The 57,671-nt window shown below is 46.7% G+C and carries 47 protein-coding genes and 1 tRNA gene (2 of these 48 only partly in view); 11 read left to right on the top strand and 37 right to left on the bottom strand.

Annotation, left to right across the window (positions count from 1 at the left end; translation table 11 throughout):
• The 19 genes from ACZ5PW_RS11685 to ACZ5PW_RS11595 all read right to left on the bottom strand — a co-directional run.
• Positions 1–2,068 carry the 5' portion of a sensor histidine kinase gene (locus ACZ5PW_RS11685; protein ID WP_464553655.1) on the bottom strand. It extends 128 nt beyond the left edge of the window, so only the first 2,068 of its 2,196 coding nucleotides appear in the window; its start codon is at positions 2,066–2,068; its stop codon lies off the left edge, out of view.
• Positions 2,065–3,207: an ABC transporter substrate-binding protein gene (locus ACZ5PW_RS11680; RefSeq protein WP_464553651.1), complete on the bottom strand. Its 1,143-nt coding sequence runs from the start codon at positions 3,205–3,207 to the stop codon at positions 2,065–2,067. The genes ACZ5PW_RS11685 and ACZ5PW_RS11680 overlap by 4 nt, the downstream gene beginning before the upstream one ends.
• A 322-nt stretch (positions 3,208–3,529) precedes the next feature.
• Positions 3,530–4,567, bottom strand: coding sequence for an ABC transporter ATP-binding protein (locus tag ACZ5PW_RS11675; RefSeq protein WP_464553647.1), 1,038 nt, complete (start codon positions 4,565–4,567; stop codon positions 3,530–3,532).
• A complete protein-coding gene (locus tag ACZ5PW_RS11670) occupies positions 4,564–5,352 on the bottom strand; it encodes an ABC transporter permease (RefSeq protein WP_464553644.1) in 789 nt (262 codons plus the stop codon). Before ACZ5PW_RS11670 ends, ACZ5PW_RS11675 begins: the two co-directional genes overlap by 4 nt.
• Positions 5,353–5,409: 57 nt before the next feature.
• Positions 5,410–6,387, bottom strand: coding sequence for a tungstate ABC transporter substrate-binding protein WtpA (wtpA, locus tag ACZ5PW_RS11665; protein WP_464553641.1), 978 nt, complete (start codon positions 6,385–6,387; stop codon positions 5,410–5,412).
• Positions 6,388–6,589: 202 nt separating this feature from the next.
• A complete protein-coding gene (locus ACZ5PW_RS11660; RefSeq protein WP_464553639.1) occupies positions 6,590–6,817 on the bottom strand; it encodes a hypothetical protein in 228 nt (75 codons plus the stop codon).
• A gap of 476 nt (positions 6,818–7,293) precedes the next feature.
• Positions 7,294–8,748, bottom strand: a complete 1,455-nt coding sequence (locus ACZ5PW_RS11655; RefSeq protein ID WP_464553636.1) for an MATE family efflux transporter — start codon at positions 8,746–8,748, stop codon at positions 7,294–7,296.
• On the bottom strand, positions 8,741–9,712 hold the full coding sequence (locus ACZ5PW_RS11650; RefSeq protein ID WP_464553633.1) for a sulfotransferase: 972 nt from the start codon (positions 9,710–9,712) through the stop codon (positions 8,741–8,743). The genes ACZ5PW_RS11655 and ACZ5PW_RS11650 overlap by 8 nt, the downstream gene beginning before the upstream one ends.
• A 34-nt stretch (positions 9,713–9,746) precedes the next feature.
• A complete protein-coding gene (locus ACZ5PW_RS11645; protein WP_464553631.1) occupies positions 9,747–11,678 on the bottom strand; it encodes a DUF4962 domain-containing protein in 1,932 nt (643 codons plus the stop codon).
• A gap of 46 nt (positions 11,679–11,724) precedes the next feature.
• Positions 11,725–12,708: an ExeA family protein gene (locus tag ACZ5PW_RS11640; RefSeq protein ID WP_464553628.1), complete on the bottom strand. Its 984-nt coding sequence runs from the start codon at positions 12,706–12,708 to the stop codon at positions 11,725–11,727.
• Between the two features lie 11 nt (positions 12,709–12,719).
• Positions 12,720–13,625, bottom strand: a complete 906-nt coding sequence (locus ACZ5PW_RS11635; protein WP_464553625.1) for a polysaccharide biosynthesis tyrosine autokinase — start codon at positions 13,623–13,625, stop codon at positions 12,720–12,722.
• Between the two features lie 19 nt (positions 13,626–13,644).
• Positions 13,645–15,396 (bottom strand): GumC family protein, encoded by a 1,752-nt coding sequence (locus ACZ5PW_RS11630; protein ID WP_464553621.1) that lies wholly within the window; start codon positions 15,394–15,396, stop codon positions 13,645–13,647.
• A 14-nt stretch (positions 15,397–15,410) separates the two neighbouring features.
• Positions 15,411–17,210, bottom strand: a complete 1,800-nt coding sequence (locus ACZ5PW_RS11625) for a hypothetical protein (protein WP_464553620.1) — start codon at positions 17,208–17,210, stop codon at positions 15,411–15,413.
• 37 nt (positions 17,211–17,247) lie between these two features.
• A complete protein-coding gene (locus ACZ5PW_RS11620; protein ID WP_464553617.1) occupies positions 17,248–17,823 on the bottom strand; it encodes a polysaccharide biosynthesis/export family protein in 576 nt (191 codons plus the stop codon).
• A 114-nt stretch (positions 17,824–17,937) separates the two neighbouring features.
• Positions 17,938–19,329, bottom strand: coding sequence for an undecaprenyl-phosphate glucose phosphotransferase (locus ACZ5PW_RS11615; protein WP_464553615.1), 1,392 nt, complete (start codon positions 19,327–19,329; stop codon positions 17,938–17,940).
• A 140-nt stretch (positions 19,330–19,469) separates the two neighbouring features.
• Positions 19,470–21,845, bottom strand: coding sequence for a tetratricopeptide repeat protein (locus ACZ5PW_RS11610; RefSeq protein ID WP_464553613.1), 2,376 nt, complete (start codon positions 21,843–21,845; stop codon positions 19,470–19,472).
• 34 nt (positions 21,846–21,879) lie between these two features.
• Positions 21,880–23,388 (bottom strand): VPLPA-CTERM-specific exosortase XrtD, encoded by a 1,509-nt coding sequence (gene xrtD, locus ACZ5PW_RS11605; RefSeq protein WP_464553610.1) that lies wholly within the window; start codon positions 23,386–23,388, stop codon positions 21,880–21,882.
• A gap of 149 nt (positions 23,389–23,537) precedes the next feature.
• Positions 23,538–24,797 carry an O-antigen ligase family protein gene (locus ACZ5PW_RS11600; RefSeq protein WP_464553608.1) on the bottom strand — a complete coding sequence of 420 codons (1,260 nt, stop codon included), beginning with the start codon at positions 24,795–24,797 and terminating at the stop codon, positions 23,538–23,540.
• Positions 24,794–25,918 carry a glycosyltransferase family 4 protein gene (locus tag ACZ5PW_RS11595; RefSeq protein WP_464553605.1) on the bottom strand — a complete coding sequence of 375 codons (1,125 nt, stop codon included), beginning with the start codon at positions 25,916–25,918 and terminating at the stop codon, positions 24,794–24,796. The genes ACZ5PW_RS11600 and ACZ5PW_RS11595 overlap by 4 nt, the downstream gene beginning before the upstream one ends.
• 205 nt (positions 25,919–26,123) lie before the next feature.
• On the opposite strand from ACZ5PW_RS11595, the gene ACZ5PW_RS11590 reads away from it, so the two are divergent.
• Positions 26,124–28,394, top strand: a complete 2,271-nt coding sequence (locus tag ACZ5PW_RS11590) for an EAL domain-containing protein (protein ID WP_464553602.1) — start codon at positions 26,124–26,126, stop codon at positions 28,392–28,394.
• 21 nt (positions 28,395–28,415) lie between these two features.
• On the opposite strand, the gene recD2 is transcribed toward ACZ5PW_RS11590, so the two are convergent.
• The 6 genes from recD2 to ACZ5PW_RS11560 all read right to left on the bottom strand — a co-directional run bounded on the left by recD2 (position 28,416) and on the right by ACZ5PW_RS11560 (position 35,929).
• Positions 28,416–30,608, bottom strand: a complete 2,193-nt coding sequence (gene recD2 / locus ACZ5PW_RS11585; RefSeq protein WP_464553601.1) for an SF1B family DNA helicase RecD2 — start codon at positions 30,606–30,608, stop codon at positions 28,416–28,418.
• Between the two features lie 66 nt (positions 30,609–30,674).
• Positions 30,675–31,280: a recombination mediator RecR gene (gene recR / locus ACZ5PW_RS11580; protein ID WP_464553600.1), complete on the bottom strand. Its 606-nt coding sequence runs from the start codon at positions 31,278–31,280 to the stop codon at positions 30,675–30,677.
• A 333-nt stretch (positions 31,281–31,613) separates the two neighbouring features.
• Complete coding sequence (locus tag ACZ5PW_RS11575; RefSeq protein ID WP_464553598.1) at positions 31,614–31,925, bottom strand: YbaB/EbfC family nucleoid-associated protein; 312 nt, start codon at positions 31,923–31,925, stop codon at positions 31,614–31,616.
• 53 nt (positions 31,926–31,978) lie between these two features.
• Positions 31,979–33,925, bottom strand: coding sequence for a DNA polymerase III subunit gamma/tau (dnaX, locus tag ACZ5PW_RS11570; protein ID WP_464553596.1), 1,947 nt, complete (start codon positions 33,923–33,925; stop codon positions 31,979–31,981).
• Between the two features lie 433 nt (positions 33,926–34,358).
• Positions 34,359–35,282 (bottom strand): branched-chain amino acid transaminase, encoded by a 924-nt coding sequence (locus tag ACZ5PW_RS11565; RefSeq protein ID WP_464553595.1) that lies wholly within the window; start codon positions 35,280–35,282, stop codon positions 34,359–34,361.
• 338 nt (positions 35,283–35,620) lie between these two features.
• Entirely contained in the window at positions 35,621–35,929 is a 309-nt protein-coding gene (locus tag ACZ5PW_RS11560) for an isoamylase early set domain-containing protein (RefSeq protein ID WP_464553594.1), read from the bottom strand.
• Between the two features lie 338 nt (positions 35,930–36,267).
• Between ACZ5PW_RS11560 and ACZ5PW_RS11555 the strand changes: the two genes are divergently transcribed.
• From ACZ5PW_RS11555 to ACZ5PW_RS11535, 5 genes are all read left to right on the top strand, one after another.
• A complete protein-coding gene (locus ACZ5PW_RS11555; protein ID WP_464553593.1) occupies positions 36,268–37,443 on the top strand; it encodes an aminotransferase class I/II-fold pyridoxal phosphate-dependent enzyme in 1,176 nt (391 codons plus the stop codon).
• An 84-nt stretch (positions 37,444–37,527) separates the two neighbouring features.
• Positions 37,528–38,817 carry a homoserine dehydrogenase gene (locus ACZ5PW_RS11550; RefSeq protein ID WP_464553591.1) on the top strand — a complete coding sequence of 430 codons (1,290 nt, stop codon included), beginning with the start codon at positions 37,528–37,530 and terminating at the stop codon, positions 38,815–38,817.
• A 9-nt stretch (positions 38,818–38,826) separates the two neighbouring features.
• On the top strand, positions 38,827–40,008 hold the full coding sequence (locus tag ACZ5PW_RS11545; protein ID WP_464553589.1) for a cofactor-independent phosphoglycerate mutase: 1,182 nt from the start codon (positions 38,827–38,829) through the stop codon (positions 40,006–40,008).
• A 2-nt stretch (positions 40,009–40,010) separates the two neighbouring features.
• Positions 40,011–40,421, top strand: coding sequence for an acyl-CoA thioesterase (locus ACZ5PW_RS11540; protein WP_464553588.1), 411 nt, complete (start codon positions 40,011–40,013; stop codon positions 40,419–40,421).
• Positions 40,422–40,829: 408 nt separating this feature from the next.
• Entirely contained in the window at positions 40,830–41,615 is a 786-nt protein-coding gene (locus ACZ5PW_RS11535; protein ID WP_464553587.1) for an amidohydrolase family protein, read from the top strand.
• Between the two features lie 66 nt (positions 41,616–41,681).
• On the opposite strand, the gene ACZ5PW_RS11530 is transcribed toward ACZ5PW_RS11535, so the two are convergent.
• From ACZ5PW_RS11530 to ACZ5PW_RS11520, 3 genes are read right to left on the bottom strand one after another with little or no spacing between them, the layout of a single operon-like run.
• Positions 41,682–42,185, bottom strand: a complete 504-nt coding sequence (locus ACZ5PW_RS11530) for a DUF2867 domain-containing protein (protein ID WP_464553586.1) — start codon at positions 42,183–42,185, stop codon at positions 41,682–41,684.
• On the bottom strand, positions 42,182–42,649 hold the full coding sequence (locus tag ACZ5PW_RS11525) for a pyridoxamine 5'-phosphate oxidase family protein (RefSeq protein ID WP_464553584.1): 468 nt from the start codon (positions 42,647–42,649) through the stop codon (positions 42,182–42,184). Before ACZ5PW_RS11525 ends, ACZ5PW_RS11530 begins: the two co-directional genes overlap by 4 nt.
• A gap of 16 nt (positions 42,650–42,665) precedes the next feature.
• Complete coding sequence (locus ACZ5PW_RS11520; RefSeq protein ID WP_464560397.1) at positions 42,666–43,232, bottom strand: TetR/AcrR family transcriptional regulator; 567 nt, start codon at positions 43,230–43,232, stop codon at positions 42,666–42,668.
• 253 nt (positions 43,233–43,485) lie between these two features.
• Here ACZ5PW_RS11520 and ACZ5PW_RS11515 point away from each other — a divergent pair, with 253 nt between their 5' ends.
• Positions 43,486–44,700, top strand: coding sequence for an ISL3 family transposase (locus ACZ5PW_RS11515; RefSeq protein WP_464553331.1), 1,215 nt, complete (start codon positions 43,486–43,488; stop codon positions 44,698–44,700).
• A gap of 79 nt (positions 44,701–44,779) precedes the next feature.
• On the opposite strand, the gene ACZ5PW_RS11510 is transcribed toward ACZ5PW_RS11515, so the two are convergent.
• The 7 genes from ACZ5PW_RS11510 to ACZ5PW_RS11480 form a co-directional block, all read right to left on the bottom strand.
• The gene (locus ACZ5PW_RS11510; RefSeq protein WP_464553581.1) at positions 44,780–45,274 is read right to left on the bottom strand and encodes a cytochrome c3 family protein; all 495 of its coding nucleotides are present in this window, start codon (positions 45,272–45,274) and stop codon (positions 44,780–44,782) included.
• A gap of 701 nt (positions 45,275–45,975) precedes the next feature.
• A complete protein-coding gene (lptB, locus tag ACZ5PW_RS11505; RefSeq protein ID WP_464553579.1) occupies positions 45,976–46,698 on the bottom strand; it encodes an LPS export ABC transporter ATP-binding protein in 723 nt (240 codons plus the stop codon).
• 43 nt (positions 46,699–46,741) lie between these two features.
• Positions 46,742–48,301, bottom strand: a complete 1,560-nt coding sequence (locus tag ACZ5PW_RS11500; RefSeq protein ID WP_464553577.1) for an LptA/OstA family protein — start codon at positions 48,299–48,301, stop codon at positions 46,742–46,744.
• Positions 48,302–48,393: 92 nt separating this feature from the next.
• Entirely contained in the window at positions 48,394–48,984 is a 591-nt protein-coding gene (gene lptC / locus ACZ5PW_RS11495; RefSeq protein ID WP_464553575.1) for an LPS export ABC transporter periplasmic protein LptC, read from the bottom strand.
• Positions 48,985–49,506: a KdsC family phosphatase gene (locus ACZ5PW_RS11490; RefSeq protein ID WP_464553574.1), complete on the bottom strand. Its 522-nt coding sequence runs from the start codon at positions 49,504–49,506 to the stop codon at positions 48,985–48,987.
• Complete coding sequence (gene kdsA, locus ACZ5PW_RS11485; protein ID WP_464553571.1) at positions 49,496–50,308, bottom strand: 3-deoxy-8-phosphooctulonate synthase; 813 nt, start codon at positions 50,306–50,308, stop codon at positions 49,496–49,498. Before kdsA ends, ACZ5PW_RS11490 begins: the two co-directional genes overlap by 11 nt.
• 83 nt (positions 50,309–50,391) lie before the next feature.
• Entirely contained in the window at positions 50,392–52,023 is a 1,632-nt protein-coding gene (locus ACZ5PW_RS11480; protein ID WP_464553570.1) for a CTP synthase, read from the bottom strand.
• A gap of 290 nt (positions 52,024–52,313) precedes the next feature.
• Between ACZ5PW_RS11480 and ACZ5PW_RS11475 the strand changes: the two genes are divergently transcribed.
• The 3 genes from ACZ5PW_RS11475 (at position 52,314) to ACZ5PW_RS11465 (ending at position 54,305) form a co-directional block, all read left to right on the top strand.
• Positions 52,314–53,123 (top strand): phosphoribosylformylglycinamidine synthase subunit PurQ, encoded by an 810-nt coding sequence (locus ACZ5PW_RS11475; protein ID WP_464553568.1) that lies wholly within the window; start codon positions 52,314–52,316, stop codon positions 53,121–53,123.
• 436 nt (positions 53,124–53,559) lie between these two features.
• A complete protein-coding gene (locus ACZ5PW_RS11470; protein ID WP_464553567.1) occupies positions 53,560–54,066 on the top strand; it encodes a nucleoside deaminase in 507 nt (168 codons plus the stop codon).
• Positions 54,067–54,214: 148 nt separating this feature from the next.
• Positions 54,215–54,305 (top strand) — tRNA-Ser (locus ACZ5PW_RS11465).
• 88 nt (positions 54,306–54,393) lie between these two features.
• Here ACZ5PW_RS11465 and ACZ5PW_RS11460 read toward each other — a convergent pair.
• Positions 54,394–54,969, bottom strand: a complete 576-nt coding sequence (locus ACZ5PW_RS11460) for a helix-turn-helix domain-containing protein (protein WP_464553566.1) — start codon at positions 54,967–54,969, stop codon at positions 54,394–54,396.
• A 146-nt stretch (positions 54,970–55,115) separates the two neighbouring features.
• Here ACZ5PW_RS11460 and ACZ5PW_RS11455 point away from each other — a divergent pair, with 146 nt between their 5' ends.
• Positions 55,116–55,328 carry a hypothetical protein gene (locus tag ACZ5PW_RS11455; RefSeq protein WP_464553564.1) on the top strand — a complete coding sequence of 71 codons (213 nt, stop codon included), beginning with the start codon at positions 55,116–55,118 and terminating at the stop codon, positions 55,326–55,328.
• A 122-nt stretch (positions 55,329–55,450) separates the two neighbouring features.
• Here the strand turns inward: ACZ5PW_RS11455 and ACZ5PW_RS11450 are convergent, their stop codons facing one another.
• Positions 55,451–57,671 carry the end of a PLxRFG domain-containing protein gene (locus ACZ5PW_RS11450; RefSeq protein WP_464553562.1) on the bottom strand. 4,967 nt of this gene lie beyond the right edge of the window, so the window shows 2,221 of its 7,188 coding nt (coding positions 4,968–7,188); its start codon lies beyond the right edge, outside the window — the gene reads right to left on this strand; its stop codon occupies positions 55,451–55,453.

Raw genomic sequence — 57,671 nt, 5'->3', positions numbered from 1 at the left:
AAAGCCCCAGTCCGGTCCCTATACCGGAAGGCTTGGTGGTAAAAAAAGGTTCAAAGATTCTTCTGCGTATTTCAGGCTTTATTCCCGGACCATTATCCTCTACTTCAATAAGAGCATTGTCCCCCCTCCTTCTAGTTCGTACACGAAGTTCCGGATGTGCACCTGAATGCCCATGCTCTCTTATTGCCTGGGCTGAATTTTTGAAAAGGTTGAAAAGAACCTGCTCTATTTCTGTTCTTGAGCACACGACACCGGGTAGCCCTTTATCATAATCGCGCACAATTCTGATATGAAGGAAGTCGTATTTCTTTTTAAGATCGTAATCTTTGGCTGCCAGGCTCAACGATGCTTCAAGAAGATCAGTAAGATTCACCTCTTCAATCTTATCCTTACCTGGCCTGCTGAAATCAAGCATATTAGAGACAATACCCGCGGCTCTGGCTCCGGACTCCTTTATACCTTTAACAATACTTCCTATTTTACGTAATTCATAATAACTGCGGAGGCTCTCCATAGAACACCCCGCCTTTTCACAGGCAACATGATTGGCTTTAATGTCCGGCAGAAACTTTCTTTCAAGGTTTTGAGCTCCCTGCAATATCCCACCGATAGGATTGTTGATCTCATGAGCCATCCCCGCTGCGAGACCGCCTACCGAAATCATTTTCTCAGTCTGGACCATGGTTTCTTCCATACGGACACGCGCTGTCACGTTGTCAATCCTTACAACAACGCCTTTACTCTCAGAGCCTATCAACGGGAAAACAGTAATATCATAAATATCTTTACCCCCTCCAGGAAACCTTCGCCGTTCCATTGTATGGGGAATTTTCTCCCTAACAGCTCGTTCAACACCCTGAGCAATCTCACTCTGGCCGGAAAAGAACTGCACAACTCCGACCGGACGGATCTCTGTAGACTCAAGATTGAAGATTGACATGGCCTTTTCGTTGCACTGTCTTACCATAAGATCGTCGTCCACCCAGATAAGAGCGGAAGGCATGGAATCAATCACGCTCTGGAAAAAAGTCTTGGAAACGAGCAGGTCGTATTCGCGCTCCCTTACTTTCCGGGACATAACATCAAAGACCTTTCCGAACTCATCAAGCTCCATAAACTCAACATGTTCCGAGTCTTCTGTCGGATAATCCCCCTTGGCGACAGATGACAATTTTTTTATGTAGCTTGAAAGAGGAAGAATCACATTCGCCCTGAATTCTTTTTTCAAGGCAATAAGCAGAACCAGAAAAATAATAAGAATCAGAAAGGTAACCAGAATACCAAGAGCAATCACAGGTCTGAAAAAAAAGGTCGCTGAGCTTGCGACAACCAGTTTCCAGCCTGTACCGGGAATCTGAGACATAACACCGAAGAAAAAACCGTCACCGGTAGTGTAGAATCTGGCTTTACCTGTTTCTCCTTCTTCAGAAAGAATCGCAAGCCCGCCCAGATTGGCCTGAGTACGGACCAATTCCATGTCAGGGTGCACAATCAGATTTCCATAAGCGTCGGTAAGCATGATGACTCTATCCGGAGATAGAAAACCATGAATGAAACTCTGCAGGGCATCAAGACTCAACTCTGCAACAAGCCTCCCTCCTCCTTCGACTGAAATACTGATATACACAACCAGCTTTCCGGACTGGGGGGAGATTATAGGAGAAGTCAAAACATATCCCTTCCGTTGAGGGTCATTAATTCTGATCGGGAAATCCACCCCCTTTATACCCTCGGGAGCCACCGCAATAATGTTCTCATTTCTATCCAGCAGCATTAACCTCTCAAAACGTCTGTGCTTTTCGTGCAGCATATTGAAATACAGATTTCTCTCAATATTAACACCTCCGCTGGCCAATGCTATTGATTGCAGCACGTCCTCCGCACCATCCATGTAAAAAACCACGTTCTTTACCAGTGACCGCGAGAGCTGAACCATCTCCCGCTCCTGTACAGTCACCTGGTTAAGCCCCAGAATGCTGACAATAACCACTGTCATCAGCATTCCGGGAACCAAAATCCACTGAATAAGCTTTTTCTGGAATATCTGTGCAAGAGAGACTTTTCTCATTTCCCTTCCCGGGCAACGCTCACAAAATTTCCGCCCTTTACAATAACGATATGTCCATCCCTGTTTACATCTCCGAATCCGTCAATCTCATAAGGCCCGACCAGAGATTCCGAAAAAGAAATCCCTGGCAGAACATTTTCCAGATTATCAGTACTGCCTCCATTTAAGCGGACCGCATGAGCAAAAAGCTGGACGGCTTCATAGGCAAAAACAGCAGCAAAATTTGGAGCCCATCCGAAACGCTCCTTAAACTCCTTTTTAAATTTATCATAACCCGGATTAGGGGTATCCTCTGCAAAGTGAACCGCAAAATAGATTCCTTCAACACTTTTTCCGCCGGTCTGAACCAGCTCCTTTGTGTATCCCCACATGCTGCTGAAGATAGTCCATTCAGCACCATTAAGTCTCGAATACCTAGCGAAGGAAGCAAGGTCTCTGGCTGCAATTACAGCAACTACCGCATCAGGTTTAAACTCATTAATTCTGTTTACTAAATCCGGCCAGTCAACTGCACTTTTTCCGGGATTGTAACCGACTTCCCCGACAAGCTCTCCCCCTTCTTCCTCAAACCCAGTAATAAAACTGTTTTTGTAAGGCTCTGTAAAAGGACGATTGGATTCATCCCACACCACGGCGAGTCTCTTCTTTCCCATGTCCTTTACTGAATACTCGGCAAGAGATTCTGAAAGATCACCAAGCGTTGCTATCACTCTAAAGAATTTGTCTTTGCGCCCCTTCAAAAGAGTGGTCGATGTCGTTGGCGAAATATAAACAACATCATTCTTGTCACTCTCTTTAAGTGCAGCCATGCTCTGAACACTGGTCATATGTCCGATTATAACCTCAGCACCGGACTTGATCAGTTCGCGGTCTGCTTTAACAGCTCCTTCCGGGGTATTTCCATCGTCGCGCACTATCAGTTGCAGTTTTCGTCCATCAATACCCCCGGCGGAATTTATCTCCTCAACAGCAAAAAGAGCCCCATTCCGTCCCTGTACACCAAGATCAGAATATTTACCCTCAAGAGTCCCGGAAAAACCAACTTGAATGGGAGAATCCGAACAAGCTGACAAAGCAAAAGAGAAAAAGCCAAGAAGCAGAATTACAAGGACTATATTATGACTGGCGACTTTGGACATAAGAATATCTCCGGTAATAGATTTCTTTCCACCACCAGAATACACACAAAATGCAGATAAGACCAATTAATATTAACTAACAGAGAGCCTTGAGCTGAAACATGATTGGCTGGTTAATTGATATATTACGGTAGACCGGTAAAGACTCAAAAGATGAAGGGATATTTTAAGGAAAAGGCAACAATCATCAGGCGGTAAATTAGGAGCAATAAGCCAAGTGTGTAAAGAACACTGGAACGAAGAGTATAATACAAGTGAAGTCCCTTTCTAAGAAACCGATTGTACATATTTTAAAACAAAGAGACCTCACTTGAACATGAATCTAAAATAAATGTATGGACCGGGCGGGAATGGAGGCCTTAACATTTGCCCCCTTCTCCAATTCTCCCCTTGCAATCAGTTTTCTCGGAACCAGAGCGTTGATGGAGAAGTGCGCATACTCAAGCGTCACACGGGCATGGAAACCTCCCAGCGTGATACTGCTTACAGCAGCCTCGAAAGAATTATCGTCAGATAAATCTTCAACCTCACTCCCCACCAGAACTTCCTCAGGCCTGAAAGCAAGACTGCACGCCTCCCCTTGAGGTGTTTCAGTACAGTTGAGTTTCAGGTCTCCTAGCTTTACACATCCATTCTCCGGATTGCAGGCAAATATATTTGTCATTCCAACAAAATCCGCAACGAACTGCGAACCGGGGCTGTTGAAAATATCTCTTATGGCACCTTTCCTGATGATTTTGCCTTCTTTAATTATTGCTCCGTTTTGAGCAAGATAAAGAGCTTCATCAAAATCATGGGTAACCATTACAAAAGTGATTCCTGTTTCCCTGTGCAGGGATTTCAACAGGTCCTGCACTTCCTGCCGGAAAGCCGGGTCAAGAGCGGAAAGAGGTTCATCAAGGAGCAGAACCGAAGGCTCAACCAGTAACGCTCTCGCAATTGAGGCCCTCTGCCTTTCCCCGCCTGATAAATGCTTAGGAGTCCTACCCAGCAGATGACTGATATTAAGCATTTCCGACAGTTCAAACGCCCTTCTCTCGGCGTCATATCTGGAGATATTTCTATATTTCGCGCCAAAGGTGATGTTATCCTTAACGGATAGATGAGGAAACAGGGCATAATCCTGATAGACGATTGATAATCCGCGCTTTTCTGGAGCAAGTGCAGTAATGTTGCGCCCGTCAAGCTTAATATTTCCAGACGTAACCGGAACAAGTCCGGCGATGGTTTCCAGAAGAACTGATTTACCTGACCCCGTAGGCCCAAGCAGAGTAAAAAAATCACCTGTTTCCACCTGTAGATTAATTTCATCAAGTGAAAACGACGGCAGTTCCACCATAAGATTATCAATGGAAATCATGCCTCTTCCCTCCTGAGCCCTCTTGAAAGCACGCGAAGAGCCGCGAAAAGAACCAATGACAAAAAGATAAGCCAGATAGCCACAGGCCTGGAATATGACAAGCCGTAAGCCGTGAACCTTTCATACATCAAAACCGGAGCGACCATAGGATGATATGCGACAATAACAACCGCACCGAACTCACTTAACGCACGGGCCATACACATAATCATTCCAGTAAGAAGAGACCGCCATGCAAGCGGAAGTGTTACACGAGCAAAAGTCTGGGATCTACTGGCCCCGAGGGTACGTGCCGCCTTTTCAAGGCGTTCAGGCACGGCCTCGAATCCGTCACGGGCAGCGTTGATATAAAACGGAAGCCCCACAAAAAGGAGAACCGCGACAATTCCGGTATTGGTTCCCATTATGCGTATTCCCGCATCAAGCAGCATCTGCCCTATCCAATGATTTCTCCCGGCAATGGAAAGCAGGGCTATACCTATAACCGGATGAGGAATCATGATAGGCATATCAATTATAGATTCTACCAATCCTTTTCCCTTAAAATCCTTTCGGGCCAGCAGAAAGGCAAAAGGAGTGCCTATGGCAAAGGCAATCAATGCCGCCAGTCCGGAACACGCCATACTGCGGATGATAGCTTCCCTTACATCTGAATCCATCATTGTTTCGGTCAGTTCGGCAATACTTGAGCCTAGAACAAGCTGGCTCAAAGGAAGAAGTATGAATCCGAGAACAAGAAAAGTGGACAGAAAGCTGCTTATGGAAATATTATGATATTTTTTCATGGATATAAAAGACGGGGCCGGACAGTTAACTGTCCGGCCCCGGATGTAGCATTATGACTATTTTTTAACTTTCACGAGACTGCGCAGGCCTTCAGGCATATTTTTCACCATTGCTTCATCAGGTACAATGGCGGGAACGAAGGGAGGCTGTCCCATTTCCTTGAGAATCTTGAGTCCGCCTTCAGGCGAAAGAATGTATTCCATGAAGGCGGTAGCAGCGGCCTTGTTGGGAGCATCCTTCAACTGGGTGATACCGTAGGTGATGGACTTACCAATGCGGTCAATAGTGGTTCCGGGCTTCTTACCGGTAACGGTAACCTTAGCCATCTTATAGAAATTATTGTATTTGTAGTCGGAAAGATTGATGTGTTTATCCAGGGTAATATATTTCAGGCCGTGCTGAACAGCAACGGAGAGATATTCCCATGCATAGTCCATATTTCCGGTCTTGAGCAGGGAAATCAGTTCTACGGACTTGGGTCGTACCCATTCTTTTTTACGTCCGTCAATAAGCTTCTGATAGAGACCGGGTTTTCCGTAAAACTTCTCAGCCAGTTGCAGAACCATGACACTGCGGTAACCGCAGGGGTCGATGTTAGGGTCAGAGTATCCCCAGACGACACCGGGTTTCTGAAGAATTTCATACCAGTTGTCGGCATTTACTTCTGAAGCGAACTTACTCTGATCAGTATAACAGAGAACAAGCTGGTTGGTGGCAAAACGGATGTTGAAATCTGCGTACTTGGGGATAAGGTTTTTATCAATAACCACATAGTCAGCAGAGGCCATAATGTCAGCAGGCTTGCCTACCTCTGAAATCATCCGCGCCATCTTGGTTGATCCACCGGCCTCACGCTTGATGTCAACGCCGGGATGCATGGCTTCGAAGTTCTTTTCCATTTTCGCGAGTGGAACTGAAAGGCTCCCTGCATGAAACATGATTACATCACCGCTGATTTTCTCAGCAGCACATACCGGAGCCACAGCCATCATTGAAAGAGCAGCAAGAGCAATTCCTACAAATAAAATACGCATTATCAACTCCATTTAGATGTTTTTTTAAGTTCAGAAAAACATATTAAATAACCGTATATTTTGTAGGGGAATTACTGTCAATAGAGAAGTGTTTGCTCACGAATTGGCACAGATAGGGCTTTCAACAGGCAAAAAAAAAAAAGCAGCTCTGAAGCTGCTGACCTAAAAAAACAGGCGGATAAATCCGCCTTTGTGCAGGTTATCAGTGTGTAACCCGTTCTTCCCCTTTTACTACTCCATCAAGCTTATCACTACTGTCGCAGAGCTTAACCCGGTTATAGAACAAGTCTTCAGGACCGGCCTTGCTGAACAGTTCTCCAAGAAGAACATTCAGAAATAAGCTTTTACTGATTCCCAGATTCTGGCAGGCTTCTTCAATTTTTTCATTAATTTCAGGATTTAAGTAAACATCTGATAGCCTTGTATGCATAAGCACCTCCTAAGATTGTCTTTCTGTTAGACCATTTCTATATTTATTTTTAATCTAAATTCTCAGATTTATGGCACTACCCTAATATTTTTAAAAAAATATGTACAGTGGGTAAGTGCAATTTAACCAGCCTGTAGCAGATTTTTAATAAGACCGTCCCATCAATACCGAACGCTTGTGCAGTGCAAAGCAAGTACAATTGCACAAATGTGCAAAAAATGTGTGCAAAGAAAGTGCACTTCACTTGTGCAGAAAAACAAACACCAACACAAACACCTGTATTAATGAAACTTTTATTTATGGCACGCTAGATGCTAATAAAGAATCAACGGGTTGAAGAAATTGTTCCCCTGCTTTTTCTTCTCAGCAACACCCGAACAAATATACAGTCTTCATTCCTCATCACACTCCTTAAAATGCAAAAAGGACCGGGATACCTCCAGCCCGGTCCTTTTTGCATTTTTATAGCCCTGAAATTATATCTCCCTCGTCACCCGCATTTTTCCTATCAAATCCCGAATTACCCTCAGATTAACAAACAGGTAACTGCTCATAAATACAACAGACACAACTTCCCTGTTCAAATCAAACTTTGCCGCAATCAAATAAAAAAAAGCAAAAACAATCTGGATAGTCACTATGCGGGCCTGAATAGGGTTCATCCACCTTAAACCAAGAATTTTGCGGCACTGGAAATAACGGAGCATGTTCACCAGTACAAAAGCCCAGAAAAAAGCTGCTCCCGCCCCGCTGACTCCCATTATCCCGTAAAGAGAAAAACAGAGCACTCCGTTAACCAGAAGAGCTGCAACAGTGTTGAAAGCTTCAAGACCGGACCTTCCGGCCATAAGCAGAATATAACCTACAGGACCGATATAACAGCTGAAAACATTCCCGAGAATCAGATAAATAAGACATACTGTTCCATCATCAAAATCAGAGCCGAAGCTGGCCATGATCAGGTCCGAATACATGAGCGAAAGCCCAAGAACCACAAAGGAGAACAAGGACAGAGCGCAAGTGATATCGCTGTAAAGCTCTCCGATGGCCTCATAGTCCGTATCTGCATATGCCGAAGAGATATGCGGAACATAAACACTGTTGAAAGTGTAAAGCAGTATCGAGATACTCATCGCCACACGCATTCCGGACACAAAAACCGCGGAATCTGCCACCGATCCGATACTGCCGAGTATCAGGGTATTGATCCAGACCAGAGAATTCTGGGCAACTGCTATAACCAGTAGAGGAAGACAGTAAATTGCGATATCCCTGAGAGTCAGCGAACTTTTCAGGTCTAAGGAGAACCGTAAACTGTACTTATGCCGTGTAGTAAAAAAGGCGTAAAGAAAACTGGCCGCAAAAAGGATGGTTATGCACAAGACATAATTCAGCACACTCATATCCACAAGGAATGTGGACAGGGCAATAAGTACCATACCCCAGGGTATGACTGTATTTTCTATTACCGCGATCCCGGAAACATCGCCCAGACTCTGCCGAAAAAAGATTATGAGGTAGGTTAGTCCCCAGAAAAGTATAATCGGGGCGGCATAAAGAATGTATTCGGTTTTATCCGGGCTTTTGAAAACAAGTTCTGAAAAAAATTCCGGTACTGCAAAAATGAGCAGTAGCAATCCGCCGGAAAACGCCCCCACAGCAAGCATACTTAAAGTCCACAGGAATGAGAGGTTCCCAGGATTTTCTTTTTTAAGGACAGGCGCAAATTTCATACATGCGTTGCCCAGTCCTAGTTGCGCAATGAGAGCACTAAGGAATGCGAAAGTGTACGGGATGAAGAAAAGTCCGGAACCGTAAGCCCCGTACTTGTGTGCCAGTGCCCAGGTCAGGAAAAGCCCGCCAACCCCCTTTCCAATCTTGGCGCTAAAGACCAAGACAACCTTGTATAATGTAGACAGGTTATCACTCAAAACGTTTCCCTTTAAGCTTCTGCATGATGCTTCTATCTACAAAAGTATAGTAAAACAGGTTTCGCAGTTTTAACCAGACCCAGTGCAGCCCATCATAAAGTGCAAGGGCCGCTATTGCTGCCCGGGAAGTTGCAGGGTCAGCACTCAGTTTATAACCGTTTGCAGTCAGTTCATTCCCGCAGATTCTCTCATATAGCCATATCTGGGCGGGAGTAAGATTCTTCATCCATTTAACGGCAATGGATTTATCAGGCTCTCTTTTAACATTTTCATGCAGATGTTTCTGGCTTCCACCGATAAGGTTGTGGAATTCCTGCTGGGAGGATGAAATATCTCTGCCCTCGCTGCTAAGGCCGATTCCCTCAAGAATAACCTGCAAAACAGACTCACTGTCAGTAACGAGATCCTCAAACCGGACATTGATTACGGAATCTTCTTCAGCGATTCGCAGCTTCTTTTTCCATTCAAAGGCTGCCTGAAAAACATTATTCGACATTTTAAGACCGGACACAGAAACCATATCAAGCTTGGAATTATATACAGCCCGCCCGTCACGGATAAGATTAATGAATTTCACCGATTCATACATTTCCCGTAAAGCTTCCATGTGAAATTCATAGCGGGGACCTTTAACTATCAGAATTTCCGGCTCTGATTCTCCCCGGACCTTAAGATACTTTTCGAGTATGCAGTCAAACACTTTGCGATAAGTAAAATCAGTTATGGATTCTAGGCTTTCACTCAGTACATATCGATCAATTCTCAGGTCGCAAAACTGTGGCTCGGAATACAACAGTTCAAGCAGATCATTTACTTTGAGTCGGGATTCATCGGTAAAATTTTCAAGCACCAAAGGCATGAAAGCTGTTTCCTGAGTAACAACCACTCCGGAATAAAGGTTCAGCAACGAAGATAAAAGCGTAGAGCCCGACCTGCTGTCATAAAGAAGGAAAACATATTTCATCTGGCTATCGACCTCAGTGATGTAAATATCACGGTCAGGGAGCGGTTATATTGAGAGTTGAAAAGTCAATTCTATAGTTACCGGCGGCAGTTTCAACCAGAGCAATATCAGTTTCAGGGTCGTATTCTTTCACTGTCAGGGCCCTCGTACACCCCTCGCGGGACCGTGCAATGGCCGTAACGGTTGAAACCGGAGTGTCTGTTTCTCTTTCAGCCGAAATAAGCATTCCTATCCGGGGTATGTTGCGGCCCATTGACTTCGTAGGAACAGAATACCTGCGCAGATCAGTTACGAACTCCCGGCCTATGAAATAGAAAGAATAGCCCTTGGCAAAGTCCAGACAATATCCCTCTTCTACTTCGCGGGCATTTCGGGTGAGGTGGACAAGAGACTCGATCCGCAATTTGAAGGACGGAACAACCTTATCCCTTATAAATACGTCAGCTCCATTAATAACCACAAAGGCTCTTCTCCATGACTTAGGACGCACAGCGGATGGATAAAGTCCGGACAGTTCAATCTCTACTGCCTGAAAATCATCACCAGCACTGAACCTCGGCTTTCGAACAGATCCACGGTCTTTTTTGTAATCATACTGTAAAAACCATGTTCCCCCCTCACCAAGCTGTCCCATTTTATTGAAGGTAAGAAGATTGTGACTGGACGACAATTTCTTAAGAACATAGCTGTCGTCCTGAACAAGAGCCTTGTGCCCCTGCCAGATGCTGTAAGTGCCTTCATCGGGATGGATATGTGAGCCGGGAAAAACTCCTTTGGATAACGCAAGGTAACCCTGAGGTGGACCTGCCTTGAACATCACCAGTGAAGCATCCTTTTTCCATGATGATCGGGAAAGAAGAATTCCCAGATTATCAAACCAGCCGAAAAGAGGCATATTTTCCGGAGGAACGGGTTTAATATCAGAATCATACCAGATGTAATCCTGCCACAGGACAGTCCGCTTTCGTCTTTGCGACTCGACTTCAGCCGCAAGCCACTGCGCATGCCCGTCATTAAAAATTGAAGCCAGACAACGCAGAAAAGCCCCCGGACCATAGTAGTCTATAAGCAGCGAATCTGCATAATCAACATTATATTGAAAACCGGGCAGTGATGCATACAGCCTGAACTTTGCAGTGTTTTTAAAAAAACCGTTATTTTTTATCTTTTCATAACCTTGCGCAGGAGCCAAAGCAGAATAATAATTCATAAGCCAGAGAGTTCCGTAGCTCCAGTAACTTATACCTTCGTGAGATGCTCCGTCCGGTGAAAGCAGGGTAAGCACGGCATCAAAATTACGCTCAGCCTCTTCGAGCCACTTAACCGCCCTTTTGTCTTCTCCATACAAGGCAATACCTGCAACGGCCATCGCTGCGACATTAACATAATTATGATTCTGCAGAAGGCCCTTGTCCTGAGCCCACCAGATTTCACGCTTTCTGGTCAGCTCATAAAAAATCTGAGCATGCTCAGCGATTGCATCTTTCACCAGCAAACGCATGGGGGAAGAAAGCTCATCATAAAGCCAGTCATAAGCAAGAGCCATTGAGAAAAGGACATGAGCAGGCCCCATATCACTGTTTCCCGCCCAGTCCGGATTTGTGCTGAATAAGCTCAACAGATTCTCTATTGTGGGAAAATAGGAGGAATCACCGGTAATGAGATAGTAAAATGTAAGATTTAAAAGACCGTCCGCCGGACGTCTGATTGTACTGGCATCAAAGCGCAGCAGGTTGTTGGGGACCCGGCTTCCTACCTGTCCCCTGCCCCGTTTCCGGATTACCTTGAGAAAGTCCGAATAAGGCTTCTGATTTTTAACGGCCCTGAGTTCCTCAAGTTTCTGCTCATTGAAATATAGACGGGGTCTTTCCCTGAATACTGAATAATCAACAGCTCCGCTTCTCTCCGGTACAGCGAACAGCACGAGAACAATGACTAAAAACAAAAAGCTATGTTTCAGCCGCATAAAAAAACTCCCAGCTCCTCCGCCCGTGGGACTTCCCGGCAAAGTCTTATTTTTTAAGGTCCATTTTCTTAATGGCCTTGATAATCTTGATGAGCGTTCGTTTCACAATCCCTACAGAAGCTTCAAGGCTTGCTATTCTTTTTTCCAGATCCTTTACATAAAGAACCATTTCCTCTTCTTCATTCCTGCTGGTGGATTCCGGAACGGTTAATAGACCGTCGTCAATCCGCTCTCTGGCGTAACTTTCCACCACCTCGGGAGTTACAGGCTTTATATCATCGGCAAAACCGTAAATAAGAGCCCCCTCACAAAGAACATTGATATTTCTCGGAATGCCGTATGAATATTCACTAACTTTCAAAAGAGCTTCTTCGGTGAAGACCGTTCCGGGATCACAGGCCCCGCCCTGCTTGAGCCTGTACTGAATATATTCCACCACTTCCTGATCGCGAAGCTTTGACAGGTGCGCGCTGACCACAATGCGCTGTACAATCTGACTGTAGCGGGCTTTGCGCAGCCTTGCCCTGAAACCGGACTGGCCTACCATCAGAATGGAAATCAGATTGTCCTTACCTGCCTGCAGATTTGAAATCATCCGCACCTGCTCAAGAGCATCGTCACTCAAATTCTGCGCCTCATCAAGAATGAGCAAAACCTTTTTCTCTCCTCTGGTATAGATATCAAGGAGAAACTGCTGCAAAGCATCAAGACAGGCAGCTGGAGTGGGATTTTCAGGCAGCTCGGCTTCCAGTTCGGTAAGTATCATCTCCACAATATGATCACCGCCGACCGCACTGTTAAAGATAACACCTATATGCGTATCCTCCCTGCGCTCAAGGACCATCTTGTAGATGATGGAAGTTTTGCCCGTCCCTGCATCCCCTGTAAGCAGAATCAGACTGTCACCGTTCATGAGAGCATACTCAATATGGGTAATAGCCTGCTGATGCCACTGACTCAGATAAAAGAAATCAGGGTCAGGGAGAATATTGAAAGGTTTTTCCTTTAAACCGTAAAACTCTAGATACATATAGAAGCCACCTAAGGAACAACGTCCAGACTTTCTTTATCCGTTTTATTCAACACAACACCGACAATATTGCGTCCTTCAAGCAATCCGAGCGCTTTCTGAACATGTTCGCGTGAAGTCTTTCCGGCCTCGATAACAAAAATTATCCCATCAACATAACTTGAAAATACCAGAGCGTCCGGTGCATGTAAAAGGTCCGGACAATCAAATACTACATAGCGGTCAGGATACCTTTCCTTCATCTCCATTATCAGTTCCTGCAACTTGGGTGATCCGAGAATCTCGGTGGACCCCTTAATGGGCTCCCCGGCAGGAAGATAGGATAATTTGTTTATTCCCGGCTTTATGAGCAATTCATGAACCGGAATATTATGAAGGAGATGGTCGGTAAGTCCTTTTTCCGCGTTTATTCCGAGAAATTCATGAATACTGGGTTTACGCATATCGGTATCCACAAGCAAAGCAAACTGGTCCACTTCCCGCGCAATACTGATTGCCAGATTTATGGAAGTAATTGTTTTTCCTTCCCCGGGCATTGCGCTGGTAACCATCAGGACATTATGCCCTTTTTTCTTGGTACGGTGCAAAATCTGGGTACGCAGCAGGTTGTAGATATCAGTAAATGAAGCACTGCTGTGTGTAGTAAGAACTCTGTTCTTTGCCAGAGCCAGCTCATCAAGAACCAGATCATCATCGAAATATGAAGAAGGAACAGGACAAACTATACCATTTCCATCAGAATCTATGCTTCCCGGCTGACAAGTTTCTTCAATTTCAAATTCAGACCCGTCATCACATTCCTGCGAAATTTCCTCCGCCGGTTCCACATAGGAAGCCCCTTTCTCTGTCCAATTGACGGACTCCTGCAGGCGTTTGTTACGTTTGGCTTTTTCCACAGCCTTGAGTAACTTGCTCATATTAACTCCATTTACCTATTTAAAAATTCAGCGCCAGCTTGCGGATAATTTTCACCAGGATAACATCGAGGGGCATATAGAAAAAATGTACTCCCGCCACAGCAACAACCATGAAAATCAGCAGCGAAAGAGTGACTGTCCATTTCTTCCTAACAATACTCCGGGCTTCGGCCTCAGTCTCCCAATACGGAACCACCGCGAGAACGGGAAGTTTGACTATTTCTGAAAGCTCCTCCGGCCTGCGTATTGATCGGTCCATAAATTCCAGAAAAACACCGATTCCGATGCCGAAGCCGGTGGAAAGAACAAATCCTACCAAAATCAGAGCGAGGCGGTTGGGACGTATGGGTTTTTCAGGAACAATGGGAGGATCAATAAGGGTAAACCTTTCCGCGAGCTGGCTCTGCTCAAGCCCTTTGGCTTCGCGGGCGGCAAGAAGCCTGCTATTAATATCCTGATATTTCAACTGGGCGTTCTCATAATCACGCAACAAAATTTTGTATTCTTGTTCAACCTGTGGAGTATTCACTACTCTCTGCTGATATTTGCGGTACTGATTTCTCAGATCAGCATAAACCCGCTCGGTTTCGGCAATCTCAAGTTCAGTCGAAGCTATTTGTGTCTCGATCTGTATATATCCGGGATTGTCTGGCAGCTCCATTGTACTTTCAAACATCCCGTCTTCCAGTGAGACTTCACCAAGACGTTCATTCAAGGCGTCCACTTCACGCTTAAGGCTGACTACATCAGGATGTTTATTTGAGTAACGTTTGAGCAGAACCTCCAATTCCTGTTCTCTCTTTCTCAATTCACGCTTAACAAGGTCGTAGCTTTGCACTGCGTCCACTTCCAGTTCCAATGACTCAAGCTGACGTTTCATTGCGAGCACTTCGGGATGCTTTTCTGAATACCTTGAAGTAAGTGCAATATATTCCCGGCGCAGCTTTTCAAGATCTTCCTTGGCAGTTGAAAAGCGGGTTCCATCATTGGATACAATTTTAAGGTGCGGATCAATGCTGGCCCGCTGTCCTTCAAGATAGACCTTGCGGTTCTTAAGTGATGCTATCTGCTCCTGAACCTTATCCATCTCACGCTGGAGTTTCTCCATGGAGTTCATATTGTGGACAAGCAGTTCAGGCAGTTCATTGACATGACCTTCCTTGAATGCCGCAATCTGTGATTCCAGTTCAAGAATCTCGGAGCGCAGTTCCGCCAACTGCAGTTCAAGAAATTCAAAAGTTGATTTGGCTTTTTCCTCACGTTCTTTGAGGTTTTCTTTCAAATAAAGCGAGGTTAAAACGTTGGCTACCTGCGCAACCTTCTGGGGTTTGCGCCCTTCATAGGAAAGGGTAAAGGCTACGGTTGCACTGGCGGGACGACCTGAATACTGGTTTGTAACCTCAGCTGTAATCGGCTCAAGCTGAATATCCTCACGCATCTTGGTTATTATTTCCTCAGTGGTGTATTTTCCGATCAACTCCGGATAAAGCTCAAACTCCTTGATAATATTAAGAAGATTACCATGACTTAAAACCACTTGGGAAATAGACTGCAGACGTTCTTCTACAAAACCAGTAACAGTGGTCTGAACCAGATCCTGCGGGATATCCTGATCCTCAATCAGAATCGTGGCAGTGGACTTGTAGACCGGAGCAAGAACAAAAGCCAGAACACATATGATGGAGAACAGAACTCCTGCCGGAATTATGAACTGGTACTTCCTGCGCCGCAGCACGTCTATATAATATGCAATTTCATAACTCTGTTGCATTAAATCCTGACCCCTTAATTTATCTCGGTCGGAAAGGAATAACTTATTCCCATCCATGTTTTTACTCTTTCATTGATCACGCTTGTCAGTTCATTACGGCCCCAGTTGTAGCTGAAACCGACCATCCACTTCCAGTCCTTTTCAAACTCCCAGCGAAAAATATGCTGTGTGAATATTCCCGAGGCCTTATGTTTCTGTCCGCCGGCAGCGCCATCTGTTTCATTGAGCCACCATGTATTGATGGTGTCATACTGCATAAATTCGTTGAAATCGTAACGGCCATATATTTCAGCCTGATCCATCACCTCGTTTTCACCGTACCTTCCGGGACGGACAATCCTCTCCAGAGCAGGAACAATGGCATACTTGAACTGTCTGTATCCCAGTTCCGCCCGGACCTGATACAGAAAATCCTCGCTGTCTCCGGTTACGGAATCAGTTGAATAATTCGAATAAGTGATCCCCGGTCCACCTTTGACGGAAAGTTTCCATTCTGGAGAAAAATTATGGTCAAACCCGACTACAGCCTGAAAGGAAACCTGATCGCTTTTGAAGCCGTCTATCTCCCTGCTGAAATGTGTGAATGAACTCATCTGCCCGGCAAACACACTGCTGACCTCGTTGGGCAACTGATGCCCCCATACGATGCTCAAAACATTCGTCACATAATCCGAATCAGCAGCCCGTTCATAATCTGTTTTATCCGTATAATTTGAGATTCGAATATTATCACGTTCGGTCAGCCACCAGCTCACCTCCGGAGTTGCGGTGGTCTTAAGGACTATTGTCGGGTCAAGTTCCACACCCCCGGCTTCGTAAGTATTCTGGTCCAGATTATGATAACGTCTGTGGGCAAGAGTCAGCCCGGCATCAAGCCTCTGGGAAAATTTGTATTTCCCGGAAAGGTTCACATTGTAATCATAACGGTCGAACTTACTGTTCTCAAAATAATCACGGTAGATAAAATCCCCGTTAAACTTCAAATTCATGTCTTCACTGATCACGTCCACGTTAAGGGAGGGCGTAATTTCAGTAACCATATCGTCAACATCGGTGTAGTCGATATTGGAATCATAGGTTTCAGTCAGAGTCAGTGAAGGAACAGCCCGGACAAATTTACCGGAGAGTCCCAGAAACCTTTTCGGAGTAGTGAAGAACAAGCCGTTTTCCGAAGACTTCCAGCGCCTTTCTTCATCAATATCCGAGGGCAAAAGGGAAACTGAAGGGTCTGTATAACGATCCTGATCATCCACCTCAGCCCTGCTGACCATCTGCGGTTCGGGGCTGTCCGACCTGCGGATCTCAAGCTTTGAGGAACTGCCCGAATCATCTTTTGCAGCAATCTGGACACCCGATAAAGACTTCTTCCCGTCAACACCTCCAGCAACCGTCGAGACAGAAGCTCTTTTTATACCTTTTTTTGAGGAGACCTTATCAATTCCAGCACCTGAAGCGGCTGGATCATCTTCAACTGAAACATAAGCAGCCGTAAGGTCTTCGTCAGTTGGATTGCGAGCAGAACCGTCACTGATATCAGCAACTGAATCCTGATCTGTCAGGATGACTTCAGGGTCATCAACAGGTTCCGCATCAATCGGACGGGTACTTATGAGCACACCCTTGACCGGCCTTTTGAGATCCGCAACATAGACCGAGCTTTTTCCGGGGAACGGTTCGCGGATATTATCAAGAGGCACAACAACAGGCATCCGAACTACCCAGGAAGAGTCCTCCCCGGCAATTACACCACACACCGGAATAATGGCCAATGTGCAGAGCAATATGCGTAAATACCTGTAAACAGCCACTGACATCGAACTCCTCTATAATAAACATTTTTAATTTCCCCGCTTAGGGGACCACTATCGTATCACCTGACTGGAGAATTATGTTCTGTTCAAGATTGTCACCATCGGCGAATTCATCATAATCGAACTCGAAAACCTTCTGTTTTCCGTCCGGAAACCTACGGACCACCACAATATTTCCGGAGTCTGCAAAGTTGCTCAGCCCCCCGGACATGGCCAGAGCCTGCACAACTGTCATTTGCTGACCCATGACAATCATCTTGGGATTCTGCACTTTTCCCATCACATAAATCTTTGGGTTTTCGACCTTTCGCAAAATCACAGTGACCGCCGCATCAGGAATATACTCAACTATACGTTTCCTTACTTCTTCACGAAGCTGGCTGACAGTGCGCCCCCCGGCCTTCAAATCTCCTGCAAGAGGAAAGGACACGCCGCCATCGGGCCTGACTACAACTTCACGGGCAAGATCATCATCACCCCAGACTGAAATCTCGACAATATCCTCAGGTCCCAACCTGTAAGCATTATCAGCCGCTTTCTGGGCAGAAGCCCCGTCTGCAGACATTGCAAAAAATATAACAGATAGAACAAAGACACATAATTTCAGATAGTTCATAACAATACCCCCCGACTGATAAATGATAACTTAACAGTGCAATCGTAAATCTGTGATTTGTTTTTCCTTAAAATTCAAAATATTGACAGCAACAGACAAGTTTAAATCCTTAATCTACTGCCGCCATGCAAAACTAAAAACAGTCCTCAAAATTATCTCCAGATCGAGAAACACAGACCATTTCTGCAAATATTCAATATCGTAAAGGATTCTTTTGTACATTTCCTCATCCGAGCGTATCTCCCCTCTTGAGCCGTTAACCTGTGCGAGCCCGGTTATGCCGGGTCTTGAAATATGGCGGAGCATATAACCGGGAACGTGGGTACGGTATTCCTCATTCATTTTCACCGCATGGGGCCTTGGGCCGACAATAGACATAGACCCCATCAGAACATTGATAAACTGGGGCAGCTCATCCAGACTGTTCTTACGCAAAAACCGTCCAAAAGCGGTAATTCTGGGATCATCTCTGGAAGCGGGAACAAACTCATAGCCGTCTTCAAGAACTTTCATGGTCCTGAACTTAAGAATCTGAAAAGGCTCTCCCCCCAGACCGTACCGCCACTGCCTGAAGAAAACAGGCCCCTTAGATGTCAGCTTAATGCCCAGAGCAATAAGAATCATCAAGGGTGATATGAACATAAGTATCACGGTCGAAAGAATTATATCTTCAGCCCGTTTTATAAAACCGTTAATCCCCTCAAAAGGAGAAGAGCGCAGAGCAATAGCAGCCTGCCCTGCAACCTGAGCCACATCTCCGCCCATAAGCCGTTTAAATATAGACATATCCGGAAAAAAATAAATCTGGGCAGCTGAATCCTCAAGCTCACGCAACAGACCTTCCAGAATGACCTCTTCCCGCATGGGCAGTGCAAGGTAAACCAATTGAACCCTGTTCTGTTTCACATATTCAGGGAGCTGTTCAATCTTTCCGAGACATGGTTTCTGGCCGTTACATTGCTCATCTTCACGGTCAAAAAAACCTTCCACATTGATCCCGGCCCACGGATTTTCATCAATCCATTGAGCAAGCCTTGCCCCCAAGGTCCCACTACCTGCAATTACTGCTTTTTTGTTCAGTCTGGTTTCGAAAAACCAGCTGAAAAAGAATTTTCTTAGAAAAATTCTTTCAATACACATCAAGGCAGGCCAGATGAAAATCCAGGACAGAACAACACTTCTTGAATAAATACTTGATACCTTAAAGACATATCCAAGAATAAGCAGTCCACCGAAAACCGCCAGCGCAGCCACAACAATTCTGTTGCATTCGGAAATAAGTTCAGCTCCGGCCCAGTCTCTGTAAACTCCGGCTATATTGAAACATAAAAGCGTGAGCAGAAAAGAACACGCAAACAGCAATAGAAGCTCATAGCCTGTAGCAACGAATGATGAAGGGGAAAATATAGAATAGAGAAAAACAAGTGTTCCCGAAGCTAACATCGGATCAAGAATCTTATGGAAAGTTCCCAGCATACCGGCCGGTAATCTGAAAAATTGATTCACAGCAACCTCCCATTGCAGTATTTTCAGTCACGGCTAAATATTACAATAAATGTTCAATTTATACAGTATCTTTTTACAAATAAAAACGGAGACCGCAAAAAGCGATCCCCGCAGATAGAAAAACACACCCTTATAAACAATCAAAGTCTATCAAGGAGGTTAACCGCTTCTTTTTTCTCGGGAAAATCTTCTTTTGTTTGGAGAAGAGCGGTTAAAATCTTTTTAGCTTCCTTTCTATTATTCTGACGGTAATAAACCAATGCCTTGTGATACTGGGCTGCAGAGAAGTCCGGAGCAATCTGCAAAGCGGAATTGAGCACATGCAGAGCCTGTTGATAGTCACCTTTCAAAAACAACACATAGCCGAGGGTGTCCAATGCTTCGGGACTCTGGTTGCTGGCAGCCACACGGGCAAGTTTCAAAGCTTCCTGCATTGCTTCGCCGCTGTCAGAAAACTTGGTGGCCAGCAGGTAAGCGAGATTATTGGCAGCCAACTGAAAACCGGGAACCTTTTCAAGTAGTTCAGAATAGGCTTTGCGAGCCTTGCCATACTCTCCGGCCTGCTCATATAAAAGCCCGAGGATAAATCTGGGACCCGGATTATCGGAGTCCTCCGCCATCTTTGCGATGAATTTATCTATTCCGTCACTGATCCTGTCTTCAGCCACATAAAGATCTCCAATCCTCATGTAGGGGATCATCCACTGCGGGGCGAGAGAGACAGCTTTGGAATAACTATCCTCCGCCTGCTCAAAATTGCCTCTGCGGGCCTGAATCCTGCCCATAATTTCATAGATACGGGCATTATCGGGAAATTTCTCCAACAGTTCCTCACAGAATCTAACTGCCGCAGTATATTTATTCTGTTCAAGCATTGAAGCGACTTTACCCTGTATGGCAGCAAGAGAATCAGGGGCAATTTTCAAGGCATCGCTGTAATATCTTTCAGCCTGCCTGTTTTTGCCTTCAGCACCGGCCAGTTCTGCCAATTTAAGAAATCCTACAGGTGAATCAGGAAATTTCTCAGAGATTTCATTGAAGGTACGCGATGCAAGGCTATTATCCCCCTTGATGGCGTACACATCTCCGATAGCGGTCAGAATATTGATATCATCAGGTCTCTTTTCTCGCAGCCTCTGTAACTCAAGAATGGCCTGATACCAGTCTTTTCTATCCAGATAAGTATTGATCAGGGCTTCACGGGCAGGTCCGTAACCTGGATCAAGATTTATGGCCTCTTTAAGATTTTCTATGGCAATACTGGTCTCATCGTTTGCGAGATGCCCTTTTGCGAGAAGAACATAAGCGGGAGCACTTGTCGGATTATCCCTTACAACCTGCCTGAACTCAGCCACTGCTTTCTGGCCTTTGCCTTCAAGCAGATAAATCTGTCCGCGCAGGTAGTGAGCTTCCGAGTCTTTAGGATTTCGCTCGATAACCTCATCCAGCTGTTCCAAGGCCTTAAGTGCTTCGTTCATATCAAGATAAAGCGTGGCCAACTGTTTGCGGTAAACTACATTGTCCGTGCTTTCAGAATCCACTTCGATACCGGCGGTCAGAACATTAACAGCGTCTTCCTGCCGTCCCTGGGAAATATACAGTGAAGACAGTGCAGAACGCAGTTCAAGCGTTCCCCTGTCAGCGGCAATACCCTCTTTGAGTACATTTTCAGCCATGCTGAATTTCTTATCTGCACTAAGGAGCCGGGAGTAAAGTATCCGGTATTCATCATTTTCCGGATAACGGCCTACCAGCTCTGACATAAGAGATTCAGCCCGGTCATTTTCGTCTAAGCCGGAAAAATATTCAGCCGCAAAAATAACAAACCTCGGTTCTCCACCACTGACACTGAGCAGTTTTTCCACATAAGGCCTGGCTTTTTCCGCTTCACCGGTCTGACGGTAAAGAGCAGCCAGCTTGACGAGAAGAGCTTCATCAGAAGGAACATGTGAAACACCCTCCAACAGAACTTTTTCCGCTTCTTTCATCTTATCCTGCCGGACATAGACACTGCTGGCGGACAGATACACATCAGGGTTTCCCGGATCTTCTTTTTTAGCTATCCCAAGCATCCGCTCAGAATCTTCGAATTCACGGTTTTCTGCCAGAACCGATGCCAGAACCAGTCGTGCTTCAATGTTACTCTGGTCGCCATTCAGAGCCTGCCTTGCCATGTCTCCGGCATTATCAAATTCTCCGGCAAGCAGATAAAGCTTGGCCAGCTCCACCTTAGCCTCGGTGAGTTGCGGATCAAATTCGGTAGCATAACGGAAATTGACAAATGCGGTCTGAAAGTTACCCTCCTCAAGGGCTAACTTACCGAAAAGAAGGCGGCACTCAGCACATTCCGGATCGATTGAAAGGGCGTTCTTGAGTTCAAGACGCGATTCCGTATATTTTTCCTGTTTGTAGTATTCAACGGCCTTCTCGTAGAACTCTTCCCGTCTTTTTTCACAACCAGCGAACAGACAGGATATTACTACAATCAAAATCAGCGGAAATATTATCTTACGCATTTTATCCTCGTGCATGCCTGTCTCAGCCTGAAAACTACTCAGGAACATACGGAGCTAGGATTGAACTGAAATCACCGATAAATCGATCAAGTATTTTCTGGCCGTCTTCAATGGTTTCTCCGTCAGCGAGCAGCAGTTCAAGACGGATCAAAGCACCGTCAGTGCGCTGCTTCTGAATCGAATCAAGAGCCAGATAAGCTTTGTTTAAATATTCATTCGTTATGATGCGTCCCCGCTGCTGAAACCAATACAGTGCCAACAGCCGGTAGCCGGGTCTCTGCAGAATCATACGCCGGACTTCGAAAGGACGTCCGTCTTCAGGGGCTGGCGGCAGATCTGTAGACGAAGAAAGATCCCAGCCCCCTCCGCCGAGAAGACAGCTTACGGGATTATGCGCTGCGCGCTGCGGTTCCTGATAGTCATAATACGATACAAGAGCCAGAATATTCCTTCCGCTTTCTTTATCCTTGAAAACACCTGAAAGATAATCGTCCGCTCCGAGAGATTTAACTATGTTGTCCTCGAAATAATCGCGCGTTCCTTCATAGCGGGAAAATTCCATTGGAAACTTCCCGAAGCTCTGCCGGTCGGGAATAACCCGCTCCGAAACAAGATTCAGATGCCCGGCAAACATGCCCGCCAGAAATACGGCCATGACAATCAGGTGCAACGGTGAATTAGTCGCGGCCTGACCAAAATTTGAAGCAGTAACCTGCTCTTTTCCTTCAGGTTTACCGCCAAGAAAATTGAGCAGTAGACTCAAGCCCACCAGCATAATTATCGAAAGCAGATAAATAACAAAACCTGAAGCATCATGAAAAAAGTTCTCGGCAGTCTCGACCGAAATATTACGGGCAATATAACCGACAATAGCAATCCTCAGGGCATTAGTGGCAATAGCGGTCGGAACAGTCGCCAGCACAACAATCACCCGCTGCCATGTGTGCCTGTTGAACCAGCAGGCCATAATGATGCCGAGCAGAATTGTAGGGAAAAGATAACGCAGCCCGCTGCAGGCATCCACAACATGCAGCTGAATCAGACCCAGATCAATCACATTGCCTTCCCGGTAGACGGGAATATCAATGAACTGCATCATGCGTACTGAAAGGTCGGAAGAGATCAGCCTCAATTTGAAAGTAAGCATACGGTTGATAAAAGGCGGCGGCGGAATGGCGAAAGCAAGAATCAACAGAGGAAAGAAAAAGGCTTTCATGGAACGCCAGCCATGAACAAAAAGCACCGTGGCAAGAACGCACAGCCACATTGAGGCAAAAACCAGCGCATCCACAGCTGAAGCTTTACCCAGAAAGAACAGTCCGCAGACAAGAAGAAGGACAAGATAGCCGGACTTCACAGAAGGCAGGCTGGGTTTCGGAAGCATATCCCTTCTCTGCCATGCCGTGTACAACGCAAGAGGTACCACCAGCCAGCAGTATGAATAATCATCGCTGTTCCAGCGGTTTAGGAGAGGGGGGAAGGAATCCCAATACAAGGCGGTCCAGGCCGCCAGAACCAATATAAAAGATAAAACAGCAGTCACCTGAACTCAACTCCCGGGAATATACTAATGGCCACTTTTACTGACATCATTTTTAATAAACCATAACAGAAAAAACACCGACCAGAAACATCAAACATGCCGAAATGTAAAATACTTTTCACCAGCCACCTTATTATCAAAATCCCAGTCTAAGCTCCGGAGTCCCCCCCGTCAGAAGAAATGGAATCTTCGTCATCATTTAGTACTTCGGGAATTTCCACAAAACATAAAATTGAGTAAAACATCTGGCCCAGTCCGAATCTGGTAATGTAGCTGTTGCTGGCAAAATTCATGAGTGCAACCGACAGGAAAAAAGCAAGAAAAACAAAACGCACCCTCCCGTTCAAAGCCAATATCTTCCGCAGCAGGCAAAACTGAAAGGACATGAAAAGCAGAAATCCAACTAGGCCGGTCTGGGTTAGCACATCAAGAAAATCATTATGGCTGTTGAGCATTTCTCCCACAACTTCGGTCTTCTTCTTGGTATGCGACCATGTATTTCCAACCCCGACTCCGGCCAGAATTCCATCAATAGGCTGCATTGAAAATTCAGTTAGATTATGCCTCCAGATATAAGGCCGACCGGAACCGAAATTTTCAGCCGCATCCCTGCCGCTAGCTGAATCAACCATGTCATAGAAAACGGTGTAGAGTATCGCTGCAAACAAAACTCCTACAAAACACATAACTCCGGTAAAGATAACCAGAAGCTTCTTGTTAACTCTGAACAAATAGTAATAAATAAATGCTATGAGACCGAGAAGACATGTACGGACATAACTCTTCCACAGACAGTACAAAGCAAAAATGCTCATGGTGCACACAAGAACAAAAAAAAGTCTCTGTCTGGTAATGGGAATAAGCTTCCTGTCTTCCGCACAGACCACGGCATAAATAACAAGAAGCATACAAAAAAGAGCCATACAATGCCCAAGGTCATGGCTGTTTACATATATACCCTTAAATCTGGCAAGATTGTTCCAGTAAAGCACGGTATAAAGGCTTTTCCCCTGCACAATGAGAAATGTACTTGCCAAAATGGGTATGGAATACCCCACAAGCATTATCTTGACCAGCTTTGCATAACGTCTGGTGTCGGTAATAACATTCTTCAATACGAAATAGGTTACGAACGGCAGAACGAACTTGGCGGCATCCTTGAGATTGGAACGGTCAATATAGAGAACATAAATAAAAAATACCCAGACAATAAAAGAGAACAGGAAAAAATCAACGACTGAAATATTCAGGGTCTTTGATGAAATAATCTTTAATATGAAGGCGATAATCAAGAGACCGGTGGCGAAAATGGCAAAGACTTCACTGACATTAAGCCCGAATACCAACCAGCCGATATCAATGAACATAATCGGCCTGAAAAAGAAAAATAAAGCCAGTAGTGCTGTCATTTATTATTTTTTGTTCTTTTTGAAGATTTTGGAATCATGTGTCCATAGCATCCGATTATAATTTCAGTCACTTTTGCGGAACTGAAATGATCTGCCGCATACTCTGCCGCTTCGGCGGACATCCGCTCAATGGCGCCGGGGTCCGACACCAATGTTTCCACCGCATTTTCAAGTGCTTCAGCGCTCACTTCCGGAATAAGAACCGCGTTCTTCCCGGGCTGAATAATTTCCTTTATCCCTCCGGCATCAGTCACCACCGGAACAAGACCTGCTCCCATAGCCTCAAGAAGTGCCACAGGGCATCCTTCACCATATCTGGTAGGTAAAAGAAAGATACATGATTTTTCAAGAGCTTCAAACTTTTCGCGCCCACGGATATAACCGGACAACTCAACATTTATAAGGCCTTTCACGGCTATCATCTTTTCAAGCCCGGCCCTCTCAGGGCCTTCCCCAGCCATAATGAGCTTAAGGTCAGGAAATCTTGAAGTAAGCCGACTGAAAGCTTCAACTGTTTCATATACTCCTTTTTCCCTGATTAAACGGGAGAGATACAGAATTGTTCTGCACTGCTTCCCCTTCTTAGTAACGACCGGAAGTTCCTCCAGATTAACCATGGTTGTGATAGTGCGGACTTTATCCTCCTCTACCCCGATGCCGAGAAGACATTCCCTGAACTTTTCCGAAAGGACCAGAACAGTGCCGGACCTGTTGATCAGGTTCGCTAAAACTGCTGCAGCCCATTTCTTTTCGGCAATACTATTAAAAAAATCCTGTTCCCAGCCGTGGAAAAAAATCAAGACCCTTCCGGAATAGCCGAACAGATAAAACATAATCAGCAGAGGAAATTCCTTGATAACCGAACGCAGATTAAGCGAAGGATTCATGTGGATCACGTCAAAGTGTCTTCTGAAAAGCAACAAGGCAAAACCTAAAATATCCCTCACAGGCATTAAGTATCTGCTTAAACCTTTCTGCCCGAAACGGCGCCCATAAGGTTTAATATGGACATGTGCTTTTTCCTCCAGCTCTTGAGACAAAAGCCTGACCGTTTCAGCCACGCCACCCGGTATATTCATATCCGGAGTAACCAGAAGTATATGTTTTTTAATACTGTTCACCAATCCCCCGATTAAAACATGTTTCTATCTGCCTACCTCAAAGCATAGCTTTACGCCAGCGCCCAAGGCGAAAAGCAAAGCAACATTATTTAAACAAAATGTAACCTTTCAGTAACAAACAGACTCGTTTTAGGAGTAGTGTCTTTGGCGCAGTGATAATATTGCTTACTGTTTTGAAACACCTACTTTGCGGAGCTCATTAGAAATGCTGCAACTCCTTAAGAAAAAAGCCGAATCACTAACCGAAAATTCAGTCAATGGCGTAGAATATATGGAAGGTCCCGGAATCGGCAGCCTCATACAAAATGCCGGACGGCTGAACATACTATATTTTGCTATTCAGGATTTCCCCACCCTTTCCGCCATGTACGGTCCAGAATGGGCAGAAGAACTGGAGCATGATATCAAAGAAGCCATAACCAAAGAGGGCGAATCCACTCTAGGCCATGATGAATTTCATATCTTTTCTTTCAATGCAGGTGAATTTTTCCTGCTTGACCCCAGAGAATCCCTCGGCAGCCTACAATTGCAGGAATTTGCCTACCAGTTGAAAGTTAATGTTGAAAACAGAATTAAAAGTGAACAGATAGGCAGAACAGGAAACAATATAACAATCAATAGCGGACATTCATTTTTTTACTCCGCCCAGTCCAACGACATGCTCTGGTCCGGTTTTCTTTCTTCAATCGGTGAAGCCCGGCTTGAAGCCCAGAAAAGCATGGATATTTCCAAGTTGGAGCTCTCCAATGAGTTCAGTGACATTCTGGCGCAGGGAGATATCCGCTGCCACTATCAGCCCATTGTAAACCTGAGTGATAAAACCATCCACGGCTGGGAAGCTCTGGCACGAGGTCCCAGAAACTCCCCGTTCCGCTCTCCTCTCACACTTTTTGATATGGCCGAAAAACTCGGCAAGCTGTTCCAGCTCGAAAAACAGTGCCGCGAAGCAGCTATCAGTTCATTTGGAGAACACAGGCCTCAGCACAAACTTTTTCTGAACATACACCCCCGCACAATAGTGGACCCGAACTTCACTACCGGTGAAACACGCATACTTCTGGACAAGTTCGGTCTCAAACCCGGAAATATTGTATTTGAAATTACCGAGCGGCACAGTGTCAAAGATTTCAAGACCTTTCGCAAAACACTCGACCACTACCGCAACCAGGGATATCTGGTAGCCATCGATGATGCGGGAACAGGATACTCCGGTCTTACTTCCATTGCGGAAATCAAACCCGACTACATCAAGATGGATAAATCCTTTATTGACGACATCGAGACAAATCAGGTCAACCGGGCGATGATTGATACTTTCACAGATTTCGCAGAAAAAATCGGCGGAAAATTAATCGTGGAAGGAATAGAAACACAGGCTCAGGCTCTGACTTTGATAGATATGGGCGTACATCTGGGACAGGGGTATTTTCTGGCCAGACCGCAAAGGCTGAAGCCCCAGCTGACGGGAGAAGCCATGACCCTGAAAATGTCCAAAGACTCCATATATGACAATGCCACTTATGGCATTCCCGTCAAAAACCTTGTCAATAAAGTGGAATCAGTAGAGGCAGACACCCCGGTCCCTGTTGTGCAGGAATTGTTTGAGCAGAAAAACGCGCTCGGAAGCATTGCTGTCGTCTGCAATAAAATCCCCTGCGGACTGGTAATGGAATATACTCTGAACAAACATCTTTCCGGTAAATACGGAGTAGCACTATACTCTAACAAACCCATCACCTCGGTAATGGATGATGATCCACTCATGGTAGACCTTGAAACCACCGTGGAAAAAGTTTCACAGATGGCCATGGCCCGGCCCCGAAAAAAGGCCTACGATGATGTAATAATTACCTGGAAAGGAGAGCTGATGGGAACGGTTTCCGTCCAGAGGCTTCTTGACACGCTCGCTTCCGTTCAGGTGGAAATGGCCAAGGGAACCAACCCGCTCACAGGACTTCCGGGCAACCTCGACATCGAAAAAGAGATCGAGCGCAGAATGAGGGCCTTGGAAAAATACAGCATAATTTACGCCGATCTCGACAACTTCAAAGTTTACAATGATACTTACGGCTTTAAAAACGGAGACAAAATAATACTCCAGATTGGCAGGTTACTGCAGTGGTCTGCCAAGAGACACGGAGCTGGCAATGACTTCATAGGGCATATCGGAGGAGACGACTTCGTGATTGTCACCACTCCCAAAAGAGCCGAACGGGTGTGCCTATCTGTTACCCGTCTGTTCAAAAGGCTGGTTAAACAGAACTATAACGAAATAGATGCCGCGAACGGATGGATAGAAGGCAAGGGGCGTGACGGAACAATTGCCAAATTCCCACTGGTTTCAGTGTCTATGGCCATTCTGGACTGCGAGCCGGATCAGACCCTTATGGAGATCGGTGAACAGGCTGCATCCCTCAAAAAATGGGCCAAGTCCATTGAAGGCAACTGCTGGGTCCGGGAAAGACGCAGACGCTGATAATCCTGACCTTGATTCAGACTACAAAAGATTATCTTCGAAGATATGCTTGATTCGATGCCGCAGGTTTGTATAACGCTTACCTGCGGTTACGTTATTGAGCCCTATGTGAAATGCTCTTTTGCTTCCGACCATTACTGCCAGCTTGCGGGCACGGGTCAGCCCGGTATAAAGCAGATTGCGCTGCAGCAGAAGATAATGCTGCGAGACGACCGGCATAACCACGGCCGGATATTCACTGCCCTGTGACTTATGTACGCTCACTGCGTAGGCAAGGGAAAGCTCATCGAGTTCAGAAAGTTCGTAATGGACGATGTTGCCGTCAAACTCACAGGTCAACTCATTTTCCTCGGTATCCACATACATAACCCGCCCGAGATCTCCGTTGAAAACTTCCTTTTCGTAATTGTTCTTCAACTGTAGAATCCGGTCGCCGACACGATATTCCACAAAACCTCGTTTAAGCCCCTTTCCGGTCGGCGGATTGAGTCTTTCCTGCAGCAGTGCGTTCAGCTTCATAGTTCCCACATCACCTTTATGCATGGGAGTAAGAACCTGCACATCCGTCATGGGGTCAAGCCCGTACCGCTCAGGTATTCTTTCACATACGGTCTGAGCTATAAGCTCCTGCACTTTGGAAGGATTTTCCTGCGGAATCCAGAAAAAATCTGCTTCGGGAGCTTCAGAGGGATGCCCCAGCGGAAAATCGCCATCATTTATACGGTGGGCATTAACAACGATATAGCTCTCCTGTGCCTGTCTGAAAATATGATTCAGCACGGCATTGGGAACCTGTCCGCTCTGTAGAAGATCGGAAAGAACGTTACCCGGCCCCACCGAAGGCAACTGGTTGACATCACCCACAAAAATAACCCGGCAGGTCAATGGTACTGCCCGAAGCACCGCAAGGCACAACTGGGCATCAAGCATGGAGGCCTCATCCACAACCAGAACGTCAGCCTTGAGCTTCTGATCTTCATTGTAGTAAAATCCCCCGGTATCAGGTGTGAACTGAAGCATGCGGTGAATAGTGGAAGCCTGCCTTCCGGTAGCCTCTGAAAGCCGCTTTGCCGCGCGCCCGGTGGGAGCGGCAAGTTTCACTTTAAGCCCCAGTTCACGTAGGGTCATGACCACCGCTCGGGTGATTGTGGTTTTACCGGTTCCCGGCCCCCCCGTGATAATGAAAAATTTGTTGACGCACGCCTCAAAAACAGCTTCACGCTGCTCCTGTGAAAGTTCAAACCCTAGTTCAGATTCAACCTCGGGCAGAGTCTTTTCAACTTTCTCCCTGCTGACAGGAGAGGGATGGCTTATCAGTCCGTGCATGCGTTTGCATATTTCGCTTTCAAATCGGTAAAAATGCATGAGGAAGACAGCTTCATCAATGTCCTGCTCAACAAGATTTTCCAGCCGGACCCTTTTGCGCTCTTCAAGCGAATAAATACCGTCACTGATCAATTCTAGATCCACGCCGCCCAGCATTTTAGCCACGTCCTCGATCAATTTTTCTTTCGGGCAGAACATATGGCCGCCCCGCTCGCTGACTGAAAATAAAGAATAGATAATTGCAGCTTCAATACGTTGAGATGAATCCGCGGCAAAGCCGAGTTTCAAGGCCATGGCATCGGCGGTCTTGAAACCTATTCCCCGGATTTCGTAAGCCAGTTCATATGGATTTTCACTGATGCGGCTGACGGACTGTGCCCCGTAAAGATTGAAAATTTTAGCCGCATAGGTAGGCGGGACATCATGGGTGTGCAGGAAGAGAATCAGGTTCTTTATTTCACGCTGCGACTGCCATGATTCAGTAATCTTTTCCAGTTTCTTCTTGGAAATCCCTTTGATCTTGAGCAGTTTTTCAGGTTCATCATCCAGAATATCAAGGACTTCCACTCCGAATTCCTTGACCATCTCTGTGGCGATTGATTCACCTATACCCTTGATTGATGAAGACTTGAGATAACGGATAACCCCGGCTTCAGTTGCGGGTCTGATTATTTCATAATAATCCGCTTCGAACTGCCGTCCGAACTTGGCATGCTGTTTCCATCTGCCATGAAATTCAGCGGATTCACCGGGAGTAAGCTGTCCCAGCACCCCGACAACCGTAATCTGAGAGGCCTCGTCCTTGGATGAAATCCGGGCTACGATATAACCGTTTTCCTCATTGTGATAAACAACCGTACGAACTTCACCAGTAAGAGTATCCGACATCAACTTGTCCTATGTGAGGCCTCCGTCTGCCTCGCGGGGGCGTAAAAAATAAATAATCAGGTCCAACTACAACTTCTGACGGTACTCAAGTGACTGCCTGAGTGTCTCTTTATCCGTATATTTGACCTCGGAACCAATGGGAATGCCCTGCGCAAGCCTGCTTAACTCCACCCCGGGAAAGCGGTTTTCAACCATATTTTTGATGTATGAAGCTGTTGCTTCAGCATCAACGGTTGCCCCCAGCGCCAGAATCAGCTCTTTAACCTCACCCTTTTCGAGACGTTCCTCAAGTTTTGCAAACTCAAGCTGCTGCGGTGTAACCCCGTCAAGCGGAGAAAGAAGTCCGCCGAGAACAAGGTAATACCCCTTGAAAAGTCCCATCTCCTCAATAGCGAGCAAGGAATCCCACTCAGAAACAAGGCACAGCTTATCTCTTTCGCGGCCCGGATCAGAACAGATTCTGCATGGGCAGGTATCGGTTATACTGGCGCAGTGTTCACAAATACAGAGTTTTTCACGCAGATCAATTACACTCTGCCCTATTCCGGTTACTTTTTCCCTTGGCATTTTCAGCATGGTTAAAGCAATACGCAAAGCAGACTTAGGCCCAAGACCAGGCAGTTTAGCCAGCTCTTGAGCTACTACTCGTAAGGGCTCAGGTAAATTTTCCATATCAATGCCTCCACTGGCACTCAACGGGCTAGTTATTAATTTTAAATACTAACCTAAAAGTATTTTAAGCTTATAAATCCATCACTCAGGAACAAGCTTGAGAACAAATCCCGCCAGACACGCCGTGGGAGAAAAATCTATTACTGAAATTGAAATACACAAAGAGTCCAAACTGGAAACCTGCATAATTACTCTGAACAGAAAAGACCGGAGAGGAAAATCATTCAAAAGATCAGGACCACATACCCCAAAGCTGCCTGAAAGCAGACACCCACAGTGTACCATCGAGCCCCTGACCGAAACAACTTTCCCCTCCGGAATAGAATGCTAATACTAGAACATGCCCGGGAGGTTCATTCCTCCGGTAATCTGGGACATCTCGGATTCCATCATTTCCTTGGCTTTCTTATTGGCGTCATTGACAGCAGCAAGAACAAGGTCCTGAATCATTTCGACGTCACCCGCTTCAACAATAGTGGGATCAATTTTGATTTCCAGAACTTCGGAAGAACCGTTGACTTTAACATTAACCATGCCGCCACCGGCAGAGCTTTCAACTTCGCGGGTTTTGAGATCTTCCTGCAATGCTGTCATCTTACGCTGCATAACCTGAGCCTGACGTACGAGATCGTTCATACCTTTCATTATATTACTCCTTGAAATAATTAACTGTTATATCAATACCGGACCGCCGGAAATCAAGTATCCTTGCGGGGTTCCACTGAAATAATGCTGGCGGCAAATGAGTCAATAACCCTTTGGACATCAGGATGCGCTTCGACTTCATCACGCAGCTGCTGCCTGCTTTTACGCTTGCCCTTAGCACTTACATTGACCTCGACTTCTGTCTGAGGACCGAAATATTCCCCGGCCAAACGGGACAAAGTAACACGGGCTTCTTTATCATTGATCTGACTTTCATGAAAAGGGTTGGAACAGGTCAGTACAAGTTTTCCATCCGAATAAATACCTTTGCATTTGCCAAGCCCTGAAACAGATCCATTAGCACCGCTTTTCTCGACATACCCCAGAAATCCCTCGAAATTTACAGGTCCGGAAGCACGCTGATTACGTGTTACACTGCCAGACTGGGGTTCATAGCTCTGAACATTGGATACAGGTTCCGGATCAGGATGAGCAAAATCATCCGGAGCAGGATTCTCAGACTCCGGAACAGGCGGCTCGAAGTCGGTACTAAGATGTGAAGAAGCCGCATCCGGAAGAGTGGAATCATCTGATCCCGATTCTCTTGAACTACTGTTACCGGCAGGGCTGCCAGACTCGGTACGACCCATCGGGCGTCCGTTTCCCATCGGCATCTGTCCCTGCTGCACTCCCTGAGGCATATTCGGCTGCGGAGGTTGTTGGGCCTGCTGCTGGGGAGGCTGCTGTGCTCCCTGCCGGGGCTGCTGTCCACCGGTTTGCCACGGCGGCGTACTGCCTGAAGGCGGAGCAGACTGAGGACTACCCTGGGGAGCTGGTTGCGGCGGAGCCTGAGGTGCGGATTGCGGTGCTGCCGAGGCAAGAGCTCCGGCACGTTCAACTGAAATAATATCCGACAGGCTGGCCATATTAAGAAGAAGCAACTCCAGAGCCATTGCAGGTTCAAGGCTGGTCATAACCTTGCGCTGCCCGTCCACGGTCATCTGCCAGCAGGCGTGAATGAAGGGACGATCGAAAGTCTGAGCCCATTTCATGAACTCCCCGGCTTCCTCCGAGGAAAGTCCAAGCAAGGGAATAGCCCTTTCACCGGACTGATTAAGAAGAAACATGTTACGCCAGCAATTGCCGAGTTCACGTATGAAAAAGCCAAGATCGAGACCCCGTCCCAGAACCTGCTGAACAGTCTCGCCCACGGTTACAAGATCACGGGAATGGATGGCCTGCATGAGTGAAAAGAAAACATCACGCCCGGCAAGGCCCAGTATGGAACGCACATCATCCTCAAGCAGCTTTTCACTGCCCAGAGCCAGAACCTGACCGAGCAGTGACATGGAATCACGCACACTTCCCGCTCCGCGTTTGGCTATAAGATCAATTGCGCCCGGCTCATACTCGATGCCTTCCATGCTGAGGATGTTTGAAAGATGGGCAATCAGCTCATCCTGCGAGAGCATCTTGAAGGCATAGTGCTGACAGCGGCTGATAATAGTGGCCGGAAACTTATGGGTTTCCGTGGTAGCCATGATGAAAGTAGCATGCGGCGGCGGCTCTTCAAGAGTTTTAAGCAAAGCATTGAAGGCCTGCACGGTGAGCATGTGTGCTTCATCTATTATGAATACCTTGTAGCGAAACTCAATAGGCGCATACCCGATGTCTTCCTTGAGCCTTCTTGCATCATCAACCTTACCATGCGAGGCGGCATCTATTTCAACAACGTCCACTCCGACACCGGCGGTTATCTGAAGGCAGTTCTCACACTCGTTACAGGGTTCTGCTGTGGGTGCGTTTTTACAGTTGAGCGCCTTGGCAAAAATACGTGCGATAGTGGTCTTGCCAACCCCCCTTGTTCCACTGAAAAGATAGGCGGGGGCAACCTTGTCCTGCTCTGCGGCCCGGGACAAAATTGTTTTGACTGCTTCCTGTCCCGCAACTTCACTGAACTTCTGCGGACGATATTTCGCTGTCAGATTTGATGTACTCATTATTAAGGCAAGTCCATTAACCCCGGCTGATACCGCCGACAGCCACCGGCGGCCCTGCGGGGCCTAAATATAATGCGCTACGCGCTTTTAAATGTAGAGTAGCCTCCTGTGGCTCTCCGGGGGGCTCAAACACTTTTTGAAAAAAGGTTTGAACCACGGCTTTATCCCTAAGACTAGCGGATGACCGCTCACTAAGAACTAAAGCATGAATCCAAAAACTTTCAATAGGCTCGGCACCCTGAATTTTCAATACAACATACCAGCTCTTTAAAAAACCAAAACCCACGCAAATAATTTCGTGGGAAAATCATATTTGATAGTCACGCCTTCCGCCCCCCGTCAGCAAGCCCCTAATAATAAGGGGTAGAAGGGAAAGGGTCCGGGGACGGAAATACTCTTGCGGGAGTTTCTCCTTCCCCGGACGCCGGAAGTACTAAACAGTGTAGTAATCGAGCCAGCCCTTGTACTTGTCGTTGCCGCCTTTAACAGCATTGAAGTACTCTTTCTGGAGCAGGGTTCCCACAGGTCCACGCTTTCCTTCGCCGATAACACGGTTATCAACTTCGCAGATGGGGGTCACTTCAGCTGCGGTACCGCAGAAGAAAGCTTCATCAGCAATGTAGAGTTCGTCACGGGTGAAGAGCTGCTCTACCACTTCATAACCGAAATCACGGGCAACGGTCATCAGGCTGTTGCGGGTGATACCGGGAAGAACGGAAGTCAGGGGTGTGGTTTTGATCACACCGTCTTTAACGATGAAAATATTCTCGCCGGTTGCTTCGGAAACAAAACCGTTGGTGTCAAGCATCAGGGCTTCATCATAACCGTCTTTAACAGCCTCGACCTTTGCGAGGATCGAGTTGACGTAGTTACCGCAAGCTTTGGATTTGGTCATCATGACGTTGACATGGTGACGGTTGAAAGAGGAAGTTTTCACCCGGATACCTTTTTCAAGGGCATCTTCACCGAGATATGCTCCCCAGGGCCATGTGGCGATGCAAACACGGATGGGGTTCTTGCCGGGGTGAACACCCATGGCTCCGTCACCGATGAAAACCAGCGGCCGGATATAACCTTCTTTGAGGCCGTTAACCTTAAGAGTTTCGAGAATCGCATCGTGAATCTCTTCAACAGTGAAAGGAATAGTCAGGCCGAGAATTTTTGCGGAATCAAAAAGGCGAACAACATGCTCGCGAAGCCTGAAAACGGCGGATTTGCCATCCAGAGTTGCGTAAGCCCTGATACCTTCAAAAACACCTGCACCGTAATGCAGTGTATGAGTCAGCACATGAACCTGCGCATCGTCCCAGTTAACCAATTCACCGTCAAACCAGATTTTTTCAGCTTTTTGAACCATTATGTCCCCCTAATTTTCTTCTATAAATATAGTCAGCGCTTCCGCCGGAATAATCAGACTGTAAAACAAATTCTCTGCAAAACGCAGTCAAAGCCGGAATCTAATCCGGTCCCCTTACGGCATTCGGCAGATGGAGCTTTATCAACAGTCCCTGCGCTTGTGAACAACAGAATGAAAGAAGCTAAAAAAAAGAGGGTCCGAGGTCAAGAAGGAACGACAGGATCAACACAATGAAATACTCAATATAGTGGTATTCACAGAATAAAACCCATTAAAAAGGTCAGGCGGAAGAACCTGAAGAGTCTTCCGCCTGTATATTCCATCATCACTGGCGAAAACTAGCAGCTTACTACCGAGTTCTCAGCGTCACCATAGGGAGTGGTCTCGGTCCGGTCCGGTTCATTGTCATTAAACCATACATTGTTTCCGGCAAAATAACGGAACTGATAATCACGTCCTGTTTCAAGATCAACTGTGACAGTGTACTTGCCGCTTTTGAGTTTCTTCATGGGTGTTGAAGTTTCGTCCCAGTCGTTGAAATCACCTACCAGATAAATGGATTCACCATTCTCCACCTGCCCTTTTTCAACTTCAAACTTCACCTTGCATACAGGCTTGCTCTTTAGAAATTTTTTGGAAATAGCCACCGGATCCTCCTGATGGTTTTAAAAATTAAAAACGTCAGTGATTAAATTTTTTCTGTTTATAATTAATCCCGATTTTTTTTTAATGTCAACATAAGCCTAAAAAATACATTGAAACGTCACCAGCTTACATTTTTAACATATTCAGCAAAAATGGCTCTTTACATATAGAAGTTTCAGCAAAGCGTAATTATAAAGAAAAATACTGCGCAAAGCATCCCTCATAGCGATTATAATACTGACAAACACATTGTCATTCATACAAATATTAGTTTTGACAGCACCACCCGCCATGGTTACAAATAATCTTCAAGTTTATATATATTTTAGGAGTAACGACCATGGATAAATTTCCAAGAGTTCACCGGCTGCCCCCTTATGTATTCGCTCAGGTGAACGAACTGAAAATGCAGATGCGCCACGAAGGCGAAGATATCATAGATCTGGGTATGGGAAACCCTGATCTGCCCACCCCGCAGCACATTGTGGACAAGCTGGTGGAGGCGGCGCAGAAGCCCGCCAACCATCGTTACAGTGCGTCCAAAGGAATCAAGGGACTGCGCAGGGAAATGGCCTTGTGGTATAAAAGAAGATATGGCGTTGAACTGGACTATGATCAGGAAGTGGTCGTTACCATGGGCGCCAAAGAGGGGCTGGCGCACCTGGCGCTGGTCATGCTTTCACCCGGCGATGTTGTTTTCGCACCGGACCCGTCTTACCCCATCCACCCTTACGCAAGCATCATTGCCGGTGCAGACGTAAGGAGAATACCCATCGGGGCGGACAGGGATTTCTTCGAAGACCTTGAGCTGGCTATGCGTCAGACCTGGCCGCGTCCCAAGCTTTTGATTATCAACTACCCGCACAACCCCACCGGAGTCACTGCGGATATCCCGTTTTTTGAAAAAATAGTCGCCTTCTGCAAGGAGAATGACCTTCTCGTCATTCACGATCTTGCCTATGCGGACTTCACTTTTGACGGATATGAAGCACCCAGCTTTCTGCAGGCCAAGGGAGCCAAAGACGTGGGAGTTGAATTTTTCTCCCTCTCCAAAAGCTATTCCATGCCCGGCTGGCGTGTAGGATTCTGCTGCGGTAACACCGAAATGGTACAGGCACTGACCAGAATCAAGAGTTATCTGGATTACGGACTGTTCCAGCCCATTCAGATCGCTGCCTGTCACGCCCTTTCCGGACCGCAGGAATGCGTTCGTGATATCATGGATATCTATCAGGATCGCCGTGACGCTCTTTGTGAAGGATTACAACGCATCGGCTGGGACGTGACCCCGCCCAAGGCAACCCAGTTTGTATGGGCTCAGATTCCGGAACAGTTCAGAAGTATGGGTTCCGTGGAATTTTCCAAACTGCTGCTTCGCGAATGCAAGGTAGCCGTAGCCCCGGGACTTGGTTTCGGTCACTACGGTGACGACCATGTACGAATGGCCCTCGTAGAAAACAGGCAGAGAATCAATCAGGCTATCCGAGGCATGAAAGATCTTTTCGCCAAAGGCTAACAGATAATTATTCAAACTCCTGACAGGCCGCGATATACCGCAGCCTGTCAGTTTTTTTGAAAACAGTGAAATTAAGAGGTTTAGATGCAGACTGTAAAGCTTGCCATAGCCGGATTCGGAACCGTCGGAACCGGACTCGCCCGGATACTTGAAGAAAATGCAGAAGTAATTCTCGCACGAAGCGGCAAAAAGTTCGAACTGACCAATGTTCTGGTTCGTGACGTAAACAAAAAAAGAGACTACCTGCCCGGCCCGGAAGTGAAATTCACCGCAGATCCCGATGAATTCTGCTCCAGTCCCGATGTTGACATAGTTGTAGAACTGATGGGTGGAATTACGGTAGCAAAAGACATCGTCATAAAAGCCCTTGAGGCCGGCAAGCATGTGGTAACCGCCAATAAGCATCTCCTTGCCGAACACGGCATTGAACTTTTCAAAGTCGCTGCCAGAAACAAAGTAGGCCTCTATTATGAATCAAGTGTTGCCGGTGGAATCCCCATCATCCAGTCCATCAAGGAGTCACTGGCCGGGAACCGCATCAAATCCATAGTCGGCATCCTGAACGGAACCGCCAACTACATTCTCTCCGAGATGTCCACAAACGGCCTTGAATTCGATACAGCCCTTGATCAGGCTAAAGCCCTCGGCTACGCTGAAGCAGACCCTACTTTTGATATTGAAGGAATCGACGCGGCCCACAAAGTCTGTGTACTTGCCCGTATAGCTTACGGCAAAGATTACCCTCTGGCTGAACTGCCAGTTGAAGGAATCACCAAAGTTGAAGGTCAGGACATCCGCTTTGCCCGTGAATTCGGATACCGCATAAAACTCATCGGACAGGTTCGTGATGTGGGAGGAAAGCTTGAAGCCGGAGTTTTTCCGGCACTGGTGAAATACACCCTGCTGCTGGCCCGCGTGGGCGGAAACTACAACGCTGTCCGTGTTGAAGGCAACGCGGTAGGACCGGCATTTTTCCACGGACAGGGAGCAGGATCCCTTCCCACAGGAAGCGCGGTTCTGGCAGACATCATAGCACTTTCCAAAACCGACAAACCGGATAATACCGGATTCTGTAACGCCCCAATTGAAAAAGCCGATATACTTCCCCCTGAGCTGGGAACTTCCGAGTATTATTTCCGCTTCAACGTGCAGGATAAGGCCGGCGTTATGGCGGCTTTGTCAAAGTGCCTTGCCGAACACAACATTTCCATTGCCCAGGCGGTTCAGAAAGGCAATCCCGATGAAAAGGATATTCCGGTGGTCTTCACCACTCACAAGGCCAGCACCAAGGATGTCAATGCAGCATTAGCCGAAATTGACAAGATGCCTTTCATCGCTAGCCCGACCATATCCATGCGCATTTTAAAAGGATAACAGCATACAATGAAACTTCTTTTTCTCATTGCAGACGGAATGGGCGGCTGGCCCATTGAAGAAATCGGGGACAAGACAACGCTTGAAGCAGCCAATACTCCCAATATGGACATGCTGGCCGGAAAGGGACTAATCGGAACATGCCGCACTGTCCCTAAAGGTATGGCTCCGGGGTCGGATATCGCCAATATGTCACTGCTCGGTTTTGATCCCGCCACTTATCATACAGGGAGAGGACCGATAGAAGCTGCAGCTCAGGCCCTTGAACTTGATAAAGACGATCTCGTATGGCGGATGAACCTTGTCAATATTTCCGGTTTTGAAGAAAACGGAATCATGTACGACTACTCTGCCGGGCATATCGGCAGTGATGAGTCAGTGCCTCTGGTAGAAAAACTTCAGGCCGAACTGGGTGACGATGAATTCACTTTCTACCCCGGAATTCAGTACCGCCATTTACTGGTACACAAAGGTGGAGCAAAGAAAATGGAAAGCGAATTGAACATTCGCCCGCCCCATGATCTTACGGATAAACCCATCACCGATGATGTCCGTGAATTTGCCAAAAGCCCGCGCATGGACAATCTGGTCCGCAAAGCCGAGAAAATTCTATCCGACAACGGAACCAAGGCCGTTTCAATCTGGCCCTGGGGTCAGGGCAGGCCTTTGATTCTTCCTCCGTTTGAAGAAAAATTCGGAATGAAAGGTGCGGTCATATCCGCAGTTGATCTTATCAAGGGACTCGGCTACGCATCCGGTATGGAAGTAATTAACGTGGAAGGTGCTACCGGACTGGTGGATACCAACTACGAGGGAAAGGTCGAAGCCGCTGCCGAATTCCTTGAACATGGGGATTTTGTATACGTGCACCTTGAAGGACCGGACGAATCAGGCCACATGGGCAGTATTGAGGACAAAATCAAATCTATCGAGCGATTTGATTCAAGAATCCTTGCCCCGCTGCTTGAAAGGTTTCCCCTTGACGAAGCATGCTATGTAGTCACATGTGACCATTATACCCCAATTGAAACCCGCACCCACGATGAAACCCCGGTTCCTTTTCTCATGACCTCCCCGCGCTGCATAGCTTCAGGGGTTAAGTCTTTTAATGAGGAAGAAGCCAACCGGGCTGGAATCATTATCCCGGAGGGACATGATTTCATGCAGTGGGTTCTGGATAAAATCAAGTAATCATGAATAATGAATTCCCGACACCGCACTCATGGCTGACGCACAGCGTTTCCTACGGTGAAACTGATGCCATGGGTGTGGTTTATTACGCAGAATATCTGCATTTTTTTGAGCGTTCCCGTTCCCTGTTCATTCGTGAACGGGGAATGAGTTACGCCGAGGTTGAAAAGCGTGGTATCTATCTTCCGGTACGCGAGGCGTCCTGCCGCTACCGCATTCCGGCCCATTACGATGACCAGTTGAATATTCAGGTGGGCATAAGTGAATGGAAGCGCGCTTCTATCAAATTCATTTACAATATTTACAAGGGAGATTATGAAACTCTCGTTGCCACCGGATTCACCGAGCATGCATGCGTCAACAAAGAAGGACGCCCTGTACGCGTTCCGGAATGGCTTCGCGAAATTTTTTAAATCTTCTATGCTCTTTCTGGCTGCCTCCGGCGGCTTAATGGAAAGGAGACGCACCCTTTGCCCAAAAACAAAGCGGCTCTCCTATTCTCTTAAAAATCCCTACCCCACTCTCCAAATGCTTTTTAACAAGCCCTAGGGATTAAATGTAAAAAAGACAGGAATTAATCTTAATCCTGCCGTTATATAACCACAGGCAGAGACATTATTTTTAGACTTACAACTTCACAATATGCCGACTGAGTCCAGATACCCGTTCGAAGAGTCCTGAGAAAATTATTACATAACACTCTATGAAGGCTTATCTAAACCTTGCCATAGCCGCCCTCTGCAGGGGGTGAGGCAAGTGTGTTGCCGATTATTATTTTCTTCTGACTCTTGAAAGGACTCCGGCGGCAAAAGGATTTTACAATGTATTATGATGTGCACACCCATGCTTTTCACCCTAAAATTGCTGAAAAGGTTGTGGAGCAACTTCACGGACACTACGGCATTAAAGCCGTAGGTAACGGCCTGACTGAAGACCTGCTGGAGCGGGCCACAAAAGCCGGACTGGACCATGTGGTCGTCCATACCGCAGCGACAGAACCGGATCAGGTTATTCCCGCAAACAACTGGTCTATCGAACTTGCAAAGTCGGATGAACGCATTATAACTTTCGGGACAATGCATCCGGATTATGATGACCCTGAAAAAGAATTTGCAAGACTGGAAAGAAACGGCATCAAGGGTTTGAAATTCCACCCTGATTTTCAAGGCTTCTTCATGAATGAGAAACGGTTTTACCGTATTCTGGAGATGGTCGAAGGCCGCTTCGCCGTCATGTTCCACGTTGGTGACAAGCTGCCTCCTGAAAAAAACCCCTCCTGCCCAATCAAATTGCGACAGATAATGGAAAATTTCCCGGACCTTACCTGTATTGCCGCGCACATGGGCGGCTATTGCCACTGGCAGTGGGCCTGCGAAGAACTGGCAGGGTTCAATGTGTTAATGGACACCTCCAGCGCAATACCATTCATGGATAAAAAAGTACTGCTGGAAATCATGAAGAAACATCCACGGGAAAGAATTCTGTTTGGAAGCGACTATCCTCTTTTCGACCCCGAACAGTCCATCAAGGAATTACAGAGTACATTAGGACTCAAGGATTCAGAACTGGAAATTCACTTAAGTGCAGCTGGTCAGCTTTTTGTATAACCAGACGACAAGCAAAATCCGCTCAATAGAAACTCCATTGAGCGGATTCTTTTTTCGGGCATATAACTATTTTGCCGCATACTTCCCCATGTAATGAACAACAATATGATGAAAAGGACGTATCAGATTAAAAAGAATCCATGCTGTCCAACGATGATAATGGACAATTGTCACAGTGTAATATTCTTTGATTCCATCATTTCCAGACTTGGCAACAACACCTAGGTATGCTCTAAGGTGATCATCAGATGCCTCTCCAATCCAATACCTATCAGACATAAAATCTACTGTTCGAAAAAAGTCCACCATCCCGCCAGGCGTGAACTGAAACTGAATTTCTTTCGGTTTTGGTTTTGCCCCTCCATCTTTATTAAGACTAAGCGCCCCAGCAACAATTCCCCTAACTTTATATAAAAACTTAAGCCAGCCAGGTTGATAAGAAACCATACGGATAATGAAATCCTCAATTTCCCTCTTGCTTTTGAAAATCTTTACTTCCGCATAATCTGCACCTTCCAGTAAAGAAGCAAAAGGACTTTGTGATTTAACAAACGTCATTGATTCAGTCATGGGGTCATCCTCCCGGCCTCAAGACCTTCAATCCGCAACACTTCAAATTCCCTGACCATTTTCATATCTCTCCAAAGTAGATCATGCCCTTTCAGAAAGCGGTACATCCTGACCTTACCGAGAAAATTATCAACCTCCTTCTGGGTTGCTTTCCTCCTTTTCCCTGCCCGGCAGAATAGCCGGAAGGCAGGCTGAGAAACAAAGCGCCCCTTCCACAAGGATCTAATCCAGAACCCCGCCCCCGACTGGGCAACCATAAGAGTCATGCGCGTATCACGCTCAATATTATCGCGCATAGTTTTGGGAAATTTTTCAAAATAATAACCCTTCCCCTGTTTGCTGAAGGTAATTGATCCAATTGGTGAAATGCGCGGAAATCCGTCGGCATCCACTGTGCCGAGAGAAGCATAACCAGCCTTGTCAAACAGCATCTCAACCTCTTTCCATAAAATCTCTGTCTGCATGATTCAATCTCCCTGTTCACTTCTCAGGAATTCTGTACAATTCCTGCTTCATTGTTTTAAGGATAGATTCATGATCTTCATCCGAGATGTTTGATCCCATCATCCTAATTCCTAAAAACATTGAATAACTTATTTTTGAAAGGAGTACTGCCCGTTCCGGGTCATCGCTGACCTCTTCAAAAATAGATCGCAAATACTCAATCCGCATTCTGTCAACTCGCTCAATGTACTTCTGGGCAAAAGAATCCCGCAAAGCCCAAGCCCTTATACTCGTCTCAGTTCCAGAAGGCAGCTTATGTGAACTCTCGACTACCAGATTGAACCGCTCAGTTGCATCAGCCCCTTTGTCCGCAAATTCAATACTTGCAATTGTCCAAACATTTACCCAATGCTCAAGCATCCGCTCCAGAAAATCTGCCCGATTCTTAAAATGGTGATAAAACGATCCTTTGGTTACACCTAACCTCTTGCATAAAGCATCGATGGTAAGCTGCTGAACGCTTTCCTTTTCCAAAAGCTTCAACCCAGCTTCCAGCAGATCCTCAGTCGAATTGCGTTTGTCCCTGCAGAACTCTTCATTCATTTTAATCAATCCCTCTCCTTTTCCACATACCATACCGTATGGTATGTGGAATTGTAAATGACAATTTTCACTCAGATCAATGGGCAATATTATATAAAGCAGGAAGTGAATCGGGGTAAAAGACGAGAGAAATATTTGGCAGGCAGAATAGAGTTAAAAAGGTTCATCCGGCTCAAGCGTACTTTTGACAAAATGAAAGGACATGGCGTCCAATCGGTGAAAGAACCACCAATCATCGAAAGGATTTATCGCCATGTCCACGAGTTTTATCTACCATGCCTTGGGCCTGCCCGGCTATGACTATGTCAGGCAGGATTTTGTTGCCGGTAACGTGCTGATTTATGTGAGACCAAAAGCCAAGCTTGTTAAGTGCTCCCGCTGCAAGCATCGTCATGTGATTCATAAAGGAAGGAGCGAGCGTTGGTTGCGCACCGTTCCCATCGGTATCAAACCGATTTGGATTGTTGTAGATGTGCCTCGTGTTCAGTGCCGGAAGTGTGGTTGTGTCAGGCGTATCAAGCTTTCCATCGCAGACCCACGTCGCTGGTATACGCATAAATTCGAACGCTATGTCAGGTCACTGGTCAAGATGATGACAATGCTTGATGTCTCTACTCTGCTTGGAGTCGGTTGGGATGTGGTCAAAGACATCTTCAAGCGAGACCTGAAACATCGATTCGGACAGCCCAAGCTATCGAAATTGAAGTACATTGCAATCGATGAAATCAGCGTACGCAAAGGTCATAAATACCTAACGCTGGTCATGGATTTAAAAAGCGGAGCTGTCGTGTTTGTCGGTGACGGCAAAGGGGCTGACGCTTTGCTGCCTTTTTGGAAAAGGTTGAAACGCAGCCAAGCCGGGATCAAGGCTGTGGCAACGGATCTCAGTCCCGCATATATCGGTGCGGTTCTGAAAAATTTACCGCATGTTCCTCTGGTCTTTGATCATTTCCACGTGGTGAAACTCATGAACGATAAGCTCACCGAAGTTCGGCGCAAGCTTCATCGGGAGATAAAAAATACGATGGGCAAAGACGTGTTGAAAGGCACGCGCTGGCTGCTGTTGAAGAATCCTGAAAATCTAAACGCGGAAAGGGATGAACAGCAGCATCTGGAGGAGGCTCTACGGCTAAACAAGCCACTGGCGACAGCCTACTATCTGAAAGAAGACTTGCGTCAGATATGGAGTCAGCCAAGCAAGAAGGATGCAGCCGAGTTTCTAGAGAGTTGGATATCTCGTGCGAGGGCTTCTGGCATCGCTCCACTCGATACTATGGCAAAGACGTTGGCAACGCATAGCTTTGGGATACTCGCTTGGTTCGATCATCCCATTTCATCAGGGCCAATGGAAGGTACGAATAACAAAATCAAGACCATGAAAAGGCAGGCATATGGATATCGTGATCTGGAATTTTTCAAGCTCAGGATCATGGGTATTCATGAAGCGAAGTACGCTTTAACCGGATGAACCGTTAAAAAGGCAGAGCCGCCTGCGGGCAACCACAGGCGGCTCTTACTAACAACCTCAAAGAGTTTAAATACCGACTTTAGTTGTGCGGTCTTTCCACTTTCGGGTGACAAGCGTTGTTTGCACAAGGAGCGGTAGCAATGTCAGTCTCGCCCGCTTTGTTCATCTTCACGTGACAACCACGGCAACTAGTGTCGCTGGAAAGGGTGTGGAATGCCTTGAAGTAGGAATTAGGCTTGGCCTTGCGCTTGATGTTGTCATGACATCCGGGAGCAGCACAGCTTTTAATCTGAGACTGTCCATCCCAAGTGTGGTGACACTTCACACAGTTTACGTCCTGATGGTCGAAATGTGAGAATTTAACCAGAGCGAAGCGGACTTTATTAAGAGCTTCGGGACGCTGGAATTCGAGATTGATGGGAAACCTTACAACCAGTTCTTCCTTGACAGCAACAGGCTTGTCTTCGGAAATGCTAGCAATCTCCTCACTCAGATTGCTGGTGGTGGTTGCATAAATAATTACGAGAATGGCAAAAACCACTGCCATCCCAACATACAGAAAATTCGTCTTCATTCTATTCCTCCTCATGAAAGTCGTAACTTAGTAATCAAAATCCACGATTATTTCAATAAAAATGAGGAGATGTATATGCTCTGCAATTAAACAGACCAAACATTTGACGAACTACAAAAGCGACATTGAGAAAATTTTCACACAAATTCAAAGACTGTAAAATAAGATCCAAATAATATTGATTCAATGCAAAAACATATAACAACCTTAATTTTGCCCATCCAAACAGTTAAAAATGTATCAGCGACTGTTAATAGTCACACCTTCAACATTAAAACAACCCCCGGATACCTGCAATCAACAGTCAATTAGCACCAATAATATTTTTCGAAAGCTTAATATTTTTTCGATACAGACACACTTTTTATTTGAATGGTAACAATACTCTTCTCTGGAGAAGGGAAATACACGTTTCTTGCGATTAATTATTAGCAATATAAATAAAACCGTGATTTCCGCATCAGAACATTCCATCTTAATATCTGCACTCACGATCAGTGCCATCTTCAGCGGAATTCCATCACCAAAGGATAATCACTCAGAGGCTTGTAAGAAATTGGTTGCGAAACGGATTTGTTCCACTAATCACAACCAGGCGGACAATATCAAAGTAAAAAAAATCTCAGCATAAAATTCGACGAAAAAAAGGAGCTGCATCAAGCAACTCCCTGTAAAAAAATATATAGAAGCTCAAAGCACAGTTATAAACTGAATGAATCTCCCAGATAAAGCCTTCTCGCCTTGGTATTTTTTACAATACTTTCCGGTGAGCCATTGAGAATAACCCGGCCTTCGTACACCAGATATGCCCTGTCACAGATGGAAAGAGTTTCACGCACGTTATGGTCCGAAATCAGGATTCCCATACCCATTTCTTTCAGGGACGAAATAATGTCCTGAATATCTATAACCGCAATGGGATCGATCCCGGCAAAAGGTTCATCAAGAAGGATAAAGCTGGGATTGTTGATCATTGCCCGCGCTATTTCAAGACGTCTGCGTTCACCGCCGGAAAGGTACATGGCTTTCTGGTCTGCAAGGCGCAGGATGTTAAGCTGATCCAGCAGTTCATCCGCCCGCTTCCCGACAGCTTTGCCGGACAAGCCGGTATGTTCAATGATGATTTCAAGATTCTTGCGTACGGAAAGTTTTTTGAAAATAGAACTTTCCTGCGGAAGATAACTGACCCCCATCCGCGCGCGCTCATGCAGCGGAAGACGGGTAATCAGCTTTTTATTGTAGTACACCTCGCCGGAAGTAGGCTTTACCACTCCGACAAGCATATAAAAAGTAGTGGTCTTACCCGCGCCGTTGGGCCCAAGAAGTCCTACGACCTCACCCTCACGCACAGTCAGGTTGATGCCACGGACAACTTCCTTGGGTCCGTAGCACTTGACCAGTTTCTTAGCGATAATTGATGACATGTAACTCCTGTCGGCCGGCAATAGTACAACCAGTAGGCCTCATCTACTCACCTACATTCTTGGGAGTATAGAAAATAGCCTCAATAGGCTTGTTTCCACCTACCACTTCCGAGCGATTCTCTTTGATATAAAACTTGATAACTTCACCCTGAACTAAATTGGGGCCGTCCTGAAGTCTGGCATTGCCTTCCATCAAAATAATGGAATCAGCCACAACGTAAGTCAACTTATCGCAGTCACCTTTGCGGTTTTTCATGACTACCTTAACATTCCCGGACGCCACAATCTTTTTTATCTTGTCCTGAGTATCGGTCAACGAATCCCCTTCAGGCCTGAGAAACGCGGTCAACTCCTCGGAAGTAAGGGTTACATCGAGTCTTACAACCTTAACATTACCGGCGAAGGTAATACGGTTGCGGTTCTCGCTGAAAGTCATTTTGGTGGAAGTTATCTTGATGGGAACTTCATCAGGTCCGCCGGGAACACGCTTTTTACGGGGCTTATCATCCTTCTTTTCAGCTGGGGGATCGGCCTGCAGGTAAGTTCCGTAAACATACCCCACTCGTTCGGGCTCCTTACCCGGCAAAGATTTGAATACCGGGTACCACTTACCTTCCTGTGCGCCGACAGTAACGGCTTCACCTACTTCCAGCTTGTCAACTATAAGGGACTTGGCATTTGGCTCGGAACGAACATTCAGCACCGCCATGGAATACATGGTCTTAGTCTGGATGGGAGCATCAAGCATCTCCTGCATGGCTTCTTCCATCGCGGCCAGCTCATTTTCCCTTTCTTCAGCTGCTTTTTTCTTCTGCATTTCAGCCGCGGCAATTTCTGCCTTTCGGGCATCAATCCCCGCCATCTGTGCTTTTTCTAAATTTTTTGGATAAGCAGCCAGAAAGGGTCCCCAGGCATATCCCCATACCGGAGTATTTTTTTCAACTATGGTATCAATACGGTAAAGAGCGTACATTCCGCCCTTTTCCGATCCTACCTGAGCACGGTGTCCGGGGCTTAAAATTCCTACAGCCTTAGAACCTGCGGTGGGCTTTTCGATCACATGAATCTTCCGTACAGCGTAACGGATGCGGGCGTCTTCAATATCTATATCCACATCATCTTTTCGGACATACCCGATAGCATCCGCCTCGGAAGTAACCACGGTATCACCTTTGAACACTGCATACCATCCGTCACGCAGAAAACCGACCTTGATTTTATCCCCGGACTTCAGCATTCCCCCTGTCGAGGATTTTACAGTGCGTTCAAGGTGATACTTCAAATCCTTACCGACATAGCGGACATCTCCCCAGTCAACAACAGGACTGTCTGCTGCGGCCGGAACAATCACTTTTCCTGAAATATAACCGACAGGCTCGGCTGCTTCTTCCGCAGCAGCAGGATAAACCGGGTACCATCCCCCCTGCTTCTGACCTGTCCTGAAGCTCTGGGCGGGTGAAAGGACCCACACAACATCACCATTAAGACTCGGCTCAGCACGCACGTTTGCTATGGATTTTGCAATCTTAAGTGCATTTTCCCCTTCAGCACCGGAATAGTCTGCAGTGGTAAGGACAATGAAAAGGCCGAGACAGAGCAGCACCGGAAAAACTACCGCCGCTGATCGGACGCGTGACAATGAAATATTAAAAAAGATGCTAGTCAAATGGATGCTCGCTTCTGTTTAGATCCGCTTTATTCGGGCATTGCCAACATATTTGGTGATATCAGGGCTTCCATGCCGTCTTCAATCATTATTTCACGGGTGAGAAGGTCAACTTTCACCCTGTCTGAAGAGATAAATGCTGTGGGACTCTGAACTTTTACATTACCTTCAAGAAAAAGAAGATTCTCATTTGGCTTAAAATTCAATCGTTCGGCCTTAAGAGCCATTTCACCGTAATGGCCTTCCACCTGATCCCAAAGCTTGAGACCCTCTCCTTTCTGGCTCACTTCCCCATGCAGGGCTTTTACAAAAACTTCCTTGCGGTCCCTACCAAGGTAATAAGTCACTCTGGGCTTATCGGCAATGACCAGACCTTTTTCCTGATCATAATCGGCACTTCCGGCACGGAGAATCCATTCCACATCCCCGCCAGTACCCTGTATGAGTTCTATTTCCTCAGCTGAAATGTCGGCCTGATTCTGGTCGGACAGTATAGGACGCTCAACGGAAGAACGGGCCATATGCGGATATGGACCATATTTTTTGCCCAGCATTGTCCCGGCGGAAACTCCAAGCAGGAGAGCCAGTGCAAAATAAAAAATATAACGGACAAGGGCCATTTAGCCTGCCCACTCCTTCCAGATTTTATCAAGCCTACCCTGCGCGGTCAGAATAAATGAGATAGCTTCGCGCACAGCTCCGTGCCCGCCTTCTTTGGAAGAAATCCAACCTGCTATACCGAAAATTTCAGGCTGGGCATTCTTGACAGCCATGGGAAGACCGACACGAACCATGACCGGAGCATCAATCCAGTCATCGCCAATGTAGGCGACTTCTTCATCAGTCAAACCTTTATCGGCCAGCAGCTTTTCATAGAAGGGAAGCTTTTCTTTCTGTCCCGGATAATATTCGGTAATCCCCAGTTCGGTCACCCGCTTCTCCACCGCGCCGTGATTAAGGCCGGTGATAACAGCAAGTTCCAGTCCGGCCTGCTGCGCAAACTTGATACCCAGTCCGTCCTGAACATTGAACCTTTTGGTTACGTTACCTTCGTGATCGTAATACAGCCCGCCGTCAGTAAGAACACCGTCGACATCAAGAATCAGCAGTTTGATCTTCTCGGCTCTTTTTCTAGCAGACATAATCAACGCTCCATCCGGCAAGTAGATCCCTGATCAGGTCTTCCGTCCTGTCCAGCGGCCAACTGTTGGGGCCGTCACACAGAGCGCAATCAGGATCGGGATGGACTTCCATGAAAACACCGGATGCGCCCGCGGCAACAGCTGAACGGGAAAGCACGGGAACATACTCGCGTTGCCCACCGGATTTGCCGCCAAGTCCACCGGGAAGCTGCACAGAATGCGTAGCATCGAAAACAATGGGACATCCAAGAGATTTCATAATCGCGATGGAGCGCATATCCACTACCAGATTGTTGTAGCCGAATGATGCACCGCGCTCGGTCAGCCAGATACGTTCATTTCCAGCTTCACGAAGTTTGTTAACAACATGACTCATATCACAGGGGGCAAGAAACTGCCCTTTTTTCACATTGATAACACGACCGGTATTGGCGGCAGCCACAAGAAGATCAGTCTGGCGGCAGAGAAAGGCCGGGATCTGGATCACATCGGCAACTTCGCCGACTTCCGTTGCCTGATCCGGGGTATGTATATCGGTGACAACAGGAAGTCCGGTATCGTCCTTCACCCGCTGCAACCACTTAAGCCCTTCCTCCATACCGGGACCGCGAAAAGAAGTAATGGAAGTGCGGTTGGCTTTGTCGAAAGAGCTTTTAAAAATAACCGTCACATTCAAACGGTCGGCGATGTCTGCAAGCACTTCAGCGGAGCGCAGAGCGACATCTATGGTTTCCAATGCGCAGGGTCCGGCCAGAATAAACGGACCTGCCAGGCTTTTCTGATAAAGTTCATCGGGGGTCAAAATAAACACCCTCCAGATATCGGTCAGGCCGGGAGCGGAACAGTTCCGCTCCCGGCCAACCGTAATTATTTTATGTATTGCGACTACATATTGTCGCGGGAGGCCTTGATAAAATCCCTGAACAGCGGATGCGCATTCATGGGATTGGACTTGAATTCAGGGTGAAACTGGCAACCGAGGAACCAGGGATGATCCGCAACTTCCACGATCTCAACCAGAGTTTCATCGGGGGAAAGTCCACTGAGAACCAGACCGGCTTCAACCAGCTGATCAGCAAATTTCTCTTTGTTGAACTCGTAACGGTGACGATGGCGTTCCTGAATTTCAACCTTACCGTAAGCGTCCATGGCTTTAGTACCTTCAACGACCTTGCAAGGGTAAGCGCCAAGACGCATGGTTCCGCCTTTGTCACTCTCTTCGCAGCGGCACTCAGTCTTCTCGGTGCGGTAGTCGAACCATTCTTTCATCAGATAAATAACATTGTTGGTTCCTTTAGGATCGAACTCTTCGGAGTTGGCTTCCTCAAGGCCCATGACATTACGGGCAAATTCAATAACCGCACACTGCATTCCAAGGCAGATGCCGAAGAAGGGAACCTTGTTCACACGGGCATACTCAATTGCCGCGATCTTTCCTTCAACACCTCTGGTTCCGAATCCACCGGGAACCAGCACACCGTTGCAGCCCGCCAGTTTTTCCTTGACGTTTTCACGGGTGATTTCCTCAGAATTCACGTAACGCAGGTTGACTTTGACATCATTCGCCACACCGCCGTGAATCAGGGCTTCATGCAGGGATTTATATGCTTCCTTGAGATCCACATATTTACCGACAATGGCAATTGTGGTTTCTCCATGAGGATTCTTCAATTTATAATTCAGCTCTTTCCATGGCTCAAGTTTGCAATTTTTAGCCGGGAGCTTCAGCAGGATGGCAATTTTCTGATCCAGTCCTTCATTATAAAAAGAAAGAGGAACTTCATAAATAGATTCAACATCCACAGCAGTGAATACTGCATCACGGTCAACATCGCAGAAAAGAGCGATCTTGCGTTTGATGTCTTCTTCCAGTTCCACTTCACTACGGCAGATAATGATATCGGGATGAATACCGATGCTGCGCAGTTCTTTCACAGAGTGCTGTGTGGGCTTGGTTTTAACTTCACCCGCAGCTTTAAGATAAGGAACGAGAGTCAGGTGAATATAAAGAACATTCTCGCTGCCCAGTTCGGAACGCAGCTGACGGATGGCCTCCAGAAAAGGCAGACCTTCGATATCACCCACTGTTCCGCCGATTTCAATAAGGGCCACGTCCTCGTCCTTGGCTACTCCAAGAACAGCATTTTTGATCTCGTCGGTAATATGCGGAATAACCTGCACAGTACCGCCAAGGTAATCGCCGCGGCGCTCTTTGGTAATAACATTGTGGTAAACACGTCCGGAAGTGAAGTTGTTGTTCTGGCTGAGCGGAACATTCAGATAACGCTCATAATGGCCAAGGTCGAGGTCGGTTTCCGCTCCGTCATCGGTCACGTAAACTTCCCCGTGCTGGAAAGGGTTCATGGTTCCGGGGTCAACATTAATATAAGGGTCGAGCTTCTGGATTGTTGCAGTAAGCCCTCTGGCTTTGAGCAACGCGCCGATAGATGCGGCGGCAAGACCTTTACCCAGTGAGGACAAAACGCCCCCGGTGATGAATATAAATTTGGTTTTCATGAAAGCTCCCGTCCCGTGGCGGACAATTTATTTTAAAATCTCGCTGTTACATAAAACAAATTGAACAGCGAATAAAGTCGGTATCCGTGAAAAAAACACAAAAAAGGACCATACCCGCGAACAGTCTTGTATTCAGGCGTATCCGGCTGTATAAAATTGTGTTAGCGGTACGTCCTGAGGAATATAGACTGTTGACGGGAAGCTGACCCGCAATTATGTTCCTCTCTTCTGAACACGGCTTAAATAGTCTCGTAATATTTCGATTGTCAACATCTGGAGGACAAAAATATATGGCCCGCGTTAAAGTTTTGGTCATCACCGGTTATGGAACCAACTGTGAAGAGGAGTCCGCGCACGCCGCCCGCAAGGCCGGAGCGGATGAAGTGGATGTCACCTATTTTTCCGATCTCGCAGCAGGAAAACAGACTCTGGAAGGCTATAACTACCTGATATTCCCCGGTGGTTTTCTTGACGGAGATGATCTCGGGGCCGCACAGGCCGCCGCTCTCCGCTGGAAGCACGCTCACACCACTGACGGCACTCCGCTGGTGGATCAGATCAAGAAGTTCTTTGATGACGGCGGCGTCATCCTCGGAATATGCAACGGCTTCCAGCTTCTCGTTAAACTCGGTCTGCTGCCTGCGGTGGGCGGTGAATACTTCACCCGTCAGGTATCGCTCAGTTACAATGATTCCGCGAAATACGAAGACCGCTGGGTGCATCTCAAAGCCAACCCCGATTCCCCCTGCGTTTTCACCAAAGAGATCGACACTCTCAACGTGCCTGTCCGTCACGGTGAAGGTAAAATCATCCCCGCCGATGATGCCATGCTGGATAAAATCGTTGAGAACAACCTGCACGCCCTGCAGTACATAGATCCAGAATCCGGTGAAATGACCATGGAATACCCTGCCAACCCCAACGGCTCTCCCCTGGGTATCGCAGGTCTGACCGATCCTACAGGACGTATTCTCGGTCTCATGCCGCACCCAGAAGCATTCAACCACCCCACAAACCATCCCAAGTGGACCCGTGGAAATATCCCCACTCTCGGACTCGCACTGCTCGAAGGTGGCGTGAAGTATCTCAAGTCCTTGTAGTTGCCTCCGGAGGCCCTTCGGGGACCAAAGAAACTTTTTGATTCGCCTCGTCCTGAGGCTCACCCCTTCGGGGAGTTGCTATAAGCAACTTCCAAATCCGCTTTCCTGCGGATTGGTGAAAAAAGTTTCTCTGGACTCTTCAATAACTTTTGATAAGGCTTCGCCGCTTTGTAAGACACGACTTCATTGATAATTAATTTGGGGAGAGTTTTTATAACTCTTCCCAATTTTTATTTTCAGGAAGTATTAAAAACTATAAACTAAAGCATCTTAAGAGAGCAGATGGCTACTAGTCTTTAAGCGATAGCACCCTGCTCGATTCATATGGATATGGAGCGCAGAGAGGGTTAGCCGTTCTGCCAAATCAACAAAAGCTCAAAGCGCTACAAAGCCTGCCCTTCTGGGCTGCTGATGCCCCCAAGGAACAATCTCATTCATGAGTAAAATTATTACCAGAGGTTCCCCGCCAGCCGATCCGCCGCAAGGCCAGACATGGCGTACCATGATGGACGTCGCCATCCGCGAGGCGTTCAAGGCCCGCAAGTTTGATGAGGTTCCTATCGGTGCTGCCCTTTTCTCTGCTGATGGAAAGTTGCTGGGCACGGGCAACAACAACCCGCTAACCGCAAATGATCCCACCGGACATGCCGAGATCAACTGCATCCGCCATGCCTGCAAGAGGCTGAATAATTATCGATTACCACGCGGCTGTATTCTTGTTGTTACTCTGGAGCCATGCATCATGTGTCTTGGAGCAATCATCCATGCCCGGGTGGGCGGAGTTGTTTTCGGCGCTCCTGACCCCAAAGCCGGGGCGGTGGTGTCCAATCTGGAAGGAACAGAACTGACTTTTGCCAACCACAAGTTCTGGACCATAGGTGGAGTCTGCGAACAGGAATGCAAGGAAATTTTGCAGAGCTTCTTTTTGCAACGCAGAAAGTAAGCACATTTTGCGGAGACACAGCCCACATTACACAGGATTGGATTTTCTAGATATTACCTTTTAATTTCAGCTTGCTAATCCACTCAAGAACAGCTATAAATTTTCCCCTCAAAGGCCGCACAACGCCGGAGTCGGTCTTTTTTATCGCGGAAAGGTAGCGAAGTCCGGCCGTAACGCGCTCGACTCGAAATCGAGTTATGGGAAACCATACGTGGGTTCGAATCCCACCCTTTCCGCCACAATAAAAACAAGGGTTTAGGAGTAATTACCTAAACCCTTTTCTTTTTGAATAAGACCTTCAATAGGTGATTTCATAGGTGATTGATTTCAAAAACGCAGTCCTTCACCCATCCCATACATTAACCAATGATAACTCACCCCAGTCTGTTCACAGACCATGCAGCGCCATTTAAATGGAACCTCTCGCCCACCGATCACAGCTGAGACTGCCGACTCGCGAACACCTAGCCATTTGGCAAGTCTTCGATTTGATTTAATACCCAAACAGCTTTTCATTCTCCTGATGATTTCCTCACCGTCATGAATCTCAGTTTCTATGAGCTGAGACTTCATCAATCGACACAACTGAAAGACCGGACGGAAAAAAATTACAAAAATCTGTTTGTCTTCATCTGTTATACATGTTGCTTCAATGAAAATGGGGACCAACCCATTGCCAAAATCAGCTTGAAGCCCGGTTGAAACCTGTTTGTTCTTCTGCTGCGCTTCTTCAAGTAAGCTGCGCACCCGTTCAGATCCGTCTCCAAAAATATCTTCTAAACCTTCAGGATAATGCTGGCCTAAGAGCTCCATCAAGGCTGGATTGCATAATTCAATTCGGCTCTCCGAGTATAGCATGCCATACCAAGATGACTTGCCTAAGTAGTGTTTAATCTGACCCAAGTACGCCCCCAAAACTTCACAAAATGTGAAGTTCTTCACCTCATGTGAAGTCTTTATAATTATTGACAAAATATTAACACAGTTCTAATTATAGCTTAACTTGATGAACTGACCAAAATTTGAATCTGAATAGGGGAGGTACTGTTGTGAATAGAACACTTGAAGATCATCTTGTAGAAATGAAAGAAGGTATTCACATCCTGAAAGTTGTTCAACGGGTGTTAGAAGTTGATGATATTACAGATGAAGCTGCTGCCCTTGATGTGGTGTGCACTAAAATATCTGAAGGCCTTAAGGCTCTCAATGCGGCAGGCGTCAATAGCCAGGCCTCATTACGAGAAATACAAAAAGCATCTTGAAGACACATAACAATCCCCGGTCAGCACAACGCCAACCGGGGATTGTCAAGGGGACGGATACAAACGCTACCCGTCCCGGTTTATATGTTGTTAAGCGGGTTGGTTCAAGAGGCAGTTAATTTTTATTCCGCTTTCATCTGTTCATACAGTCGGAACAACTCTCGCTCACCAACGCCACGAGCCTTTGCTCTGGATTTGATACCTCGACTAAGGTCAGTGGGCATGATTAATAACCATGCTTTTTTATCCTGAGCTGCGGCTTTGTTCCATTGGTTCAGATCATCAAAGATATCAATCATTCTTTCACGATCGCTATCCCGAATTGCTCGGATAAGCCTGTTTGAAAGGTTAGCAAGTTTGTCTTTCCGCAGTTTGCTGGAAATAGAACGCGCCCGGTAGTTATTCCAATTCTTGGTACTTTCCAGAGGCTGAAAGCCGAAACCTTTCTTTATAGCTTCTCCGAGCTCAAGTCTGCGCGCTCCGACCTGCCCAGGTTCATTGATGGGTCTACCAGATACGGAGGTCTGTCCTTCATTGTACATCCGATAAGCCTTCATCATATTTTTAAGGACAGTGGGTGCAACTTCTTCAACTGCTCGGAAGCCATCACCCGCTCTATTGTATTTGGCTACCCGTGCAGGCTTTACAACAAACAAATCCCACGGAATGCCAAGGATTTCTCCAAGGTTCCCGGCAACAATGCTTTCAGCACTCGCCCCTGGCTCAATGTGTCTTGCAAGAGGCATTTCCAATCCCAAAGAACCTCCCATGCTGATACCAGCCACAGACGGAACGCCGTAGCAAACAATGTCTCGTGTAAGGTCGTGCTCAGGAAGCTTTTTGCGAATTTCTTCAGTCCAGTCGTCATCGTCTCCGGTCAAAGCTTGTGTTATCGCCATAGCCGAGTAGTAAAAGGGAAGTGCGGTCACGCCGCCAAGAACAGCAGTCCCGGCCACGCTTTTGCCAAATGCCTTTGCACCTTCAGCTCCCTGAGTCTTGAGCATCCAGCTCCACAGAGAAAGCAGATTGTGGCTGAAAGTTCTGAAGGTATACATTGCAGAGCCTATTCTGCCGGCAGTCGAACTACGAAAGGGCTGAGGCAGATTAGCTTTGCCGTAAACAAAGTGAGCATCGTTTACAATGGTTTCTGAAAACTGCTTGCACTGCTCGTAGGTGGCCTTTTCTCCTGCCTTGATACCGAGTTCGTCTTTTGTCTCCTGTCGCTTCAACTGGCCATCACGCGCAACCCTGTACGCAGCGAGAGCAAGTGTTGCGCGGTTGAACCGTTCAGCTATTGCCATAGGCATACCCAGCCACTTGAGGGTCTTGTTCCACATCCTTGAACCGGATATACCTGAGACTTCACCTCGAATTTCATCAAGAAAAGCTTCGGTGATAGTCCCTTCTTTGTAGAGGTCATCCAGCAGTTTCCGTTCATCCTTGCTCAGGTTTTTGGAACCGTTCACAGCTGAAACAATGCTACTTGCCGCAGAGCTGAAGACTTTAACTCCTCCGGCGCTAGTTTCCATACCTAAACGAGGCGCACCACTGATAATGTTCTGGGTAAGGTTTAGTGCTGCAGTCTTTATATTGCCACCCAGATACCAGGCAAAAGCCAGAGATTTAACATTACCTACAGCCCGGTCAATGCTATCCGAGTTACGCAGCATATTTTGTACGTAAGTCAATGCGTACCGGTAAAGCTTGGGATTCTTGCGGGCATTTATCTCGCCCACAGCTCCGGTCATTTCCTTACTGGCTTCCATCTTGGTCAGCCAGCCGGTCAGTCCCGCTTTGTAGTCGTAGAGGATACGGCGCACATCTTCGGTTTCATGGCCCGGAATATTTTTGCGGCCGATGGAGTGGCTGCCCCAACCACGAGCCTTAAGAGTATCGGACACAGCCTGTATTAGCTTGTTGCGGACATCTCCGGCCTGCTCGGGATCGGCAATTGAGGAAGCGGCAGTTGCTATAATCTGCTCCATGGCATTGGTATCGATGGGGACACCATAAACTTCTTCGGGTAGTTTTTGGTTTTCCCCTGGCTTTCCCCAGTCAGCGTTGGGGTATTCTTTTTTTAATTTCTCTCTCTTTTCTATAAATTTTTTAGCCGCGAATAGTTTGTTGGGAGCATCGTAGTGCTCTCGATACACGCAAACCCTCTTGCCGCTTTCGTCAGTCTCATACCCAGCTATGTGGTATTTCCCATAACGATGATGGGGAAAGTAGTTCTGAACGTGGTTGATTTGCTGCCGGAACTGATCCAGGTCATTGTCGCTGATATCGGACATCTGGCGCATAGCATTGTAAGCCCGCAGAAAGTCGTTATCCAGAGACTTGCGC

Source organism: Maridesulfovibrio salinus, assembly GCF_055394525.1.
Note: the sequence above shows the minus strand (reverse complement) of the source record. Positions and strands in the feature narration are given on the sequence as shown.

Coding starts and splice junctions, on each gene's coding strand:
- ACZ5PW_RS11680 (WP_464553651.1), bottom strand. CDS start 3,207: ATGTCCAAAGTCGCCAGTCATAATATAGTCCTTGTAATTCTGCTTCTT.
- ACZ5PW_RS11675 (WP_464553647.1), bottom strand. CDS start 4,567: ATGATTTCCATTGATAATCTTATGGTGGAACTGCCGTCGTTTTCACTT.
- ACZ5PW_RS11670 (WP_464553644.1), bottom strand. CDS start 5,352: ATGAAAAAATATCATAATATTTCCATAAGCAGCTTTCTGTCCACTTTT.
- wtpA (WP_464553641.1), bottom strand. CDS start 6,387: ATGCGTATTTTATTTGTAGGAATTGCTCTTGCTGCTCTTTCAATGATG.
- ACZ5PW_RS11660 (WP_464553639.1), bottom strand. CDS start 6,817: ATGCATACAAGGCTATCAGATGTTTACTTAAATCCTGAAATTAATGAA.
- ACZ5PW_RS11650 (WP_464553633.1), bottom strand. CDS start 9,712: ATGAAATATGTTTTCCTTCTTTATGACAGCAGGTCGGGCTCTACGCTT.
- ACZ5PW_RS11645 (WP_464553631.1), bottom strand. CDS start 11,678: ATGCGGCTGAAACATAGCTTTTTGTTTTTAGTCATTGTTCTCGTGCTG.
- ACZ5PW_RS11640 (WP_464553628.1), bottom strand. CDS start 12,708: ATGTATCTAGAGTTTTACGGTTTAAAGGAAAAACCTTTCAATATTCTC.
- ACZ5PW_RS11635 (WP_464553625.1), bottom strand. CDS start 13,625: ATGAGCAAGTTACTCAAGGCTGTGGAAAAAGCCAAACGTAACAAACGC.
- ACZ5PW_RS11630 (WP_464553621.1), bottom strand. CDS start 15,396: ATGCAACAGAGTTATGAAATTGCATATTATATAGACGTGCTGCGGCGC.
- ACZ5PW_RS11625 (WP_464553620.1), bottom strand. CDS start 17,210: ATGTCAGTGGCTGTTTACAGGTATTTACGCATATTGCTCTGCACATTG.
- ACZ5PW_RS11620 (WP_464553617.1), bottom strand. CDS start 17,823: ATGAACTATCTGAAATTATGTGTCTTTGTTCTATCTGTTATATTTTTT.
- ACZ5PW_RS11610 (WP_464553613.1), bottom strand. CDS start 21,845: ATGCGTAAGATAATATTTCCGCTGATTTTGATTGTAGTAATATCCTGT.
- ACZ5PW_RS11600 (WP_464553608.1), bottom strand. CDS start 24,797: ATGACAGCACTACTGGCTTTATTTTTCTTTTTCAGGCCGATTATGTTC.
- ACZ5PW_RS11590 (WP_464553602.1), top strand. CDS start 26,124: ATGCTGCAACTCCTTAAGAAAAAAGCCGAATCACTAACCGAAAATTCA.
- recD2 (WP_464553601.1), bottom strand. CDS start 30,608: ATGTCGGATACTCTTACTGGTGAAGTTCGTACGGTTGTTTATCACAAT.
- recR (WP_464553600.1), bottom strand. CDS start 31,280: ATGGAAAATTTACCTGAGCCCTTACGAGTAGTAGCTCAAGAGCTGGCT.
- ACZ5PW_RS11575 (WP_464553598.1), bottom strand. CDS start 31,925: ATGAAAGGTATGAACGATCTCGTACGTCAGGCTCAGGTTATGCAGCGT.
- dnaX (WP_464553596.1), bottom strand. CDS start 33,925: ATGAGTACATCAAATCTGACAGCGAAATATCGTCCGCAGAAGTTCAGT.
- ACZ5PW_RS11565 (WP_464553595.1), bottom strand. CDS start 35,282: ATGGTTCAAAAAGCTGAAAAAATCTGGTTTGACGGTGAATTGGTTAAC.
- ACZ5PW_RS11555 (WP_464553593.1), top strand. CDS start 36,268: ATGGATAAATTTCCAAGAGTTCACCGGCTGCCCCCTTATGTATTCGCT.
- ACZ5PW_RS11550 (WP_464553591.1), top strand. CDS start 37,528: ATGCAGACTGTAAAGCTTGCCATAGCCGGATTCGGAACCGTCGGAACC.
- ACZ5PW_RS11545 (WP_464553589.1), top strand. CDS start 38,827: ATGAAACTTCTTTTTCTCATTGCAGACGGAATGGGCGGCTGGCCCATT.
- ACZ5PW_RS11540 (WP_464553588.1), top strand. CDS start 40,011: ATGAATAATGAATTCCCGACACCGCACTCATGGCTGACGCACAGCGTT.
- ACZ5PW_RS11535 (WP_464553587.1), top strand. CDS start 40,830: ATGTATTATGATGTGCACACCCATGCTTTTCACCCTAAAATTGCTGAA.
- ACZ5PW_RS11530 (WP_464553586.1), bottom strand. CDS start 42,185: ATGACTGAATCAATGACGTTTGTTAAATCACAAAGTCCTTTTGCTTCT.
- ACZ5PW_RS11525 (WP_464553584.1), bottom strand. CDS start 42,649: ATGCAGACAGAGATTTTATGGAAAGAGGTTGAGATGCTGTTTGACAAG.
- ACZ5PW_RS11520 (WP_464560397.1), bottom strand. CDS start 43,232: ATGAATGAAGAGTTCTGCAGGGACAAACGCAATTCGACTGAGGATCTG.
- ACZ5PW_RS11515 (WP_464553331.1), top strand. CDS start 43,486: ATGTCCACGAGTTTTATCTACCATGCCTTGGGCCTGCCCGGCTATGAC.
- ACZ5PW_RS11510 (WP_464553581.1), bottom strand. CDS start 45,274: ATGAAGACGAATTTTCTGTATGTTGGGATGGCAGTGGTTTTTGCCATT.
- lptB (WP_464553579.1), bottom strand. CDS start 46,698: ATGTCATCAATTATCGCTAAGAAACTGGTCAAGTGCTACGGACCCAAG.
- lptC (WP_464553575.1), bottom strand. CDS start 48,984: ATGGCCCTTGTCCGTTATATTTTTTATTTTGCACTGGCTCTCCTGCTT.
- ACZ5PW_RS11490 (WP_464553574.1), bottom strand. CDS start 49,506: ATGTCTGCTAGAAAAAGAGCCGAGAAGATCAAACTGCTGATTCTTGAT.
- ACZ5PW_RS11480 (WP_464553570.1), bottom strand. CDS start 52,023: ATGAAAACCAAATTTATATTCATCACCGGGGGCGTTTTGTCCTCACTG.
- ACZ5PW_RS11475 (WP_464553568.1), top strand. CDS start 52,314: ATGGCCCGCGTTAAAGTTTTGGTCATCACCGGTTATGGAACCAACTGT.
- ACZ5PW_RS11470 (WP_464553567.1), top strand. CDS start 53,560: ATGAGTAAAATTATTACCAGAGGTTCCCCGCCAGCCGATCCGCCGCAA.